The following is a 55,556-nucleotide window of genomic DNA, read 5'->3' as shown; positions in this document are numbered from 1 at the left end:
AACCGGCTGGCCTTCATCGATTTCGGCATGGTCGGCCGGCTCAGCGACACGCGGCGCGACCAGTTGCTCTCGCTGATGCTGGGCCTCGTGCAGCGCGACCCCGCCGCGGTCACCGATGTGCTGATGGCGTGGACGCAGGATTCCACCACCGGGACCGTGCCCGACATGGAGGCGCTGCAGCAGGACGTCGTCGCCTTCGTCGACCAGTACCGCGGCACGGCGCTGGCCAAGCTCAGCCTGGGCGGCATGTTGAACGACGTGACCACCATCCTGCGCGACTACCGGCTCGCGCTGCCGGCGGACCTGGCGCTGCTGATCAAGACCTTCATCACCCTCGAAGGCCTGGGCCGCACGCTCGCGCCCGAGTTCCACATGGCCACCGAGGCCGAGCCGCTGCTGGAGGCGGCGCTGCGCGCGCGTTACGCCCCGAAAGCGCTGGCGCAGCGCGGCTGGGCCTCGGCGCTGCACGCGGCGCAGCTGCTCACCGGCCTGCCGCGCGAGATCACGCGGCTGCTGCGGCTGACCAAGCGCACCGGGGTGCAGGTGCATGTCGAGGTGCGCCATCTGGAGCAGGTCGCCGACCAGCTCGACCGCGCCGCGAGCCGGCTGACGGTGGCGCTGGTGGTGGCGGCGCTGATCATCGGATCGTCGATCGTGATGACGGTGCAGGGCGGGCCGACCCTGTTCGGGCTGCCGGCCTTCGGGCTGCTGGGGTTTCTGGCGGCGGGCGGCGGGGCGCTCTGGCTGGCGTGGGCGGTGCTGCGCAGCGGGCGGGCCGCGCGCCACCTCGGCCGGGGCGACGCGGGCTAGCGCTGGGAGACCGGGTTCGCGCGCAACGCTGGCGCTGCCCTGGCCGCCACCCAGTTCTCCAGTGCGTCGGCGTCCATCGGCCGGGCGAACCGGTAGCCCTGCAGGTCGTTGCAGCCCAGCGATTTCAGGTAGGCCTGCTGCTGCGGGGTCTCGATGCCCTCGGCGATCGTGCGGTAGCCCAGGGCGTGGGCCATGCCGATGATGGCGCGGATGATGACCTCGCTCTTCTGGCTCTCGCCGATCGCCATGACCAGCGAGCGGTCGATCTTCAGATCGTCCATCGGCACCCGCGACAGCTGCGACAGGTTGGAGAAGCCGACGCCGAAGTCGTCGATGGCGATGCGGATGCCGGCGTCGCGCAGCGTGCTCAGGCGTTCCTCGACCTCGTCCGTGGCGGACATCGCGATCGACTCGGTGATCTCGACCGACAGCAGCGTGGCCGGAACCTGCGCCTGCTTGAGCGTGGCGAGCAACTGCGGCACGAACTCGGGACTGGCGAACTGCGAGGGCGAAACATTCACCGCGACCGGCCGCCGGATGCCCGCATCGAGCCAGACGCGGCACTGCGCCACCGCCAGCGCGATCACCTGCTGGCCGAGCGCGCCCATCAGGCCCGCCTGCTCCGCCACGTCGATGAAGGCGCCCGGCGCGAGCAGGCCGCGCTGCGGATGCTGCCAGCGCACCAGCGCCTCCACGCCGGTCAGCGCCAGGGTGCTGGCGTCGACCTTGGGCTGGTAGTGCAGCAGCAGCTCGCCGCGCTGCAGTGCCAGCCGCAGCGCCGACTCGGTGTCGGTGCGCTCGACGAGGGCATCGCGGATGCGCTGGTCGAAAAACACCAGCCGTTCGCGCAGATCACGCTTGGCGCAATGCATCGCCAGGTCAGCGAAGGTGAGCAGCTCGGCCGCGCTGCCCGTGTCCTCCGGTGTCAGCGCGATGCCGACACGCGGTTGGGCGATCACGTCCTGCGTCCCGATGCGGAACGGCTCCTGGAAGGTGCTGACCAGACGCTCGCCGAGCAGGCGCAGCGCAGCGCGGTCGGTCATGCCGGGCAGGATGGCGACGAACTCGTCCCCGGTGAAGCGGGCGAGCACCAGGTCTTCCGGCAAACGGTTGCAGGGACTGCCGAAGGCGTCGGTGCAGGTGTCCAGCGTCTCCAGCGTGCGGCCGAAGCCGCGTTCGAGGAGGCGCAGTGCCGCCAGCCGCAGCAGTTCATCGCCGCCCTGGTGGCCGAGACGGTCGTTGATGTGCTTGAAGCCGTCCAGGCCGATGAAGAGGATCGCGGCCTGGAAGTGGCCCTGGCGCTCCGGGGCCAGCGCGTGGCCGAGCAGATGGTCGATGGCGCTGCGGTTGGGCAGCCCGGTGACCGCGTCGGTGTAGGCCAGGGTGTTGATGCGCAGCAGGTTGGCGTTCATGCGCTGCGTCATCTTGCGGAAGCTGCTGGCCAGTCCGCCGACCTCACAGGCGCAGTCCACCGTCACCGGGCTGTCGAGCGTGCCGGCGGCGATGGCCTCGGTGCTGTGCCGCAGCGACTCGATCGAGCGGGTGAGCTTGCTGGCCATCAGGAAGGTGATCGCGGCGACGGCGCTGGTCAGCAGCAGCAGCGAGGACAGGCCGGTCCGCGTCAGGCTGTCCGCGTGGCCGATCAGGTGTTCGCGCAGCAGCACACCGACGATGGTCAGCACGGCGCTGGCCAGTGCGAAGCGCCAGCGGATGCTGTTGAGACCCTGCCCGTATCCCGTGCCCATGCGTCTTCTCGAACCCGATCGTGTGCTGCACCTGCCGCCTGCGGCGGCCGGCCTCGGGCCGGTCGCCATGTTTCAGGGGGAATATCGGTCCAGTTCCGGCGATCTTGAGTTCGGTGCCGGCACCTTCTGCATGTGGATCGCCCCGAAGGGACAGCGCACCGCGCACTTCGCGCAGCCGGTGCAGCCCCCGGCGTCGTCCAGCACCGAGCGCTTCTTCCAGTCCACTACCTGCAGCGACAGCACATGCGGCGGACAGACCGCGATGCACCAGCCGCAGCCGGTGCAGCGGGCCGGGTCGATCCGGGGCAGGGCGACGGGCACGGGGCGCGCGGAGGTGGGGGGCGCATCCATGGGCGCACTGTACGTGTACGGTGACGTGTCGACGGGCGGGTTGATCGGCGCGGCGTGGGGTGGGTCCGCGCTGTCGCGGGGATGACGGGGTGGGCGGCGGGGGCGGTGCTAGGCTGGTCCGCCATTTCGACAGGAGACCCCCCATGTTTTCGCACATCATGCTCGGCACCAACGACCTCGACCGGTCCAAGGCGTTCTACGACGCCGTGCTCGGCACGCTCGACGTGCCGCCCGGCGGTGTCGACCGCCACCGCATCTTCTGGCGCACCAAGACGGGCGTGTTCTCGGTGAGCCTGCCCATCGACGGCCAGCCCGCCACGGTGGCCAACGGCAGCACCACCGGCTTGGCCTGCCAGTCGCCCGAGCAGGTCGACGCCTGGCACGCGGCCGGTCTGGCCAACGGCGGCACCACCTGCGAAGACCCGCCCGGCCTGCGCGAAGGCCCGGCCGGCAAGCTCTATCTGGCCTACCTGCGCGATCCGGATGGGAACAAGCTCTGCGGGCTGTACCGCGTGCCGCGCGACTGAGCGTGGTGGAGGCCGCCGGGGAGCGGTGGCCGTCAGGGTGGGGCGTCTGGCGCGCAGAGGCCCGCCACGATCTCGGCCGCCCTGTCGATGATCTCTGCCGGATGGCCCTTCGCCACGAACTGCTTGCGGCGGTTGTTCGAGAGGACCCCTCCGTTCTGCAAGGTGCTTTGCACCAGCAGCAGCAGGTCGTCGTTGTTCATGTCCAGCGCATCGTTCACGGCCCGCCACGCCCGGTCAAAGCGTTGCAGATAGGCGCTTTCGTCCTGCAGGTCTTTCTCCAGCGCCTCTTGCGCCATGCGCAGCGAAAATTCGACGCAGGCCGTGGCGTCCCAGTACCGGTAGATCTCTGGCGCACCGCGGAAGTCCGCGAAGACCTGAGTGTCCACGGTGGTGGCGTCCCAGAACTGCCGAGCGGGTTTCGAGAACGACTCCAGCGCCGCCAGGTAGTCGCGTTCGTGGCGCTTCATCGCGATCGACACCGGCAGCACCAGTCCGTTGGACAGCCGCGGATCCTGGCACGCCACCTGGTGGAACAGGAAGCGCGACAGCCTGCCGTTGCCGTCCATGAAGGGGTGGACAAAGACAAAGGCGAAGCTGACCAGCGCGGCCCGCACGAGCGGGGGCACCGCGGGGTCGGGCGTGTTGGCCCACCGCATGATCTCCTGCATCAGCTCTGCGCCGAGCGCTGGCGGGGGCGGCAGGTAGGTGATGCGCCGGTTGTTGCGCAACCAGTTCTGGCTGGTCCGGAAGCCGGTGGCACGGTCGAAGGGATTGGTGACGGCCAGGTTCTGGAGCGCCGTCAGGGCGTCCTCGGTCAATGGCTCCTGCTCGCGTGCACGGGCCAGCAGCCGGGCGAAGGCTTCGCGTTTGTCGAGCGTGGGGGTCTCGCGCTCGATGTCGTAGGAGCTTTCGGTCTCGCTCAGATAGGCCCAGCGCACCGCCCGGTCCAGGAGGTCCGGGTCCATTGACGCGACAAACGTCTGCACCTGCGCGAGGATGTCCCGCGCCAGCAGCGCCTCGATGCCGGCCGTTCGCCGCACGGTCAGGCAGAACCGGGGGCTGCCCAGGCCGTTGAAATCCACGCGCCAGCGGATGTTGCGCTGCGCGGTGCCGGTGAGGTAGTGCGCCGGGTCGAACACCGGCACATAGGGGCCGGCCGCCGCCACGGCGCTCGGGAGTTCAGCCTGGTTGGCCTGCTCCCATAGAAAAGCGGCCAGCCGGGTGTACTGCCCGGTCGGGCGGGCTTCGAATGCGGCCGTCAGTGTGCCGGACGGAATGCGCTGCAGCGTCAGCATCGCCGTCTGCAGGTTCATGGCCTCGTGCTTGAGCGCGAAGAGCAGGTGGTCGAGCGGATCGTCTCCGTCGGGCGCCACCCCGGCCGGGATCGCCAGGATGTCCTCCCGGAAGGGCGAGACCCGCGTCACCGAGCCGACACGCGCCAGGGGCGGCTGCTGGAAGGCCGTCAGACCGAGGGACTCGCGAAGGAATTCGTATCCGACGTAGCGCGCGGCCATGTTTTCTTTCGGTGGACGGTGGAAATCTTCTGAGTGGCTGGATTCTCGTGGATTTTCTTCCGGGAGGTCATGCCGATTGGGTGATGCTCAAAGCTCAACTTCCCGGACAGGCATCTCGATGCGGCTGGGTGGGATCGGTCATGCGCTGTGAAAAATATCTCACTTTGTTGTGCTCCTGTGGGGGCAGATTCCTCTCCCGTTCGGTTGGTATGGTCTGCTTCCAGCCTGAACAAGAAAAAGCGATTCACGCTTCGGGGGTGCAGACGTGGCCATTTTTCCGCAGGGATTCCAGAACATCGCGGCGCGTTGCCGCAACACGGAGGACGGGGGCGCCGAGCGGCGGGTGCTGCGGCAGCTCCAGCGCTGTCTGGAGGACGACTACCTCGTCTGGCACAACGTGCCCGTGGGCAACAAGGGCCGCTTGCCGGACTTCGTGGTGCTGCATCCGGGCCGCGGCCTGCTGGTGCTGGAGGTCAAGGGCTGGCGGGCCGGCGCGCTGCACCATGTCTCGCGCCACGATGTCGAGCTGAACCTGGCGAACGGGCAGGGGCGGGTGAGCAAGATCCACCCCGGCCTGCAGGCGCGCGGCTACGCGATCGAGCTGGTCAACCAGATGCAGCGCGACCCCGGCCTGTGCCAGACCGAAGGCCGCCACAAAGGCAGTCTGGTCGTGCCCTGGGGCTGCGGCGTGGTGTTCGCCAACATCGAGCGCCAGCGCATCACCGATCCGCACTGGGACGAGTTCTTCCCGCCGGCCAACACGCTGACCCGCGAGGATCTGGCCGAGGAACTGGACCCCGCCGCTTTCCAGGCGCGGCTGTGGGGCATGTTCACGGTGGAGTTCCGCCTGAAGACGGCGCTGACCCTGCCGCAGCGCGACCGCATCCGCTGGCACCTCTTCCCCGAGATCCGGCTGCAGACGCAGGCTTCGCTGCTGGACGAGGACGACGCGAGCGGGCCGGGAGCCACGGTGGCGCCGTCGCCGAGCGAGGCGCTGATGCTGGTGATGGACCTGCAGCAGGAGCAGCTCGCGCGCTCGATGGGCGAGGGGCACCGGTTCATCCACGGCGTGGCGGGGTCGGGCAAGACGATGATCCTCGTCTACCGCGCCCAGCAGCTGGCCGCCGCGGCGCGGCCGGACTGGCCGATCCTGGTGCTTTGCTACAACCGGCCGCTGGCGGCGCGCATCGACGCGCTGATGCGGCAGCGGGGGCTGGACGAGCGGGTGCAGGTGCGGACCTTCCACGGCTGGTGCTACGACATGGCCGACACCTACCAGCTCGGCATCCCGAAGAAGGGCTTCCGGCCGGACTACGACGCGCTGGCCGACCGGGTGGTCGAGGCGGTGGCGCATGGCCGCATCCCGCGGGCGCAGTACGCGGCGCTGATGATCGACGAGGCGCACGATTTCGAGGATGCGTGGCTGCGGCTGGCGCCCCAGTTGGTCGATCCGGCGACGAACTCGCTGCTGGTGCTCTACGACGACGCGCAGTCGATCTACCGCCAGCCGCGCCGCAAGTTCAGCTTCGCCAGCGTCGGCATCGAGGCGCGCGGGCGCACGAGCGTGCTGAAGGTGAACTACCGGAACACGGCCGAGGTGCTGAAGCTCGCCACCGCGACCGCTGGTCAGTTGCTGCGCGGCGGCGAGCCGGACGGGGTGGGCGAGGGCGACAGCGACATCGTGCAGCAGACGCCGCTCGGCGCCGGCCGCAGCGGCCCCGTGCCGGAACTGCTGCGCGGGCGCACGCCGCGCGAGGAGGCCGAACTGGTCGCCGACCGCCTCGTCGATGCGTTGGCCGATGGCGTGTCACCGGCCGACATCGGCATCCTGGCGCGCCGGCATGACCTGCTCGACCCGGTGGAAAAGGCGCTGCACCTGCGCGGCATCCGCACCCAGCGCCTGCAGCGCGCGGGGACGTGGGAGCCGGACAGCGTCAAGCTCACCACGCTGCACGCCTCCAAGGGGCTGGAGTTCCACACCGTCGCCATCGTCGGGCTGCAGGCGGTGCCGGACGCGCACCACAGCGAGGAGGAGGAATGGCGGTTGCTGTATGTGGCGATGACGCGGGCGACGTATCGGCTGGTGCTGGGGGCTTGTGGGGAGTCGGGGGCGGTGGAGAAGGTCGAGGCTGGGGTTGGCGTCAAGGCCGTGTATTCGCCAGCCGCTGCTGAAGCCAATCACTATCGTCAACTGAGCAGGCAGGCTACGCCTACCTGACTCAAAGCAACTGGCCTCCACAAAACCCGGGGCGGTTCAGTGTCGAGGGTGAGTGTCATGTAACAGCGATGGGTGTGAGGCTCAGGGCAAGAGACTGGTCAGGTGGCCCAGCAGGCGATGGCCGTCTTTGAGCAAAACGGGTTGCTGGCGGCGGGCGGCGTAGCGCAAGGCTTTGCGCAGGGCACGCAGATTGGGTATGGTGGCAAGGTCGACTTCTGCCGGCGGCAGAGCTAGGCGGTAGGCCTGCACGGCAGTCGGCTGCAGCAGGCTCAGGCAACGCAGGTGCAGCTCGCAGCGGGTGTGCTGATCCGCCAAGTCGGGAGATAGCCATGCCAGTAGTTCGATCACACGGTCGTACAGCAGGCGAAGCCGCGCGATGGCCTCGTCGGGGTTGGCGGGAGCTGGGGCAGCTACTGCCAGGGGCTTGCCTGGGCGAGGGCGACCTTCGGTCATCAGTTCGCCCAGCTTCCAGATGGGCTCGTGGTGCGCAATGCGATTGCGCAAACCGTTACACAAGTCCAGGCGGGCGAACAGACCGTCCTGGTGCTTCTGCTTGGCCCAGTGGGTGGCTTGGCGTTGCCGATGCCCAGGCAGTACGTCCAGCAGGATAGAGCCCCAGTCGATGTTTTGATGCAGCGCGTCCTTTTTCAGGTCAAGCAGGCGCGGCCAGAAGCCGAAGGTCAGGCCCGACACGACGTCGTCCGGTGACGGGGCGGGAATGCGCGGCAGTTGATGTGTACCGTGTTTGAAATGGGTGATGTCCTTGATCTTGTTCTTAGCGATGGGCGCCAGCGCGACATGTTCATACCAGTCTTTGGACCCATGTCCACCCACGACGCCGTAGTGCAGGCTGAAGGCCTTGTGGAACTGGTTGCGCAGCACCACCTCCACCAGGGAGATGGTGCGGAAGAGGCAGGCGCTGAGCTCGTCGTTCCACTGGTAGAGTGCAAGCGCTTGTACATCATCGGTCGCGCCGAAGAAGCTGCGGTAGTTGCTCAGACGGGCGTGGGAAAGCGCCTGAATGCGTGCCAGATTGCCCGCTGTATGGGTTTTGATCTGTTTAAGCATACGTGTTATGATTTCCCCGTAAGCGCTTGGACATGTGCGCTTGGCAGCTCCCTCTTCGGACGGACGTCAAGCTCCAAGACGCAAAAGAGGAGGCGGCCGCGTAAGCGGCCGTTTTCCTTTGTGTCACCCACGACTCACCTCCTGGATGAGGCTGTCAAACCGGCTCTCCAGACCTTCCAGCTCGGCTCGGAGCTGTGTGCGCTCCGCGCGAAGGGCCTCCAGGTCTACCTGACAGACCTGCTCTACGGCGCCCACATAGCGGACTACGTTGAGGTTGCAGTCGTTCTGAAGGATGTCTTCCAACGACACCAAGCGGGCGTAGCCCTCAACATCCGCCCTGGCTGCATAGGTCGTCTCGACCTGAGCGATGTCCTCATCGCGGAGCTGGTTCTGGGTTTTTCCGTGCTCGAACTGGCGGCTGGCGTCGATGAAGAGCACTTGCCCATCGCTCTTGTCCTTCCGCAACACCAACAGTGCAATCGGCAGGGACGTGTTTGGAAGCAGCTTGGCTGGCAGCGCGATCACTGCGTCCACGAGGTTTTCCTCCAGCAGTTCCCTGCGAATCTGTAGCTCCGTACCGCTTCGGAAGAGGACACCATGGGAGACCACCACAGCCATGCGGCCGTGACCAGACTTGAGCGTCTCCACCATGTGGCTGATGAAAGCGTAGTCAGCCGAAGCGCGCGGCGGAACTCCGCGTCGGTAGCGCCCGTAGGGATCGGTTGCGGCGGCTTCTTGTCCCCAATCCTTCACATTGAAGGGCGGGCTTGAAACCACCACGTCGAACGTCTGCAGTTGGCCTTCAGCCACCAGGCGCGGGTCTTTGAGGGTGTCTCCCCATGCCAACTGCGCGGCGAGCTCCCCATGCAAAAACATGTTGATTTTTGCGAGTGCCCAGGTGCTGCCGTTCTTCTCTTGGCCAAACAGCTGACAGCCCTCACCGCCAGAGTGAGCACGCGCGAAGGCGCTGCAGGTCAATAACAACGTGCCAGAACCGCAGCATGGATCGCCAACGCTTTCTCCAACTCCGGGCTGGAGGATTTCCGCGATCAGCCGGGAAACCTCGGGCGGGGTGAAGAACTCGGCACCACGCTTGCCAGCGACGGCTGCGGCCTCGCTGATGAGCGTTTCGCAGGCAAAGCCAGCCGCTTCGGCACTTGCGCCGCCTCGAAAGTCGAACTCTGGCAAACCGAAGCAGCTCAGCAGATCAGCGATGAGGTGTTGCCTTTGCTTGGGTTCGCCCAGCAAGGACGAGTCGAAACGGACGCTGTGAAAAGCGTCGTGCAACAGTGGGTGCTGCTTCTCCAAGTCAGCCAGTGCCCGGTCAATACGCTGCCCGATATCGGGCATGTGCTTGGCGTTGAGCAGCTGCTCAAACGACGGCACCGATCCGGCATCCGCGTCGAGCGCAACCGCATGGCTAGCTTCGTCGGCAGTACGGTCAGACGCGTACTTCAAAACCAGCAATGCCAGGAGGTGGTCACGGACCTCTCCAACATCGGCCACGCCACGAACTGAATCGAAGCAGCGCCAGAGTGCATGACAGATGATCCGCTTTGCTTCGGCATCAAGCATGGTCGCCTCCACGGTGCGAAAGGAGGCCGGCCATCTGAGTTACCTCAATGACGTCCAGTTCTGTCAACCGATGCCGGATTGCAGCGATCCGCCCCGCGATTTCAGCAATCTCGGCGATACGGCGTTGGCGTCCCATATCGGGGAGGTCCACCTCCAGCGTCTGAAGAGCCGTCTTGGTCAGCGCTTTGATGCTGGTGCCGGTCAGCATTTGCTTGAGCTTGGCGCCGGTGGTCGGCAGGTTGAGAAACCACACCAAGTAACCGGCATCCAATCCGGCAGCCGGTCGGATCACGTTCAACTGACCCACCGGCAGAACTGGCACGTCTGCCCCGGTAAAAAGCCATGCCCTGTAGTAGTCGCCCCGTGAAGGGATGACCACGTCACCGGCTTGCAGGCAGTTCGCACGGTACTTCTCGGCCACAACAACCCGCGGCAGTTCGCTCCAGCTCACTGGAGTCGAAGACACAACATCCCGGATGGCCAACGCACGGACGTTGCCTTCAGGATGTTCTTGCGGTGCTTGATCGCGAAAGACCACTGCTGTGTGGACTTCCGCCAAGTTGTTGAGGGAGTGAATGGACTTCATCGAATAACTCTACTGTTGATGCAGTGTAGCGCCGCTTGTGCCGTGGCGCAAGCAGTAGAGTTATTTGTTTTCTGGGCCGGCATTTCAGCAGCCGCGCGGTCCAGACTAGAGTCGTTTAGTGAACACCAATGAAAATCGATATTTCCATAGTTTTTACAGCTTATGAGGCCCAATTTCGCACCTTATGGGGCGCTCTACAACAATCACGCGTCGATATTCGCCGCCCTCAACGCATTCGTCTCAATGAACTCCCGCCGAGGCTCCACCTCATCCCCCATCAGCATCGTGAACACCTTGTCCGCCTCGATCGCATCCTCGATCTGCACGCGCAGCAGGCGGCGCACGGTCGGGTCCATCGTGGTTTCCCACAGCTGGCTGGGGTTCATCTCGCCCAGGCCCTTGTAGCGCTGGCGGCCGACGGCGTTTTCGGCCTGCGTCATCAGCCAGGCCATCGCGGCGCGGAAGTCCGCGACCTTGATCTGCTTCTGGCGCTCGCCTTCGCCGCGCTTGGCCACCGCGTCGTCGCTCAGCAGGCCCTTGAAGGTCACGCCGGCCACGCTCAGCGCCTCGTAATCGCCGCCGTGCACGAAGTCGGCGGTGATGACGCTGCTCTTGATGTTGCCGTGGTGGCGGCGGCTGATGCGCAGGAAGTGCTTGTCGGTGCGCGGGTCGATCTCGGCGCTGACCTCGGCGTCGTGCAGCGCAGCCTTCAGCGCGTCGGCGCTGGTGGCCGCAGCTTCCGGCGTGTCGAGGTCGAGCGTCAGGCCGTCGCTGATCGCGCGCAGGGCCTCCACGTCCATCCAGTTCGACAGCCGCGCGATCACGTTGGTGGCGAGCAGGTACTGGCGCGCCAGCTCCTCCAGCGCCGCGCCGCTGATCGGCTCGCGGCCCGCGCCCGGCTCGACGATCGCGCTGTCCAGCGCCACCTTCAGCAGGTAGACATCCAGCTCGCTGCCGTCCTTCAGGTACTGCTCGTGCTTGCCGTGCTTGACCTTGTAGAGCGGCGGCTGCGCGATGTAGATGTGGCCGCGCTCGACCAGATCGGGCATCTGCCGGTAGAAGAACGTCAGCAGCAGCGTGCGGATGTGCGCGCCGTCCACGTCCGCGTCGGTCATGATGATGATGCGGTGGTAGCGGAGCTTGTCGGGGTTGAAGTCGTCGCCGCCCATGCCCTGGCCGATGCCGGTGCCCAACGCCGTGATGAGCGTCAGGATCTCGTTGCTCGACAGCAGCTTCTCGTAGCGCGCACGTTCCACGTTCAGGATCTTGCCGCGCAGCGGGAGGATCGCCTGGAACTTCCGGTCGCGGCCCTGCTTGGCGGAACCACCGGCGGAGTCACCCTCCACGATGTAGATCTCGCACATGGCCGGGTCTTTTTCCTGGCAATCCGCCAGCTTGCCTGGCAGGCCCATGCCGTCCAGCACGCCCTTGCGGCGCGTCATCTCGCGCGCCTTGCGGGCGGCGTCGCGGGCACGGGCCGCGTCGACGATCTTGCCGCAGATGGTCTTGGCGTCGGTCGGGTTCTCCAGCAGCCAGTCGGTCAGCAGGCGGCTGACGATGTCCTCCACCGGGCCGCGCACTTCGCTGGACACCAGCTTGTCCTTGGTCTGGCTGGAGAACTTCGGCTCCGGCACCTTGACGCTGACCACGCAGGCCAGACCTTCGCGCATGTCCTCGCCGCTGATCTCGACCTTGGCCTTCTTGGCGATCTCGTGGTCGTCGATGTACTTGTTCATCACCCGCGTCATCGCCGCGCGCAGACCGGTCAGGTGCGTGCCGCCGTCGCGCTGGGGGATGTTGTTGGTGAAGCAGAGCACGTTCTCGTTGTAGCTCTCGTTCCACTGCATCGCGACTTCGACACCGACGTTGGTGTTGTTGTCGCTCATCTTGTCGCCGCGGGCGTGGAAGATGTTCGGGTGCAGGACTTTCTTGCCCTTGTTGACGAACTCGACGAAGCCCTTCACGCCGCCGGCATAGGCGAAGTTGTCTTCCTTGCCGTTGCGCTCGTCGACCAGGCGGATCTTCACGCCGTTGTTCAGGAACGAGAGTTCGCGCAGGCGCTTGCTCAGGATCTCGTAGTGGAAATCGATGTTCGAGAAGATTTCCAGGTCGGGCAGGAAGTGGACCTCGGTGCCGCGCTTGTCGGTCTCGCCGATGACCTTCATCGGGCTGATCTCGAAGCCGTCACGCCGCTCCAGCACGCGGTCCTGCGGCACCCCTTGGCGGAACTCCATGAAGTAGGCGTGGCCCTCGCGGCGCACCGTCAGGCGCAGCCACTTCGACAGGCCGTTGACGCAGCTCACGCCCACGCCGTGCAGACCGCCCGAGACCTTGTAGCTGTTCTGGTTGAACTTGCCGCCCGCGTGCAGCTCGGTCAGCGCGATCTCGGCCGCCGAACGCTTCGGCTCGTGCTTGTCGTCCATCTTGACGCCGGTCGGGATGCCGCGGCCGTTGTCGATGACGCTGATCGAGTTGTCCGAATGGATCGTCACCACGATGTCGTCGCAGTGACCGGCCAGCGCCTCGTCGATCGAGTTGTCCACGACCTCGAAGACGAGGTGGTGCAGGCCGGTGCCGTCGGAGGTGTCGCCGATGTACATGCCCGGCCGCTTGCGCACGGCTTCCAGGCCTTCGAGGATCTGGATGCTGCCTTCGCCGTAGGCGGCGGAGATTTCGGCGGCGGTCTGCGCCGGAGGCTCGGGGACGATCGGTTCCGAGGGGATGGGCTGCTGGGACTGCTGGTTTTGGTCGGTCATGTCACTCACTCACCGGGGTTGGCGGCTGTCGCCGTTGCCCTTGCAAAAATGCCGAAGCGGGCCGGGGCCCGCTTGCGTGTCGCGCGTGTGTCGGGGTGTCGGTCGGAGGTCGATTGTCGCCGACCCGGCGGACACACCGGGGATGGCATCAGATCCGCATCGGCATCACGACGTACTTGAAGCCGTCCTGCTCGGGCACCGTGAAGAGTGCCGAGCTGTTGGCGTCCTGCAGCGACAGCGTCACCAGCTCCTGGTCCATGTTCGAGAGCACGTCCATCAGGTAGGTCACGTTGAAGCCGATCTCGATCGACGGGCCGCTGTAGTCGATCTCCAGCTCTTCCTTGGCCTCTTCCTGCTCGGCGTTGTTCGAGGCGATGCGCAGCGCGCCCGGCTCGAAGTTCATCCGCACGCCCTTGAACTTCTCGCTGGTCAGGATGGCCGCGCGCTGCAGGCTGGTCAGCAGGGTGCCGCGGCCCAGCGTGATGTGCTGCTTGTGGTTCTTGGGGATGACGCGGTTGAAGTCCGGGAACTTGCCTTCGACCAGCTTGGTGACGAACTCCATGCCGCTGAAGGTGAAGCGCGCCTGGTTGGCGGCGAAGCACATCGCGATCGGCGCGGCCTCGGCTTCGCTGCCATCCTTGGCGGGCTTGGTGTCCTTGGCGCCGTCCTTGAGCAGGCGCTGCAGCTCCAGCACGGTCTTGCGCGGCAGGATCACTTCCTGCTTCGGCATCTCCACGTCCAGCGTGGCCTGCGCGAGCGCGAGGCGGTGGCCGTCGGTCGCGACCAGCGTCAGCGTGTGGCCTTCGGCGACAAAGAGGATGCCGTTCAGGTAGTAGCGGATGTCGTGCACCGCCATCGCGAAGTGCACCTGGTCGATCAGGCCCTTGAGCGTCTTCTGCGGCACGCTGAAGGTGGGGCCGAAGTCGGCGGCTTCCTGCACCAGCGGGAAGTCGTCGGCCGGCAGCGTCTGCAGCGTGAAGCGGCTCTTGCCCCCTTGCAGCGTCAGCTTGTTCTGCGCGGCGCTGAGCGAGACGGTCTGGTCCGGCGGCAGCGTGCGCAGGATGTCGATGAGCTTGCGCGCGCCGACCGTGGTGCTGAAGTCGCCCTTGTCGCCATCCATCGCCGCGCTGGTGCGGACCTGGATCTCGAGATCGCTGGTCGTGAACTCGCACTGCCCGGCGTGGCGGCGGATCATCACGTTCGCCAGGATGGGCAGGGTGTGTCGGCGCTCGACGATGCCCGAGACGGACTGCAAGGCGGCCAGGAGCTTGTCCTGCGGTGCTTTCAACACGATCATGATGGAGGGGTCTTTCAGCCTTTGAGGGTCTGTTCCAGGACGTGGAGCTGCTGGTTGAGTTCGGTGTTCTTCTGGCGCTCGGCGGCGATCTTGCGGACCGCGTAGAGCACCGTCGTGTGGTCGCGCCCGCCGAACAGGTCACCGATCTCGGGCAGGCTTTTCTGGGTCATTTCCTTGGCCAGGTACATGGCGATCTGGCGCGGCCGGGCGATGCTGGCGGGGCGCTTCTTGCTGTACATGTCGCCGATCTTGATCTTGTAGAAGTCTGCCACCGTCTTCTGGATATTCTCGACCGAAATCTGCCGGTTCTGGATCGACAGCAGGTCTTTCAGCGCCTCGCGGGCCAGCGCGATGTTGATGTCCTTGTGGCTGAAGCGCGAGTAGGCCAGCACCTTGCGCAGCGCGCCTTCCAGTTCGCGCACATTGGCGCGCACGTTCTTGGCGATGAAGAAGGCCACGTCCTCGGGCATCTGGCTGCCTTCGGCGACCGACTTCTTCATCAGGATCGCCACCCGCATCTCCAGCTCCGGCGGCTCGATCGCCACCGTCAGGCCGGCGTCGAAGCGGCTCGTCAGGCGCTCGTCGATGTCCACCAGCCCCTTGGGGTAGGTGTCGCTGGTCATGATGATGTGGGCGCGCTTGGTCAGCAGGGCTTCGAAAGCGTTGAAGAACTCCTCCTGCGTGCGGTCCTTGCCGGCGAAGAACTGCACATCGTCGATCAGCAGCAGGTCGAGCGAGTGGTACTTGGCCTTGAGTTCGTCGAAGGTCTTGCGCTGGTAGTTGCGCACCACGTCGGAGATGAACTGCTCGGCGTGCAGGTAGAGCACGCGGGCGTCCTTGTGCTCCTTGAGCAGCGCGTTGCCGACCGCGTGGATCAGGTGCGTCTTGCCCAGGCCGACGCCGCCGTAGAGGAACAGCGGGTTGTACATGCCGCCCGGCGAGCTGACGACGTGCATCGCGGCGGTGCGGGCCATCTGGTTGGCGCGACCGGGCACGAGCGTGTCGAAGGTGAGGGCGGGGTTGATGCGCCCGCGGGTGTTCGAGGGCGCCATCGGGGGCGGCACCGTCGGGATGATGATGGTCGGCGCGCCGCCCAGGAAGGCGCTGGAGCCGGCGGCGGCGCCCGCGCCCGGATAGGGGCTGCTGGGGGCGGGCGCCGGCGCGGCGGCCACGGGCGGTGGCGCGGCGGCCGCTTCTGCCGCCTTGGTGCCGGCGACGCGCTTGCGCCGCGAGGCCACGGCCGCCGAGGCCTTGGCCAGCGCGGACGCGGCGGAAATCGCGCTGCTCGACAGCGGCGCGGCCACGGGTGCGGCGGGCGGCTCGGGCGGGGGCTCGACGGGGGCGGCCGGCTCGGCGGCGGCTGCGCTGCGGCGGGACGGGGCCCGCGCAGCCGGCTTCGGGCTGGGCGCGGCCACGGGCGGTGTCGGGTTGCCCACGGGCAGGGTGAGCAGCTCGTGCAGCCCCGGCATGCTGGAGGGCGTGCGGCCGGCCCGCAGCGCGGGCGTCGCGTCCGGCACGGGGGCCAGCAGGCCGGCGGCGGCGCTGTTCGGTCCGCTCGCGCGGGAACGGGCGCGGGGTGCGGTCGCCCGGGCGGTGGCGGGTGCTGGCGGTGCGGTCTCGGTCGGCAGGGGCAGGGGCAGGAAGTCGATCATCGACATCTGCACCGGCGCAGCCGGCGGCGGGGGTGGCTCGGGGGCCAGCGGCGCGGGTGCGGGCGCCGGCTCGCCGCCCTGGCCCAGCGACAGCTCCAGCCGCACCGGCTTGCCGGCGATCTCGCTCAGCAGCCGCTCGATCCGCGCCGCGAACTGCGAGCGGATCCAGTCCATCTTGAACCGGTTGGGAACACGCAGACCCACGAGGTAGCCTTCGCCTGCCGCCGACACCTGGGCGGGCGGCAGCGGGCGAAACCACGTGTTGAACTGCTGTGCCGGCAGCTCGGCGGCGAGGCGCTCACAGCCTCGTTGCCACAGGTCCAAATGCATGTTCTAAAAATTGTGGACAACCTCAGGAGAAGGGGCGCGATTGTATCGACATCACGCCGCCCAGGGTTGCGGTTATCCACAGTTTTGAGCGAGGGGTCAATCCCCTCGCGCGGCCAGTGCGTGTGTAGCAAGTCGTTGACTTTCAAGGAGGTTTTTGCTGTAATCGTGGGTTTCCCGAATTGGGGTGCCAGAGGGGTGCCCAATCGGAACAGGCTCAAGACCGAGCCCAAGCCAAGGCTAGAGGATTCAAGATGAAACGCACCTACCAACCGTCGAAGGTTCGCCGCGCCCGTACCCATGGCTTCCTCGTGCGCATGAAGTCGCGCGGCGGCCGCGCTGTGCTGAATGCACGCCGCGCCAAGGGCCGCAAGCGCCTGGCTGTCTGAGTTCCCGGGCGTCCAGCGCCCGTTGCGACGCGGTGAGCGCAACCGGATCCATGGTCCTGACGCCGCTGACCGGGGCCGCCCGGTTCGAGTCGGCCATGGCGGTTCGCCCCATCGCGCGCAGTGCCCATTTCATGGTGCACCATCTCGCAACAACAAAGTTGTCAACAGGCCACAACCCGGGTACCTCGGGGGCTGTGGATGACTCTGTGGACAACTCTGTGGATGACCGTCCGGAAATGAAGCTGCTGCGACTGGGTCTGGTGGTGCCGAAGCGACACGCTCGGCGCTCGGTGACCCGCACGCAGGTCAAGGTTCAGATCCGCGCCGGCATCCGCCGTCACCTCGACCAGCTGGTCGCGGGTGACTGGGTGGTGCGCCTGCGTGCGCCCCTGGATCGCAAGCTGTTTCCGAGCGCCCGCTCGGAAGCGCTGGCGGCGCTGCTGCATGCAGAAATCGAAGCGCTGTTGAGCGATGCGGCTCGACGAGCGCGCCGCGCGTTGGTGCCGACGGTACCGGTCGCGGCGACCTGACGCGCCTGCCTCGGACCCCAGTCGGCCCACCTTCCGCCATGCCCCACCTCGACCCCCCGACGCTGCACCACCGTGTCCGGGCTTGGCCTCGACTGGGGCTGATCGGCGTGGTGCGGGCCTACCGCCTGGTGCTGAGTCCCTGGCTGGGCTCGTCCTGTCGTTTCGAGCCGACGTGTTCCGCCTACGCGCTGGTCGCGCTGGACCGGCACGGTGCCCTGCGTGGCGGCGCGCTGACGGTCGGCCGCATCGCGCGTTGCCATCCCTGGTGTGCGGGCGGGCATGATCCGGTCCCTGATCAGTCACACCGACTGTTTTCCTCCTTTCGAAAGACACCTGTATGACCGGTATGACCGATACGCGGCGCGCCGTGCTGTGGGGCGTTTTCTCCGTCTCGCTCGTGATGCTCTGGGATGGCTGGAGCAAGCACAACGGGCAGCCGTCGATGTTTTCCCCGCCGCCGCCGGCCGTGACCGCGCCGGCGCAGGCGGGTGCTGCGGGCGTGCCGGCCGTGGCGGGAGCCGCGTCGGCGGCCGTGGCAGGAGTGGCCGCGCTGCCTGCGGCCACGGCGGGCGTGCCGGTCTCGCAGAAGGTCGACATCACGACCGATCTGGTGCAGGCCACGTTCGACACCCGCGGCGGCTCCATCGTGCGCATGGCCCTGCCGCGCTACAAGGACGAGCATGACGCGAAGAAGCCCGTCATGCTGTTCGACCAGTCGGCCGAGCGGGTCTACCAGGCCGATTCGGGCCTGATCCCCCGCATGGCGGGCGAGGCCGCGCTGCCGAACCACCTCACGGTGATGAACCTGCTGCCCGGCCCGCACACGCTGGCCGATGGACAGAACACGCTGACGCTGACCTTCGAGTCGCCGGACCAGGGCGGCGTGAAGCTGCGCAAGTCCTACACCTTCACGCGCGGTGACTACGCGATCAAGGTGCGCCACGAGGTGGTCAACGGCACGGCCGCGCCGATCGCGCCGCAGCTCTACCTGCAACTCGCCCGCGACGGCACCGTGCCGTCGTCCTCGATGTTCATGGGCCCGACCGCGTTCACCGGCCCGGCCATCTACACCGAGGGCAGCAAGTTCCAGAAGATCGACTTCACCGACATCGAGAAGGGCAAGGCCGACCACGCCAAGTCCGCCGACAACGGCTGGATCGCGATGGTGCAGCACCACTTCGTCGGCGCCTGGCTGGTCGGCGACAAGCTGGAGCGCAGCTTCCAGACCAAGCGCGAAGGCACCAACCTCTATTCGACGTCGATGACGCTGCCGCTGGCACCCATCGCCGCCGGCGCGACGCAGGCCGTGGACTCCACGCTCTACGCCGGTCCGCAGGAAGAGAAGAAGCTCGAAGCGCTGGCCCCCGGGCTGGAACTGGTCAAGGACTATGGCTGGGTGACCATCCTCGCCAAGCCGCTGTTCTGGCTGCTCGACAAGCTGCACGGCATGATCGGCAACTGGGGCTGGTCGATCGTCGGTCTGGTGGTGCTGCTGAAGATCGCGTTCTACTGGCTCAACGCCAGCGCCTACCGCTCGATGGGCAAGATGAAGGCGGTCAACCCCAAGGTCCAGGAGATGCGCGAGCGTTTCAAGGATGACCCGCAGAAGATGCAGCAGGAAATGATGCGCATCTACCGCGAGGAGAAGGTCAACCCGCTGGGCGGCTGTCTGCCGATCTTCATCCAGATGCCGTTCTTCATCGCGCTGTACTCGGTGCTGCTGGCCTCGGTCGAGATGCGCGGTGCGCCGTGGATCGGCTGGATCACCGACCTGAGCGTGCAGGATCCCTACTACATCCTGCCGGCGCTGATGACGATTTCCACGCTGTTCCAGACCTGGCTGAACCCGACGCCGCCGGATCCGATGCAGGCCAAGATGATGTGGATCATGCCGCTGGTGTTCAGCGTGATGTTCCTGTTCTTCCCGGCGGGTCTGGTGCTGTACTGGTTCGTCAACAACCTGCTGGCGATCGCACAACAGTGGATCATCAACCGGCAGCTTGGTCTGAATCGCTGAGACAGTCGGGGTTTTCCCGGCCTGTTCGGTCGGGTTCCACGCACCGTGGAATCCGGCCGCGACATGCCCCACACCTCGAAACGGTTGATGCAAACGGGGCCTTGAGACTGTCACATTCCCCGTGCATCATTCGTTTTGCGGGGTTTGACCCGGGAGTGTTGCAGCAGGCTTTGAGAGCCGCATTCGGGGCCGGGAGGCTCGCTGCAACAGTCTTGGCTCTGGGGGTTGAATGCTTTTGTAGCTGGCTCCCCTCCGCGCGAATCTGCAACGCCCTGTCCGGCTGGCCCGACAGGGCGTTTTTTCTGGGTCCGGCTCGGCGAGAATGCGCGCCATGCTCGCTCGACACCAGGACCCCATCATCGCCATCGCCACCGCACCCGGACGGGGGGCGGTGGGCATCGTGCGGGTGTCCGGTCGCGCGCTGCAACCGCTGATCGAGGCGCTCACCGGGCGCACGCTGGCGCCGCGACACGCCACCTACGGCCCCTTCCTCGGTGCCGACGGTCTGCCCATCGACCAGGGGCTGGCGCTCTATTTTCCGGCGCCCTACAGCTACACCGGCGAGGACGTGCTGGAGCTGCAGGCCCACGGCGGCCCGGTGGTACTGCAGTTGCTGCTCGCCCGCTGCCTGCAGGCCGCGGCGGTGAACGGATCCTTGCCAGGTCTGCGTCTGGCCGAGCCGGGTGAGTTCACCGAGCGGGCCTTCCTGAACGACAAGCTCGATCTGGCGCAGGCGGAAGCCGTGGCCGACCTGATCGACGCCAGCACCGAGGCGGCAGCCCGTAGCGCGGCGCGTTCGCTCTCGGGCGTCTTCTCGGAGCGCATCACGGCCTTGCGCGACCGGCTGATCGAGCTGCGCATGCTGGTCGAGGCGACGCTGGATTTCCCCGAAGAGGAAATCGATTTCCTGGAAAAGGCCGACGCCCGCGGCCGGCTCGACCGTCTGGCCGGACAACTGGCGGCCGTGCTCGACACCGCGCAGCAGGGCGCGCTGCTGCGCGAAGGGCTGAAGGTGGTGATCGCCGGCCAGCCCAACGCGGGCAAGAGTTCGCTGCTGAACGCGCTGGCCGGGGCCGAGCTGGCCATCGTCACGCCGATTCCCGGCACCACGCGCGACAAGGTCAGCGAGACGCTGCAGATCGAGGGCGTGCCGGTCCACATCATCGACACCGCCGGCCTGCGCTCGGACGAGGAGGCCAGCGACGAGGTCGAACGCATCGGCATCGCGCGCAGCTGGGGCGCGATCGCCGAGGCGGATGCCGTGCTGCTGCTGCACGACCTGACCCGCTGCAACGACCCGGTCTACGCCGAGGCGGACCGCGCGATCGAGGCCCGCCTGCCGGACCGCCAGCGGCTGGTCCACGTCTACAACAAGGCCGACGCGGCGCCCACGGACCGGGCAGCATCGGCCTTGGCTGCGTTGCCAGCAGGCAGCAGGGCGCTCGCGCTGTCGGCCCGGACCCACGACGGCCTGCAGACCCTGCGCGAGACGCTGCTGGCGCTGGCCGGCTGGCATGCCTCGCCGGAAGGGGTGTTCATCGCCCGCACCCGCCACCTGAAGGCGCTGCGGCAGGCGCAGGACCACCTCGGACAGGCGCGTGGCTGGGCGGCGCAGGCCGATTCGGCGCTGGATCTGCTGGCCGAGGAGCTGCGTCTGGCCCACAATGCCCTGGGCGAGATCACGGGCGCCTATACGCCGGATGACCTGCTGGGTGACATATTCACGCGCTTTTGCATTGGCAAGTAGACGATGCCCTTCTGCCAGTGGACTTGTTACGATCTGAATCAGCGTCAATCCGGGCACTCTGGCATGTTCAGCGCTCGGATGGGAATGCCACCATCAGCAGGAGTGCGCCATGGGAATTGATGAACTGATCGAGGCTGTCCAGTCCTACCGGGCGGACGATGCCTTTCGCGCACGCCTGGACCTGGGACAGTGGCGTCAATTCGCGGCCTACCTGACGGCCTACCAGTTGCGCGCTGGCGACCTGCTCATCAAGCAGAACGACTGCGACCGGGCCGCCTACTTCGTCGGCCAGGGCACCCTGCAGGTCTACGTCAGCGGTGCCGCACCGGGCACCAGCCGCATCGCCCTGATGCGCCCCGGCGCGCTGGTCGGCGAAACAGGCCTCTTCAGCGACCAGCCGCACTCCGCCAATGTCGAGGCGATGACACCGTCCATCGTCTGGGCGCTGCACCTGCCGCGCTTCGAGGAACTCACCGCCCGTGCCCCGCTGATTGCCAACGAGGTGCTGCGGGCCGCGGGTGCGGTCATGGTGGCGCGGCTGCGTGCCAGTCTCGCTCTGCGGATCGCCGTGGCCTGAAGGCCGCGCTGCAGCGCATCAACGTATCAACGCTTGAGCAGCCGGCTTTCGGCGAGCGCCAGCGTTTCCGGCAGACCGCTGAGCACCAGCACATCCCCGCCGGCGAGCACCAGATCCTCGTCGCCCGTGGCCACGACCTGACCGGTCGCGCGCCGCACCGACACCACCGACACCCCCATCACGTGCAGCGTCAGGTCGCCCAGGCGCTGGCCGACGCTCGGTGCGCCCGGCGGCAGGCTCACCGACTGCAGCCGCGCCTGCTGCAGCTCGCTGACGGTGTCGTCGTCGGCGCCGTGGAAGTAGCCGCGCAGCAGGCCGTAGCGGGCGTCCCGCGCATCCTGCGTGATGCGGATCACCCGCCGCATCGGCACGCCCACCAGCGCCAGCGCGTGGCTGGCCAGCATCAGCGAGCCTTCGAGCGCTTCCGGCACCACCTCGGTGGCACCGGCCGCGCGCAGGCGCTCCAGATCGGTGTCGTCCGGCGTGCGCACGACCACCGGCACATGCGCGGCGTGTTCCCGCACGTGCTGCAGCACTTTCAGCGCCGAAGGGGTGTCGTGGTAGGTGATGACGACTGCCGTGGCGCGTGACAGGCCGGCGGCGATCAGGCTCGGCAGCTTGGCCGCGTCGCCGAAGACCACGCTCTGGCCGGCCGCCGCCGCCTGGCGCACACGGTCCGGGTCGAGGTCGAGCGCCATGTAGGGGATCCGCTCCTGGTCGAGCAGCCGCGCCAGGTTCTGGCCGCTGCGGCCGTAGCCGCAGATGATCAGGTGCGCCTCGGTGCGGATCGACTTCTTGGCGATCGACGTGAGCTGCACCGACTGCATGAGCCAGTCGGTCGCCGACAGCCGCATCACGATGCGGTTGCTGCCCATGATGATGAAGGGCGTGGCCAGCATCGACAGCACCATCGAGGCCAGCACCGGGCTCATCCACTGCGTGCCCAGCAGCTTCACCTCGGCGCCCAGCGTGAGCAGCACGAAGCCGAACTCGCCGGCCTGCGCGAGGTACAGGCCCGTGCGGATCGCCACCCCCGGCGCCGAGCCGAACAGCCGCGACAGCACCGCCACCAGCCCCGCCTTGGCCAACACCGGCACCACGCTCAGCGCGAGCACCAGCGGCCACTGGTCCAGCACCGGCCGCCAGTCGAGCTTCATGCCGATGGTGATGAAGAACAGGCCCAGCAGCACGTCGTGGAAGGGCCGGATGTCGGTTTCCACCTGGTGCTTGAACTCGGTCTCGGCGATCAGCATGCCCGCCACGAAGGCGCCCAGCGCCATCGACAGCCCGGCGTGTTCGGTCAGCCAGGACAGCCCGAGCGTGACGAGCAGGATGTTCAGGATGAACAGCTCCTCGCTCTTGCGCCGCACCACCAGCGTCAGCCACCAGCGCATCAGCCGCTGTCCGCCCCACAGCAGCAGCACCAGCAGCGCGGCGGCCTTGGTCAGCGCATTGCCCAGCGTGCTCCACAGGTCGTCGCCGCCCTCGGCCAGCGCCGGGATCAGCACCAGCAGCGGCACGACGGCCAGATCCTGGAACAGCAGCACGCCCATGACGTTGCGGCCGTGTTCGCTTTCCAGTTCGAGGCGCTCGGCCATCATCTTCACGACGATGGCCGTGCTCGACATGGCCAGCGCGGCGCCGAGGGCGACCGCCGCCTGCCAGCCCAGGTCCCAGTGCCGCCCTAGCAAGGTGAAGAGCAGGGCCATCAGCATGTTGCCCAGCGCCGCGCCCAGCACGGTCAGCACCACCTGTCCGGCGCCCAGCCCGAACACCAGCCGCTGCATGCTGCGCAGCTTGGGCAGGTTGAACTCCAGGCCGATCACGAACATCAGGAAGACGACACCGAACTCCGCCAGGTACCGGATGCCTGCCGAGTCCCGCGCCAGCGCCAGTGCGTTGGGGCCGATGAGCACGCCGACGATCAGGTAGCCCAGCATGGCGGGCAGTTTCAGCAGCCGGCAGCCAACGACGCCGATCACGGCAGCGAGCAGGTAGAGAAGCGCGAGATCGAGATTGCTGGCCATGCACCGTCCTAGAATCGCCCTATCCTAATTCAGCCCCGGCCCGAGATTCAGTGACTCCTTCCCCTGCTGCACCTCCCTTCGATGCCGAGCGGGCGATCCGCATGGCCTGTCAGACGCTGCGCATCGAGGCCGAGGCACTGCTGCAACTGCAGGACCAGCAGGGTGCCGGCTTCGCGGCGGTGGTCGAGACCATCCTGCGCAGCAGCGGTCGCGTGGTCGTGATGGGCATGGGCAAGAGCGGCCATGTCGGGCGCAAGATCGCCGCCACCCTGGCCTCCACCGGCACGCCGGCGCTGTTCGTCCACCCGGCCGAGGCCAGCCACGGCGACCTCGGCATGGTCACCCGCGGTGACGTGGTGCTGGCGATTTCCAACTCCGGCGAGAGCGACGAGCTGGCGGCGATCCTGCCGGCCTTGAAGCGGCTCGGCGTGACGCTGGTGGGCATGACCGGCCGGGCCGAGTCGACGCTGGCGGCGCACGCCGATCTGGTGCTGTCGAACCGCGTGACGCAGGAAGCCTGCCCGCTCAACCTCGCCCCCACGGCCAGCACCACGGCGCAGCTCGCGCTGGGCGACGCGCTGGCGGTGGCGTTGCTCGATGCCCGTGGCTTCCGCGCCGAGGACTTCGCGCGTTCGCACCCGGGTGGGGCGCTCGGCCGCAAGCTGCTCACCCATGTCCACGACATCATGCGCAAGGGCGACGCGGTGCCGCGGGTCACGCCCGAGGCGGGTTGCGTCGAGATGATGCGCGAGATGAGCGCCAAGGGCCTCGGTGCCACCGCCATCGTCGATGCCGACGGTCAGGCGGTCGGCGTCTTCACCGACGGCGACCTGCGCCGCGCGGTCGAGCAGGGCACCGACCTGCGCACGCTGACCGCCGCCGATCTGCTGCGTCCGAGCCGGCCGCGCAGCGTGCGCGCCGACGCGCTGGCGGTCGAGGCGGCCACGCTGATGGAGGAGGCCTGCATCACCACGCTGCTGGTCCACGACGCCGAGGGCCGCCTGATCGGTGCCCTCAACACCAACGACCTGATGCGCGCGAAGGTGATCTGACCATGCCGATCCCGACCCCTGCCTGGCCCCGTCCGGTCACGCCGACGCTGCAGTTTCCGCCAGCCCTCCTGCTGCTCGCGCAGCCCGTGCGTGCCGCGGTCTTCGATGTCGACGGCTGCCTGACGGACGGCCGCATCTACATCGGCGAGTCCGGCGAGACGGTCAAGGCCTTCAGCACGCTGGACGGCCATGGCATCAAGCTGCTGGCGCGCGCCGGCATCACGCCAGTGGTGATCACGGGGCGCGACACGCCGGCGGTGCGGCGGCGCTGTGCCGATCTCGGCATCGTCCATGCGCTGTACGGCATCCACGACAAGCTGGCGGCGGCCGAGCAGGTGCTGCAGACGCTCGGGCTGGACTGGCACGCGCTGGCGGTCATCGGCGACGACTGGCCGGATTTGCCGCTGATGGTGCGCTGTGCGCTGGCCTGCGCGCCCGCCCAGGCGCACGCCGAGGTCAAGGCGGCGGCCCACCACGTCACGGCCATGCCCGGCGGGCAGGGCGCAGCCCGCGAGTTCTGCGATGTGCTGCTGATGGCCGCGGGGCGCTACGGCGAGTTGCTCGCCGGTCACCTGACCACGCTCGACGGCGCGGCACGCTGAGCCCGGGACCGTGGCGCCCCTCGACGACGACGACGTCACCCCGCTGCCGCTGCCGCCGCTGCTGAGCCGGCTGCCGGAGGCAGCGGGGCATCCCGTGCTGCCCCGCAGCGTGCGCCTGCGCCATGCGCTGCTGGGCAATCTGCCGCTGTTCCTGATGGCCCTGCTCGCCGCGGCCACCTGGTGGCTGGTCCAGAGCACGCCGTCTCCCGCCCAGGACCGCGCGCCGGCCGAGGTCCGCCACGAGCCGGACTACGAAATGCGCGGGTTCTCGGTGCAGCACTATGTGTCCGTCGGTCCGGCCCGGGGCGTGATCGAAGGCGATGTGGTGCGCCACTACCCCGACACGGACACGCTGGAGATCGACGGCGTTCGCCTGCGCTGGCGTGATGACCAGGGGCACGCGCTGCGCGCCGCGGCGACTTTGGCCACCGCGACCGGCGACGGGAACGAGGTGCGGCTCACCGGCGGCGCGACCGTGGTCCGCGATCTGCTGCCCGGAGAAACGGCGCCGATGACCTTCAGCAGCGAAGAGATGGTGTTCGACCGGCGTGCCGACCAGGTCCGCAGCACCCGCCCGGTGACCTTGCGGCAGGGCGACAGCGTCATCGAGGCCCGCACGCTGGTCTACGACCACGCCGATGGCCGGCTCGACCTGCAGGGGGCCGTGCGGGGGCATCTGCCCGCCCGGCGATGAACCAGGACCAGATCGCCCGCGAGCGCGCTCCGCTGGTCTTCATCACCGGCGCTTCCAGCGGCATCGGGCAGGCGCTGGCGGCCGCCTATGCGCAGGAGGGCTGGCGGCTGGCGCTGGTGGCGCGGCGGGCGGACGTGGTGCAGCAGTGGCTGGCCGGGCAGGGCCTGGGGCCGGAGCGGGCCGCCGTCTACCAGGCCGATGTGCGGGACACCGACGCCATCGTGGCGGCGGCGACGCGCTGTCTGGTCGAGCAGGGCCTGCCGCAGGTGGTGATCGCCAACGCAGGTCTCAGCGTCGGCATCGACACGGCGGAGCGGGCGGATCTGGACGTGCTGCGCGAGCTGTACGAGACCAACGTGATCGGCATGGCCGCCACCTTCCATGCGTTCATCCGCCCGATGCGGCTGGCGCGCAGGGGGACGCTGGTCGGTGTGGCGAGCGTGGCCGCCATCCGCGGGTTGCCGGGGCATGGGGGCTATTGCGGCAGCAAGGCCGCGGTGGTGGCCTATTGCGAGAGCCTGCGCGTGGAGTTGCGTGCCGATGGACTGCGGGTGGTCACGCTGGTGCCGGGGTTCGTGGACACGCCGCTCACCCAGGGCAACCGCTATCCCATGCCCTTTCTGATCGCACCGGACACCTTCGCGGAGAAAGCGTTGCCGCTGATCGCGCGCGGAACGCCGTTCGCGGTCGTGCCTTGGCCGATGGCGTGGGTGGTGGTGCTGCTCCGGCTGTTGCCGAGGGGCTTGTACGACCGCGTGATCGCGGGCCGCGGACGCAAGCAGCGCCGTGGCGAACCGCCGATCTAGCGACCTGGAGCCCCAATGCAACAAGGCGCCAGATCTTGCGATCTGGCGCCTTGTCTTGAATCAGGGCTGGTGTTCGGTCAGAGCATCAGCGAACCAATGCTCTGGCGAAATCAGTAGCCGCCGCCGCCGTAGCCGCCGCCGCCACCACCGTAGCCGCCGCCACCGCTGCGGCCGCCGCCACCACCGGTGCCGCCGCCGCCTTCACGACGGCCACCGCCGCCGTAGGGGCTGCGGAAACCGCCGCCACCACCGCCGCCAGGACCACCAGCGCCGCCGCCGCCGCCGCCACCACCGTAGCCGCCGCCACCGCCGCCACCGCTGCGGCCACCGCCGCCGCCAGCACCGCCGCCACCGTAGGGGCTGCGGAAGCCACCCGGACGCTCTTCACGCGGGCGGGCTTCATTGACGACGATGGCACGACCGCCGATCGCTTGGCCGTTCAGGCCATTGATTGCGGCTTGCGCTTCGGGATCTGAGCCCATTTCGACAAAACCGAAGCCCTTGGAGCGGCCGGTTTCGCGGTCCATCATGACCTTGGCGGAACTGACCGCACCGAACTGGGAGAACGCGTCGTTCAGATCTTCGTCGCGGACGCTGTAGGCGAGATTGCCCACATAGAGTTTGTTGCCCATGGAAGAGCGCCTTTCAAGAAACAGGGTACCTACGGTACCAGAGGACCATGTGGCGGAGCTACAGCCAGCACTCATTCCAGGGAACAGAGAAAAGGCGCCGCGTCCAATCACGAGGGATCATTATGTATGACGGTCAAGCAGTGTGAGCATCCCTACCGAAAGAAGTGTTGTAAGGCTGCGCAGATTTTTGATCCAGTTTGCTGCCGAAGCCGGTCGTTCAGGGGTAAACCCCAAAACCAAGTGCGCGCAGAATCAGCGAATGGACCTTTTCAAACCGCTGGTCGCGCTGCTCGCCATCGTCAATCCGATCGGCGTCGTGCCGTTCTTCATCCACTTCACCCAGCACCTGTCGCCTGAACAGCGCCGGCGCACGATCCGGGTGTCGAGTTTCTCGGCCTTTGTCGTCATCGCGGTCAGCGCGCTGGCCGGACTGAAGGTGATCGAGTTCTTCGGCATCTCGCTGGCTTCGTTCCAGGTCGGTGGTGGCACGCTGCTGCTGATCAGCGCGCTGCAGATGCTCAACGCCCAGCCCGCCGAGTCCCGCTCGGACGACGTCAGCGACGGCCAGCAGCGCGCCGACGCCGGCGACAGCATCGCCGTGGTGCCTCTGACCATTCCGCTGCTGACCGGTCCGGCCACCATTTCGACCATGGTGATCTACGCCGACCAGGCCCGCCACTGGTGGCACCTGGCGGCGCTGGTGGGGTATGGCGTGGTCGTGGGTGCGGCCACCTTCCTCGCCTTCTCCGCGTCCGGCGCGATTGCACGGCTGCTCGGCAAGACCGGCATCAACGTGATGACGCGGCTGATGGGCCTGATCCTCGCGGCGCTGGCGGTGGAGATCATGGCCGAGGGGCTGGTCAAGCTGTTCCCGATCCTGGCTTCGCATGTGAGCGGGTAGACGGCGGGCGGGCCTGCCCCACTGGCGTTTCGACCGAGTGCCGCCGACCGCGCTTGCGCTTAGAGTGCGGGCCACGGAGACACCAGAACATGCCCAGTTTCGACTACATCATCATCGGCGCCGGAACGGCTGGCAGCCTGATGGCCAACCGCCTCAGCGATGCCAAGGGCCTCAGCCGCGTCCTGCTGCTCGAAGCCGGTGGCCACGACGACTACCACTGGATCCACATTCCGGTGGGCTACCTCTACTGCATCGGCAACCCGCGCACCGACTGGCTCTACCAGACCCAGCCCGATCCGGGCCTCAACGGCCGCGCGCTGCGCTATCCGCGCGGCAAGGTGCTCGGCGGCTGCTCCAGCATCAACGGCATGATCTACATGCGCGGCCAGTCGCGCGACTACGACCAGTGGGCCACGCTGACCGGCGATGACACCTGGCGCTGGGACCAGTGCCTGCCGTACTTCCGCCAGCACGAAAACCACTGGCGCCTCGACCCCGACCAGGCGGCGCAGCCCCCCGAGGCCTTCAAGGCGCTGCACGGCCACGGCGGCGAATGGCGCGTCGAGAAGCAGCGCCTGCGCTGGGATGTGCTGGATGCCTTTGCCCAGGCGGCGCAGCAAGCCGGCATTCCCGCCACCGACGACTTCAACCGTGGCACCAACGAGGGCGTGGGCTACTTCGAGGTCAACCAGAAATCGGGCTTCCGCTGGAACACGGCCAAGGCCTTCCTGCGCCCGACCTGCTTCGGCCGGCCCAACTTCGAGATGTGGACCGGCGCCCACGTCCGCCGCCTGCTGACCGAGCGCGGCGCCGATGGCGTGCTGCGCTGCACCGGCGCCGAGGTGGTCACGCCGCATGGTGTCGAGACCGTCACCGCCAGCCGCGAGGTGATCCTGTGCGCCGGCAGCATCGGCAGCGCGCAGATCCTGCAGCTGTCGGGCATCGGCCCTGGCGCCTTGCTGCAGCAGCACGGCATCCCGGTGCAGCACGACCTGCCCGGCGTCGGCGAGAACCTGCAGGACCACCTGCAGATCCGCTCGGTCTACAAGGTGCAGGGGGTGAAGACGCTCAACACCCTGGCCGCCACGCCCTGGGGCAAGGCGAAGATCGGGCTGGAATACCTGCTGCGCCGCACCGGGCCGATGAGCATGGCGCCCTCGCAGCTGGGCGCCTTCACGCGGACCTCGGACGCCTTCGTGTGGCCCAACATCGAGTACCACGTCCAGCCACTCTCGCTCGACGCCTTCGGCCAGCCGCTGCACAGCTTCAACGCCTTCACGGCGAGCGTGTGCAACCTCAACCCGACCTCGCGCGGCCACGTGCGCATCACCTCGCCGCGCCACGAGGACGCGCCGGCCATCTTCGCCAACTACCTCTCCACGCCCGAGGACCGGCAGGTGGCGGCCGACTCGCTGCGTGTGACGCGGCGCATCGTGGCGCAACCTGCGATGCAGCCCTACCGGCCCGAGGAGTTCAAGCCCGGCGTGCAGTACCAGAGCGACGAGGACCTCGCTCGCCTGGCCGGGGACATCGCGACGACCATCTTCCACCCCGTGGGCACCTGCAAGATGGGGCGTGCGGACGACCCGACCGCGGTGGTCGACCCACGCCTGCGGGTGCGCGGCGTGGCCGGACTGCGGGTGGTGGACGCCAGCGTGATGCCCACGATCACCAGCGGCAACACCAACTCGCCGACGCTGATGCTGGCCGAGCGGGCTGCGCAATGGGTGCTGGCGGATCGTCTGGCTTGACCAATGCCCGTTTTTGGGCACTCCATTGGCGTTACATGGGGGCAACACGCCATGTTGGTGCGGGAAACCCCGGATATGTCGGCGGTTCGCCTGCCTCTACATTTCCGCCACTCGCAAACGCAGACCCTTCGTGGCTGCGTGCAGGAGCGAGGGACTGAGGAGACTGGTTCACCAAGCGCCAACAACAGGCGCCAACAACAACACCATCACCCTGCCACCAATAAAACATCCAGGCAGGTCTGACGCTCCAGGAATGCAGCGCAAGAGCGCAGTGAGAGACAATTCAAAGGCACCGGCAACCCCGGTGCCTTTTGTTTTTCAGGGGGCGGGCGAGATGGAACTGGTGTGGGTGACGCTGGCATCGGGGCTGGCGGGATTTGTCGATGCGATCGTGGGCGGCGGCGGGCTGGTCCTGGTGCCTGCGCTGTTTGCGGTCTACCCGGCCGCGGCGCCGGCCACGCTGTTCGGCACCAACAAGGGCGCCGCTGTCTGGGGCACCGCTTGGGCCACGGCGCAGTACGCCCGCCGCGTCACGATGAACTGGGCCACGCTCGTGCCGGCCGCTGCGGCGGCACTGTCCTGCAGCTTTGCCGGGGCATGGTTGGTGACCCAGGTGCCCGCCACGGGACTGCGGCGGGCCTTGCCGTTCATCCTGCTGGCGGTGCTGGTCTACACGCTGCTGCGCAAGGATCTGGGCCGCACCCACACCCCCGGTCCCTCCGCCCGCCGTGAGGCCGTGCAAGCCACTGTGATCGGCGCCCTGGTGGGCTTCTACGACGGCTTCTTCGGCCCCGGAACAGGCAGTTTCTTCGTCTTCCTGTTCGTGCGCGTGCTGGGCTACGACTTCCTGCATGCATCGGCCGCTGCCAAGCTGCTCAACACCGCCACCAATGTCGCGGCGCTGACGCTGTTTGCCGCGACCGGGCATGTCTGGTGGCCGGTGGCGGCCACGATGGCGGTGGCCAATGTGCTCGGCAGTCTGCTGGGCGCGCGGCTGGCATTGCGCCATGGCGCCGGCTTCGTGCGCGGCGTGTTCATCGCCGTGGTGGGCGCGCTGATCGTGCGCACCGGGTGGGACGCGCTGCGGCTCTGAGCGGCGTTCAGAACCGGTAGCGTTCGCCCCGGGTCAGCGCGAAGACCGGCAGCGGCAGGTCCAGCGCGGCGAGCTGCCCGGTGACCGCGGCCATCTCGCCGGGCTTGACGTGGGTGATGGCGATCGAGGTGTCGCTGTCCACGTCGAGGTGCAGCAGCTCCGCGGCCAGCATCGACGGCGAGAGGTGGCGGCTGATCTCGGCCAGCGCGCGTTCGTCGTCGTTGAACGCCGTCTCGATCACCAGTTGCGCGATCGGGCGTCCGCGCAGCCGTTCCCACAGTGCCGGATTCGGCCCCGTGTCGCCGGTGAAGACCCAGAGGCCTGATGGCGTGTCCACGGCGAAGCCGCAGGCCGGCACCGTGTGCCAGGCGGGCAGCACCTCGATCTGCAATCCGCTTAGCGACAGGCAGTCCCCGGTCTGGAAGGGCACCAGCTCCAGGATGGGGCGGTCCTTGCGCGGCAGGCGGGTGAAGTCGGGCCAGATCACGTTGTTGAAGACGTGCTGGCGCAGGGCGTCGAGCGTCTCGGCCAGCCCGTGCACCTGGATGGGGCGGAAGGGCGTCATCGCCAGACGGCGCTGCATGACGCTGTCGGCGATCAGCGGAATGCCCAGCACATGGTCCAGATGCGAATGGGTCAGCACGATGTGGTCGATCGCGGCCAGTTCGTCCAGGGTCAGGTCGCCCACACCGGTTCCCGCATCGACGAGCACATGCTCGTCCAGCAGGAAGGACGTGGTCCGGTTGTCGAGGGCGATCGAGCCCGAGCAGCCAAGGACACGCAGATTCATCAGGTTTCCAGGTGAGGACTTGCAACAAAGGCGGCCATGCTGCCCCCAGCCTCACCCCGGCGCAAGCGACCCCCTGCGAACTTCCGCACTGCTTGTGCTCTGCTGTGGCCGCAAGCGCCTGTCGACGTGAACAAGCACACGGGCCGGTCAGGGCTGCATGAACTGCATCTGCGTGCCGGCGAGTTCGATCACGTCGCCATCCTTCAGATGCACCGGGTCGGACTGCACCGCAGCGCCATTGACGGTCGGACGCGCATTGCCTTCCACGTGGGCAAAGACATAGCCGCCCGGACGCTTGGTGATCGAGGCCACCTGCACGCCCGGCTTGCCGACGGTGGTCACGACCTTGGTGAGCACCACCTCGCGCCCGGCAGCCGCACCCGACAGCACCCGGATGGAGGCCTGCGGCACGGTGCCGGTCGCCAGTCCGCCGAAGCCGGAGGGCGGGAAGGCGCTGGGCATCGTCGGCGCAGTCGGTCGACCGTGCAGTCCGGGCTGGTGCTGGCCCGGCTTGAGGATCATGGTCTTTTCGTAATCGGAGCTGTCCTCGACCAGGTACTTGATCTTGTACTTTCCGATTTCAATCGTGTCGTTGTGTTGCAGCAGCTGCTTCTTGATGGCCCGGCCGTTGATGTACGTGCCATTGGTGCTGTTCTGGTCTTCGATGTAGACATCCTGACCGACCATCTGCAGCACGGCGTGCTCCCCGCTCACGGCGAGGTTGTCGATCACGATGTCGTTGTAAGGACGCCGGCCCAAGGTGGTCTTGTCCTTGGTGAGCTGAACTTCCTTGATGACAACACCGTCCAGCGAAACAACAAGTTTGGGCATGAGCAACCTCTGAAGCTTGGCGTCTGGGACCTGGTCCCTTGATCTCAGCGCCGGAATGGCCACCACGCCTGGCCTGCACCGGGCAGGGCGTGAACGGCTACCAGTATCACAGCGATATTATCCCGCCCGCCCGCCTGATTGGCAGCATCGATCAGCGCCTGTGCAGCTTTGTCGATCTCGGCATGTTCCCGGAGGACGGCGGAGATCTGCGCATCGTCCAGCATGTCCGACAGGCCGTCCGAACACATCAGGAACCAGTCGTCGGGATGGACGGCGTGGACATGGGCTTCGAGCAGCACCACATCCTCCACGCCGACGGCCCGGGTCACCAGATTCTTCTGGTGGCTGTTGGCCGCCTGCTCGGGCGAGATCAGGCCGGCGTCGATCTGTTCCTGCAGCAGCGAGTGGTCGCGGGTGAGCTGCATCAGGCGGTCATCGCGCCAGCGGTAGGCCCGCGAGTCGCCGATGTGGCCCAGCAGCAGCCGGCCGCCCCGGAACACACCCACCACCAGCGTGGTGCCCATGCCGGCGTACTGCGCCTCGGCGTGGGCGGCGTTGAAGATGGCGCGGTTGGCGTTGTCCACGCAGACATCCATGGCCCGGCGCACCTCGCGGTCCGACGCTTCCGGCCCCGCTTCGGTGAGCCACTGGCCGAGTTCGCGCTGGATGAAGGCCGTGGCCATGCCGCTGGCGACTTCGCCAGCGTTGTAGCCGCCCATGCCGTCGGCCAGAACCATCAGGCCTGCCGACTCGTCCAGGGCGACCGAGTCTTCGTTGTTGTTGCGGACGCGACCTCGGTCGGTCGCGGAAAAGAACTCGAAAGTCATGGGGAAGACACGCGGGCGGTCCATGGATCAGCGGCGTGATTGTGACGCGGTGGCTCTAGGCACAGGCATCTGCGCCGTGTGCGGGAATGGTCCCGCCGCGTATTCCTCCACCGATCCGAGCACGGGGAAGTCCTGGCGCTGCGATCTGCTGCGTTGCAGCATGGATGAGATCAGGTGCAGATCGGTGGCCAGTTCGAGTCCGTCCGGATAGCGCAGCTCCGGCCGCTTGTCGAGCAGGATGCCCAGCACGTCCGCCAGCGCCTCGGGCACCGAGGGCCGCAGGCTGCGCACATCCGGCGCCGGCGTGTTGGCGATGGCCCCCATCAGTTCCGTCATCGTGTGGCCGGACAGCGGCAGATCGCCGGTGAGCATGTGGAACATCAGCACGCCCAGGGAGTACAGGTCGCTGCGGCCATCGGCCTGGCGTCCGGCGATCTGCTCGGGGGACATGTACGACGGCGAGCCGAGGATCAGACCGGTGCGGGTGCGGCTGGCGCCGGAGACCCGGGCGATGCCGAAGTCCGTGACCTTCACCTGTCCGCGGGCCAGGTCGATCATCACGTTGGCGGGCTTGATGTCGCGGTGGACGACCCCCAGTGCGTGGGCATGGGCCAGCGCGGTGGCGACCCGCGTGCCGATGGCCACGACGGTCGCCATCGGCAGCAGGCTGCCGGCGCGCAGGTGCTGGGTCAGGTCGTGCCCCGTCAGGCGCTCCATGGCGATGTAGGCGATGCCGTGCTCCTCGCCGGTCCTGAGCACCCGCACGATGTCGGGGTGCTGCAGGCGGCGCGCGGCCTCGGCCTCGCGGTGGAAGCGCTGGCGGGCTTCCTGCAGGGCATAGCCGTCGAATTCGCGGGCCAGCGCCAGCGTCTTGACCGCGACTTCCTGCCCCGTGTCCGTGTCGTGCGCCAGATAGACCCGGCCCATCGCACCACGGCCCAGTTCCCGGTCGAGCTGGTAGGGGCCGAGGCGAGGCAGTTCGCGGATGGCCTCGGTGGCGGTCAGCGCTGCGCTGACCAGCACCTCGTCGCGCGACAGCGGCTGCGTCTTCTCGAGGGCCCGCACCGCGGCTTCGTCCGCGAAGTCGTCCGGATCCCGCGGAATGGGGCGGGTCTTCTCGTACTCGGCCCCGGCGTCGTCGGGCAGTTCCGAGTCCGGTTCGTCGTCGATTTCGGGCAGCACCGGCGCCGGCGCGGCGGCCGGATGGGGCTGCGGTGCGGGGGACAGCGACTTCGGCACGGCGGGCGCCTTGTCGTGCACCGGTATCGGCATCACGTCGAAGGTGGTGATGATGGTGTCGGCCATCGGCGGCTCGATCAGCACGGGCGGCAGGGTGGTGTGCCGTGAAGCCAGGCGCTGCCAGTGCGCGTGCAGGCGCAGCCCGGCCCAGCCGGCTGCCAGACCGGACAGCGGCAGCGTCAGCGGCATCCAGATCCGCGCCTGCCCCAGCAGCAGATGGGGCACGAGCAGCAACGCGATCGCGGTCACTCCGGACAGCGCCAGCGCCGTGCCCCGTGTGGTCCGTGGCACGACCCGCAGCATGAAACCGGTCACCCCCAGGAGCAGCAGCCAGGGCACCCAGCGTGTCCAGCCCGGCTGCTGCACCCAGCGGCCATTGACCAGCGACGAGGTGATGCGCGCCAGGGCCTCGGCCGGGTGGATCGCGCGTCCGTCGGGCAGCCGCACGTGGCGGGCCGTCATGTCGGAGTCGTCGTGGCTGATGAGGACGATGCGTCCCTGCAGGTGGGCGACGGTGGCCGGGTTGTCGAGCACGTCCTGCGCGCTGACGATGAGCAGGCCTGCCTGCGCCGCCGAGCCCGCGGCCCACAGCGGTGCGAGCCAGCCCTGTGCATCCACGGACAGCGCACGTCCGCCCAGGCGCGGCGGATAGGCCTGCAGCGCGGTGTCGATCTGCGCTGGCGTGAGGCCACGGTGCATGCCGGCGGCCAGCACGGCCAGTGAGCTGACCCGCCAGGCGCCGACCTGCCGCTGCAGCTCATGCCGGCGCAGCACGTCGTCCGGATCGGTCTGGATCTCGGCGTGGCCGACGCCAGCGGCCGCGTCGCGCAGGATCGGCAGGGGCCAGGGCGCCGCCAGCGGAGCCCCTGCGGGGGTGCGGGCACCGGCCGGCTGGCCCTTGGAGAGGACAGGTGGCGAGGAGGGTGCGGAATCCGGCAGCGCGGCCAGACTCAGCAGCGTGCGCTGGTGGCGCTCCAGGCTGGCGGCGAGCCGGGCGTCTCCATCGAGGTTGAGTTCGCTGCGCTCGAGCATGGCGGGCAGCTCGGGGTACCGGGCCAGCACCGGATCGGCGGCGATGGTGGCGTGCAGGTGCTGCAGTTCGGCCAGCGCACGCTCGCTCTCGTGGCCAAGGAAGGGCTCGGTGTCGACGACGACGCTGGCCTGCACCAGCCGGTCGATCAGCCGCGCATGCAGGTCACGCGGCCAGGGGGCCCGGCCGTGGCGTGCCTGGCTGGCCTCGTCGATCATCACCAGGGCGACTTCCGAGGCCGGCACGGAGGCCACGGTGCTGGTGATGGCCCGGTCGTAGAGCCATTGCTGCGGCTGGCGGGCCAGGTCGGTGCTGGTGTGCAGCCAGCTGACCACGCCGATGGCGAGCACGGCCCAGGCCCAGTCCTGTTTCCAGAAGTACGGGCGTGGGCTGGTCATGGTGGGCAGTCTGAAATGTGCAATTGCGATCGCGCAGTATCGCAGCGCCGGCGGCGCGCGCGAAGATCTGCAGCCTCAGGCGGCGGGTGCCCGCTTCGCCATCAGCTTGCCGGCGACCAGCACCAGCAGGGCGCCGAGGACTCCGGCGCCATAGCGGATCGCGGCGCTGACCTGCGGCCCGGTACCCGCTGCGGTGTCACCGGCCGAACCGGCCAGCCACCCCGCGATTGCGGGATCGGTGACCGCCATCGTGCCGGCGATCCAGCCCAGCAGCATGGCGCCGATGGTGATGACCGCAGGGAAGCGGTCCATCAGCTTGATGACCATCTGGCTGCCCCAGACGATGATGGGGATGCTCACCAGCAGGCCGAAGATGACCAGCGGCATCTGGTGGCCGGACGCCGCGGTTTCTGCTGCACCTGCAATGGCGATCACGTTGTCCAGGCTCATCACGAAGTCGGCGACGATGACCGTCTTCACCGCCGCCCAGAGCTTGTCGCTGGCCTGGACCTCGTGGCCGCCGTCGTCCTCGGGCATCAGCAGCTTGATGCCGATCCACAGCAGCAGCAGTGCGCCGACGATCTTCAGGAAAGGCAGCTGCAGCAGCGTCAGCGCAAAGAAGATCAGCACGACACGCAGCAGGATCGCCCCGGCTGTTCCCCAGAGAATGCCGGCGCGGCGCTGTGCGGGTGGCAGCTTGCGGCAGGCCAGCGCGATGACGACCGCGTTGTCGCCGCCGAGCAGGATGTCGATCATGATGATCTGGCCGACGGCGAGCCAGAATTCGGGGGTCAGGAACTGTTCCATGGCGTTTTCTCGGACCTGATCGGTCCGGCATTGAAGAGAAGTTGTCCGACCCCGCCGCCACAAGGCTGTCACCGGGTCACGCGGGGCAGTGTAGATGCGCCGCGGCGCGGTTTTCATGCGTAGCTCCACGAACAACTGCGGAGATCGCCGGGGCTTTCCATCCGAACACGCCTTCCATGCCTTCTCAATGCCCGAGGCTCGCAGTACCATTGCCGCGCAGTGCCGGTCCCACGGGCACATCACCATCCAAGACGGAGAAATCACACATGGCAACTGCCAAGAAGGCCGCCGCGAAGAAGGCCCCCGCACAGGAAATCGCTGTTGCCGCACCCGTTGCCGCACCAGTGGTCGAAGCCGCTGTGGCCGAAGTCAAGAAGCCCAATGCGGCCTTCATGAAGCCGATGAACCCTTCGAAGCTGCTCGCTGCAGTGGTCGGCAAGAACCCGCTGCCCCGCACCGAAGTGACCAAGAAGGTCTGGGAATACATCAAGCAGCACGACCTGCAGGATCCCGCCAACAAGCGCATGATCAACGCCGACAAGAAGCTCAAGGCGATCTTCGGCAAGGACCAGGTCTCGATGTTCGAGATGACCAAGCTGATCAGCAACCAACTGTCCTGATTGTCCTGATCTGCACGCTTCTCGCACTGAAAAGCCCGGCATCGCCGGGCTTTTTTCATGGCGTGGTGCTTCAGAGCCCCAGGTTTTCCGCCATGCCCAGGTGCACGTTCATCGACTGCACCGCCGCCCCGCTGGCGCCCTTGCCGAGGTTGTCCAGGCGCGCCATCAGCAGCACCTGCTCGCCATTGGTGAACACGAACAGGTCGACCCGGTTGGTGTCGTTGCAGCCCTGCACGTCGAAGAAGCCGCCGTCCATCGTCGCCGGGTCGTTGAGCGGCATCACGCGCACGAAGGGCTCGCCCGCGTAGTGCTCGGCGAAGGCCGCGTGCAGCCGCTCGGCCGTGGCGCCGGGGGCCAGCTGCGCGCGGTGCAGCGGGATCGTGACCGACAGGCCCTTGTAGAAGTTGCCGACCACCGGCACGAAGATCGGCTTGGTCGTCAGTCCCGTGTGGGTCATCATTTCCGGGATGTGCTTGTGCGCCAAGCCCAGCGCGTAGGGGCGCGGCGACTCCAGCTTCACATCGCCACCCGCCTCGTACTGCTCGATCATCTTCTTGCCGCCGCCCGAGTAGCCGGTCAGCGAGGTGGCGCTCACCGGCAGCGCGGCCGGCACCAGCCCGGCGTCCACCAGCGGGCGCATCAGCAGGATGAAGGCGCTGGCGTGGCAACCCGGGTTGGCGATGCGCTTGGAGGCGCGCAGCTGCTCGCGCTGGCCCGGAGCGAGTTCCGGCAGACCGAAGGCCCAGCCCGGCACGGTGCGGTGCGCGGTGCTGGCGTCGATCAGGCAGGTGTTCGGGTTGGTGATCAGCGCGGCGGCTTCGACCGCGGCGGCATCCGGCAGGCACAGGAAGGCCACATCGGCCGCGTTGAGCAACCGCGCGCGCTCGGCGGCGTCCTTGCGCTTGTCGGGCGCGATGCGCAGTACCTCGATGTCGGCGCGGCTGGCCAGATACTCGTGGATGCGCAAGCCCGTCGTGCCTTCCTGGCCGTCGACAAACACTGCATGCTTCATGGGGGAACCTCGTGATCGGTGGAACGCGAAAGAATACGGCATGGACATGACGCTGAACACTTCGATCATCACCTCTGTGGCCTGGAAGGGTTGCCGCGTGCTGTTGCTGCCCGGCTGGCTCGGCTCTGGCGAAGGCCATTGGCAGACGCGCTGGGCGGCGCTGCACGGCTTCACGCTGGTCGAGCAGGACGACTGGACCTGGCCGCGCCGCGGCGACTGGATGGCGCGGCTCGACGACGTGCTGCTGTCCGGGCCGGACCAGCGCCCGGCCGTGCTCGTCGCACACAGCCTCGGGTGCCAGCTCGTCGCCGCGTGGGCCGAACACAGCCGCCACACCCGCCTCGTGCAGGGCGCGCTGCTGGTGGCGCCGCCCGACACCGAGCGCGCCGACATGCCGCCGCAGCTGCACAACTGGCGGCCGATCCGCCGCGGCCGCCTGCCGTTTGCGGCGACGGCGGTGGTGTCGTCGGACGATCCCTACTGCGCGCCGGACCGCGCCGCCGCCCTGTGCGCCGACTGGGGTGCAGGGACTGTGGACGCGGGTCCGCGCGGGCACCTCAATGCCGAGTCCGGTCTCGGTGACTGGCCGCAGGGGCTGGCGCTGGTGGCGGGATTGGCGGGGACCCTGGTGAATGCCCCCAGCGTTCAGCCCTGAAACCACGCCAATATCGCGGACAATCGCCGGATGGTCACCAAGAAGCCCAAAGGTCTCGGTCGCGGTCTGGAAGCCCTGCTCGGGCCGCAGGTCAGCGACGCCACGCCACAGCCCGGCGGCAAGGAGCGCCATCCCGGTGCCGTCCAGCTCGACCAGCTCCTGCCCGGCAAGTACCAGCCGCGCACCCGCATGGACGAGGGTTCGCTCTTCGAGCTGGCCGAGAGCATCAAGACCCAGGGCGTGATGCAGCCGGTGCTGGTGCGTCCGGTGGCCTCGCGCGACGGGCTGCCGATGTACGAGATCATCGCCGGCGAGCGCCGCACCCGGGCCGCGCGGCTGGCGGGTCTGAGCGAGGTGCCGGTGCTGGTGCGCGACGTGCCGGACCAGGCCGCCGCGGTGATGGCGCTGATCGAGAACATCCAGCGCGAAGACCTCAATCCGCTCGAAGAGGCGCACGGGGTGCAGCGCCTGATCCGCGACTTCGGGCTGACCCACGACAGCGCCGCGCAGGCCATCGGCCGCTCGCGCAGCGCCACGTCCAACCTGCTGCGCCTGCTCCATCTGGCCGAGCCGGTGCAGCAGATGCTCACCGCCGGCGACATCGACATGGGCCACGCCCGCTCGCTGCTCTCGCTCGACCGGGTGCACCAGATCACTTGCGCCAACGAGATCGTCGGCCGCAAGCTCTCGGTGCGCGAAGCCGAAAAACTCGTCAACCGCCAGCACGATCTGGCCCAGCCCGGTGCGGTCGACCGTGCCCGCCCGGCCAAGTCGCGCGACGTGCAGCGCCTTGAAGCGCTGCTGTCGGATCTGCTGACCGCCCAGGTCGAGATCCGCGTGAAAAAGCGCACCCGCCGCGGCGAGCAGGGCGAAGTCGCCATCGCCTTCGGTTCGCTCGACGAACTGAGCGGCCTGCTCGACCGCCTCGGCGCGACCGAGCGCTGAGCACGTCTGGCTGCGCTGCGCCACCCGCTTCCGGGTGGCTTTTGCCATGCTGAGCATCCGCGGTTGCGGTGTTGTCCCGCTTCGTCCCTTCCGTCACGATTGGGTCAGGTTTCGGGACATGATCGTCTCTGGCAGGCACATCCCTTGCTGGTGTCAACGCGGGGAGCCAACCCGACGTAGTGTTCTGGGGGAGGGCGGCTGGAGTGAAAGATGTCGCGCTGCCTTGCTGCAAATTGAAAAGGCCCACCGGACCGGGTTTCTTCACGGGACCGATGGGCTCAAGTTGAACGAAGCTGACATCGCCGAGTCACACAAACGCGGATCCACCGCGCTTGCAGACCAACGGAAAGTTCTGATGGCGCCTCGCACGCCACCTGCCCCGGCAGTACCGCGGCGGGACTCCATCAGATCTTCCCTGGTGGCGCGACACTGATCCTGTCGCCCATCGCCTGACTTCATACAGGAGGCCTGCAATGGACGTGATCAGCAATTTCGCCGCCCGCTACGAGCGCACCCGCGAGGAAGAAATCTCGCTGGAAGACTACCTCGCAGAGTGCAAGCGCAACCCCTTGGCGTATGCCTCGGCCGCCGAGCGGATGCTCAAGGCCATCGGCGAGCCCAAGTCGATCGACACCCGCAACGACACCCGCCTGTCGCGGCTGTTCGCCAACAAGATCATCAAGATCTACCCCGCCTTCGCCGAGTTCTACGGCATGGAGGACGCGATCGAGCAGGTCGTTTCCTACTTCCGCCACGCCGCGCAAGGGCTGGAAGAGAAGAAACAGATCCTCTACCTGCTGGGGCCCGTCGGCGGCGGCAAGAGTTCGATCGCCGAGCGTCTGAAGCAGCTCATGCAGGAGGTGCCCTTCTACGCGATCAAGGGCTCGCCGGTGAACGAGTCGCCGCTGGGCCTGTTCGACCCGGCCGAGGACGGCGCCGTGCTGGAAAAGGAATACGGCATCCCGGCGCGTTACCTGAACCGCGTGATGAGCCCGTGGGCGGTCAAGCGGCTCGAAGAGTTCGGTGGTGACATCCGCCGCTTCAAGGTGGTCAAGCGCTTCCCGTCCATCCTCAAGCAGGTTGGCATCGCCAAGACCGAGCCAGGCGACGAGAACAACCAGGACATCAGCGCTCTGGTCGGCAAGGTGGACATCCGCAAGCTGGAAACCTTCGCCCAGGACGATCCGGACGCCTACAGCTACTCGGGTGGCCTGTGCCTGGCCAACCAGGGGCTGCTGGAGTTCGTGGAAATGTTCAAGGCGCCGATCAAGGTGCTGCACCCGCTGCTGACCGCCACGCAGGAGGCCAACTTCAAGGGCACCGAGGGCTTCGGCGCCATCCCCTTCGACGGCATCGTGCTGGCGCACAGCAACGAGAGCGAGTGGAAGACCTTCCGCAACAACAAGAACAACGAGGCCTTCCTCGACCGGATCTACATCGTCAAGGTGCCGTACTGCCTGCGCGTGTCGGAAGAGGTGAAGATCTACGAGAAGCTGCTGCGCGGCTCCTCGCTGGCCGGGGCGACCTGCGCGCCGGGCACGCTGAAGATGATGAGCCAGTTCGCCATGCTCACCCGCCTGAAGGAGCCGGAGAACTCCAGCCTCTACAGCAAGATGATGATCTACGACGGCGAGAACCTGAAGGACACCGACCCGCGCGCCAAGAGCTACCAGGAGTACCGCGACTACGCCGGCGTGGACGAGGGCATGAGCGGCATCTCGACCCGCTTCGCCTACAAGATCCTGTCCAAGGTCTTCAACTTCGACAACACCGAGCTGGCGGCCAACCCGGTCCACCTGATGTACGTGCTGGAGAAGCAGATCGAGCGCGAGCAGTTCCCCGCCGAGACCGAATCGAAGTACATCGGCTTCATCAAGGAGCTGCTGGCGCCGCGCTACGCCGAGTTCATCGGCAAGGAGATCCAGACCGCCTACCTGGAGAGCTACTCCGAGTACGGCCAGAACATCTTCGACCGCTACGTGACGTATGCCGACTACTGGATCCAGGACCAGGAGTACCGCGACACGGACACCGGCGAGGTGTTCGACCGTGGCTCGCTGAACGGCGAGCTGGAGAAGATCGAGAAGCCGGCCGGCATCGCCAACCCGAAGGATTTCCGCAACGAGATCGTCAACTTCGTGCTGCGGGCCCGCGCCCACAACGGCGGCAAGAACCCGGTCTGGACCAGCTACGAGAAGCTGCGCGCGGTGATCGAGAAGAAGATGTTCTCGAACACCGAGGAGCTGCTGCCGGTCATCAGCTTCAACGCCAAGGCGAGCAACGACGAAGCCAAGAAGCACGAGGACTTCGTCAACCGCATGGTGCTCAAGGGCTACACGCCCAAGCAGGTCCGCCTGCTGTGCGAGTGGTACCTGCGCGTGCGCAAGTCGAGCTGAGGCCCCGGCCGCCCTGGCTCCGGGAGGCACCGGGGCAGCCAACCATTGCAAGGTGAACCATGTTCCAGCAGATCATCGACCGCAGGCTCTCCGGCAAGAACAAGTCGATCGGCAACCGCGAGCGCTTCCTGCGTCGTTACAAGGACCAGATCAAGGGCGCCGTGCGCCGCGCCATCGACGGGCGCGGCATCCGCGACCTGGAGCGTGGCGAGGACATCCACATCCCCAAGAAGGACATCAGCGAGCCGGTGTTCCACCACGGACAGGGCGGCCAGCGCGACATGGTCCACCCCGGCAACCAGGACTACGTGGCCGGCGACCGCATCAAGCGGCCCAAGGGCGGTGGTGCGGGTGGCGGGTCGGGCCAGGGTCAGGCGAGCGACTCCGGCGAAGGCGAGGACGATTTCGTCTTCTCGCTGAGCAAGGAGGAGTTCATGCAGGTCTTCTTCGAGGACCTCGCGCTGCCCCACCTGATCCGCACCCAGCTGGCCGAGACGCCCGAGTGGAAGAGCCACCGCGCCGGCTTCACCAACGACGGCACGCCCAGCAACCTGCACATCGTGCGCTCGATGCGCGGTGCGCTCGGTCGGCGCATCGCATTGGGCAATGACAGCCGGCGCGAACTGCGCCGCCTCGAAGAAGAACTGGCGGCGCTGCAGGCCCAGCCGGAGCCGCGTCCGACCGACCTGCTCGTCGAGCAGGCGCTGGTGAACCTGCAGACCCGCATCGCCGAGCTGCGTGCGCGCATCGGCCACATCCCCTTTCTCGACCCGATCGACCTGCGCTTTCGCAGCCGGGTCAAGACCCCGGTGCCGACGGCCAAGGCAGTGATGTTCTGCCTGATGGACGTGTCCGGCTCGATGGACGAGGGGCGCAAGGAGCTGTCCAAGCGCTTCTTCATCCTGCTCTACCTGTTCCTGACCCGGCACTACGAGAAGATCGACATCGTCTTCATCCGCCACCACACGCAGGCGCAGGAGGTGGACGAGCAGGGCTTCTTCCACTCGACCGAAACCGGCGGCACGGTGGTGTCGAGCGCGCTGGTGCTGATGGAGGAAATCATCCGCGCCCGCTATCCCAGCGACCAGTGGAACATCTACGGCGCGCAGGCCAGCGACGGCGACAACTGGCACCACGACTCGGGCCGCTGCCGCGAGATCCTGCAGAACAAGATCCTGCCGCTGTGCCGCTACTACGCCTATGTGCAGGTGGCAGAGCCGGAGCAGAACCTGTGGGACGAGTACACCCGCCTGGGTGAAGTGTCCGGACCGCATTTCGCGATGCGCAAGGTGACGAGCGCCGACCAGATCTACCCGGTGTTCCGCGACCTGTTCAAGAAGGAAGGAGCCACCGCATGAAACCCATGCCCGCTGTTGCCATGAAGGACCTGCACGGTGGCCCGCTGCCGGCGCCCGAACGGGCCGCCGAGCCGCTGCCCGGCCCGAGCGACTGGAGCTTCGAGCTGGTCGAGCAGTACCACGACGTGATCCGCGGCACCGCGGCCCGCTTCGGCCTCGACACCTACCCCAACCAGCTGGAGATCATCACCGCCGAGCAGATGATGGACGCGTATGCCTCCGTCGGCATGCCGGTGAACTACCGCCACTGGAGCTACGGCAAGGAGTTCATCTCGACCGAGAAGAACTACAAGCGCGGCCACATGGGCCTGGCCTACGAGATCGTCATCAACTCGAATCCCTGCATCAGCTACCTGATGGAGGAGAACTCGATGGCCATGCAGGCGCTGGTCATCGCCCACGCCGCCTACGGCCACAACAGCTTCTTCAAGGGCAACTACCTGTTCCGCATGTGGACGGATGCGGCGTCGATCATCGACTACCTCGTCTACGCGAAGAACTACATCGCCGACTGCGAGGAGCGCCATGGCATCGACACCGTGGAAGCCTTCCTCGACAGCTGCCACGCGCTGATGAACCACGGCGTCGACCGCTACCGCCGCCCGAGCAAGAAGACGCTCGCGCAGGAACTCAGCGAACGCAAGGACCGCGAGGCCTACGCGCAGCAGCAGGTCAACGACCTCTGGCGCACGCTGCCCCGCCGCGCCGAGAAGGCCGAGGAAGCGCAGAGCAACCGCCGCTTCCCCGAGGAACCGCAGGAAAACCTGCTGTACTTCGTCGAGAAGAACGCGCCGCTGCTGGAGCCCTGGCAGCGCGAGGTGGTGCGCATCGTGCGCAAGGTGGCGCAGTATTTCTACCCGCAGCGCCAGTCGCAGGTGATGAACGAGGGCTGGGCCACCTTCTGGCACCACAAGCTGCTCAACACCATGTACGACGACGGCCATCTGACCGACGGCGTGATGATCGAGTGGCTCAAGTCGCACACCAACGTGGTCTACCAGCCGCGCGTGGGCGACCGCGGCTACAGCGGCATCAACCCGTATGCGCTCGGCTTCGCGATGTACACCGACATCAAGCGCATCTGCGAGGAGCCGACCGAGGAGGACCGCCAGTGGTTCCCCGAGCTGGCCGGCACGCCGTGGCTGCCGGCGTTCGACCAGGCGATGCGCAACTTCAAGGACGAGAGCTTCATCGGCCAGTACCTCAGCCCCAAGCTGATGCGCGACCTGCGCCTGTTCGCGCTGCACGACGACGACAAGAAGCCCGAGATCGAGGTCAGCGCCATCCACGACGACAGCGGCTACCGGCGGGTGCGCGATGCGCTGTCGAGGCAATACGACCTCGGCTCGCGCGAACCGAACATCCAGGTCTGGAACGTCAACCTGCGCGGCGACCGCTCGCTGACGCTGCGCCACTTCCAGCACCAGGACCGCCCGCTGGCCGACAGCGCCATCGAGGTGCTCAAGCACGTCGCGCGGCTGTGGGGCTTCGCGGTCTTCCTGGAGAGCGTCAACGCCAAGGGCGACGTGACCAAGCGCTGGGGCGTGCCCGCGCCGGCATCGGCCAGCTGAAACCCATCCGCCAATGCAAGCGGCCGACCCGGTGACGGGTCGGCCGCTTGCGTTCGGGCGTTGCCGGTCAGAGGAAGCGTGTCACCGCCAGCATCAGCCCGATCAGCGCCAGCCCGGACACGCCCGCGATGCCCAGCGTGAGCTTCTTCAGCCGATCCTGCATCTGGGCCTGCTCGGCCGCGCGCTCCTGGGTCAGCGTGGTGACGCGGTTCTGCAGCGTGTCCTGGGCCATGCGGTGCTGGGAGAGCAGGTCGCTCAGGTCCTCGACCCGGTTGTGCTCCTGGTCGAGCTGGCGCTGCAGCAGGGCCAGGTCATCGGCCAGCAGCTTTTCGGAGTGGTCGCGGGCATCGGTGTCGGCGCGCACGGCATTGCGCAGCGTCTCCACCTTGACGTTCTGCGCGTCGGCGATGGTCTGCACCCACTCGCAGGCGGTGTCGACGCGGGCCGTGGCCTCCGTCAGCGCCTTCTTGATCTGGGCCTGCAGCTCTTCGCGGGTCTTGCGGCCGTCCTGGGTGGCTTCGGTCACGCGCTGGGTGGTGGCGACCAGGCCATTGCGCACCTCCAGCAGCTGGTTCATCACCTGCTGCATCTCGCCGCTGTGCACGCCCTGGGCCTGTTGGAATTCGGCGAGCGTGGTGTGCGCCTGCTTGACCTTCTGCTGCAGCGTGCGGGTAGCCGTCTGCTGCGAGGACAGGGCGTCCTGCTGGCGCTGGATCTGCTGCGACTGCACCACCGACAGCACGATCAGCTGTCCCAGCGTCTTCGACAGCGCCGACACCTCCAGATCCGAGGTGTCCGGCCGGTGGTCGCCCGCCGCGATGGCCTGCCACAGCGGCTGCAGCGAGTCGTGCATCCCGACCGGCCCGTGGATGCGCTGGAAATCGTCCAGACGCCTGAAGTGGCGCCGGAAGTCGTTGACGATGCCGTCGAAATCCGCGTTCTGCAGGACATCCTGCGGGACGTTGATTTGCGCGATCTGACTGATGATTTCGGACATGGTCGGATTCTAGGAAGACTACCCGCGGATCTTGGACCGATATCAAGGGCAGTTCCGACGCCATCTCCGCGCTTGCTCGGCTCAGATCACGAACCCGGACGCTGAACCACGGCGCACCTCAGCGGTTCACAGCCGTTTCGGCAGATCGCGCCAGGCGATGGCTTGCACGCCCTGTCGTTCGGCACTGTGCGCACCGCCGTAGACCAGCCAGGGCATCTCGGTCGGCGTGTCGGCCAGCGCCTGCCAGCGCCGCAGGGGCCCGAGCCAGTCGCTGGCGAAGGTCGCGCCCGACTTCAGCTCCATCGCTTGCAGGTGCCCATCCCGTTCCCGCAGCAGATCCACCTCCAGCCCGGCCCCATCGCGCCAGAAATACAGATCAGCGGCCTCGCCTCGATGGAAGGCGTGCTTGACGCATTCGGTGACGATCAGCGTCTCGAAGAGCGCGCCGCGCTGGGCATGGGTGCCAAGCGTCTCGGTGCTGCGAATCCCCAGCAGCCACGCCATCAGCCCGGGATCGAGCAGGTAGAGCTTGGGGGTCTTCACCAGTCGCTTGCCGAAGTTGCGGTGGTAGGGCCGCAGCAGCATGACCAGGTAGCTTGCTTCGAGCACTGTCAGCCATTCGCGCGCGGTGACGTGGGTGATGCCGCAGTCGCCGGCCAGCGCACTGAGGTTGAGCAACTGACCCGAGCGGGCTGCGCACAAGCGCAGGAACCGCTGGAACAGCGACAGGTCGCGCACCGCCAGCATCTGGCGCACATCGCGTTCGACATAGGTCGCCACGTAGTTCGCGAGCCAGTCGCCCGGGGTCAGGTCGCGGTGGTGCAGTGGCGGATACAGCCCGCGCCACAACACCTCGTCGAGCGAGCTGGGCAGCCGTCCTGCCGCCTCCAGCTCTCCCATCGAGAACGGCAGCAACTGCACCAGCCCGACCCGCCCGGCCAGCGACTGCGTCAGCCCGGACACCAGCCCCGGCTGCTGCGAGCCGGTCAGCACGAAGTCGCCCATGCGCTGGCGGGTGTCCACCAGCCCCTGCAGGTACGAGAACAGGGCTGGACAGCGCTGGATCTCGTCAAGCACGGCGCCATGGGCGTCGAATCGGGCCAGAAAGCGGCGCGGATCGGCGGTGGCGAACTCGCGCTCGTCCGGGTCTTCCAGCGAGACGTAAGGCTTGTCCGGAAACACCGCACGCGCCAGCGTGGTCTTGCCGGACTGGCGTGGGCCGGTGATCGCGACGATGGGGAAACCGCGGGCGAGGCGGGTGGCGGTGGCGGCTGCGGTGCGGGGGATCAGGGCGGCGGGCATGGTCGCCGGATTGTGGCAGGCAACCCGTGCAGATTGAAGATTGAAACTTCAATCTGCACAGTCCGAATCACAACGCGAAGATCTTCCCCGGATTCATGATGTCCTTCGGATCCAGCGCCCGCTTGATCTCCCGCATCAGCCCGACCGCCGCCGGCCCGGCCTCGTCGAGCAGGAAGCCCATCTTGTGCAGCCCGATGCCGTGCTCGCCGCTGCAGGTGCCTTCCATGCGCAGCGTGCGTTCCACCAGCCGGTGGTTGAGCGCCTCGGCGAGCACGCGTTCGGCGGGCTGTGCGGGGTCGATCAGGTAGCCGAAGTGGAAGTTGCCGTCGCCGACGTGGCCGACGAGGAAGTAGGGCAGGCCGGAGGCGTCCACATCCGCCACCGACTCGGCGATCAGCTCTGCCAGCCGCGAGATCGGCACGCACGCATCCGTGGACATCGCCCGGCAGCCCGGTCGGCTCTGGATCGCGGCGAAGTAGGCGTGGTGGCGGGCGGTCCACAGCCGGGTGCGCTCTTCCGGGGTCGAGGCCCATTCGAAGGACTCGCCGCCGTGGTCGGCCGCGAGTTCCTGCACCGTCTGCGCCTGCTCGGCCACGCTGGCGGGCGTGCCGTGGAACTCCATCAGCAGCATCGGCGCTTCCCGCAGCGTGAGCTTGCTGTGGCGGTTGACCATGCTGACCGTGTTGCCGTCGATCAGCTCGCAGCGCGCGATCGGCACGCCCATCTGGATGAGCGCGATCGTCGTCTGCACCGCCGCGTCGATGCTCGGGAAATGGCAGATCGCCGCCGACACCGCCTCGGGCAGCGGGTAGAGCTTGAGCGTGATCTCGGTCATCACGCCGAGCGTGCCCTCGCTGCCGACGAAGAGCCGCGTCAGGTCGTAGCCGGCGCTGGACTTGCGCGCCCGCGTGCCGGTGCGTACCCACTCGCCCTGCGCGTTGACCACTCCAAGACCGAGCACGTTCTCGCGCATGGTGCCGTAGCGCACAGCGTTGGTGCCCGATGCCCGCGTGGCCGCCATGCCGCCGATGGACGCATCCGCACCGGGGTCGATCGGGAAGAACAGGCCGGTGTGGCGGATCTCGTTGTTGAGCTGCATCCGAGTCACGCCGGCCTGCACGGTGACGGTCAGGTCTTCCGGGTTCAGCCTGAGGATGCGGTTCATGCGCGACAGGTCCAGGCTCAGCCCGCCCTGCACGGCCAGCAGGTGCCCCTCCAGCGAGGAGCCGACGCCGAAGGGGATCACCGGCACCGCATACTGGTCCGCCAGCTTCACCGCCGCCATCACGTCCTCGTTCGACTCGCAGTAGACGACCGCTTCCGGCGGCGGCACGTCGTAGGTGGACTCGTCGCGGCCGTGTTGTTCGCGCACCGCCTGCGCGGTCGAGCAGCGCGCGCCGAAGCGGGCCTGCAGCGCCTGCAGCATCTCGGCCGGCATCCGGCGGGGGGCGATCACGGGACGCCAGTCGGCGTGGAGCGGGGCGTTCATGCGGGGTGTCTCCGGGCTTGTCTGCAGTGAGGCGATGATGATGCCTGCACCCACGCTGGTTTCCCTCGTGTCCGGGCTCTATCCGGCGCTGGCCGACAGCCCGCCGCCCGGCTGGGAGCAGGATCTGGCCGCGCTGCTCGGCCGCGGCCCGGTGCTGCACATCACCCACCAGCAGCTCGCCGACGAACTCGGCACCGTGCGCGAGATGGTGACCCGGCTGCTCAAGCGCTTCGAGCAGGCGGGCTGGGTGGCGCTGGGGCGGGAGCGGGTGCAGTTGCTGGACGCCGTCGCCTTGCGGGCGGCGGCGTCGCAGGCGACCGAGGTTCAGCGCTTGAGCAGGTAGAACTCCAGGCCACTCGCGTCCGACTGGGCGTTGCCGGTCTGCACCAGCATCACCAGCTTGTCGTCGGCGGCATGGAAGATCTGCCGGCCGTAGGCGGTGACACCGTACACCGTGGGCAGCGGCGCGTCGGCTGCCGGGAACAGCAGCGAGCCGGTGTAGCGCTTGTAGACCGACGGGTAGGTGACGACCGTGCTCCAGGAAGGGCTGGTCGTTGCCAGCGCGACCGCTTCCTGTGCCGTGGCCGAGTGGCTCACCGAGACCACCGTGCTGCCCAGCGTGCCGGCGTAGGTCAGGTCGGCGGTGCGGAAGTAGCTGCCAGCCGCGGTGAAGAGCAGCGTCTGGTCGGCCGACAGCCAGAACGGCGCGCCCATCGCGTAGTCGCCCCAGTACGGCGAGCCCTGCGACGTGCCGAGCAGGCCGGTAGCTGGATCGACCGTGTAGCCGTAGATCTGCGACGGCGACAGCCCCAACGAGATCGTGAACACCTTGCCGGCGCCGCTGGCCAGGATGGCGCGGGTCGTGCCGTAGATCGAGGCGAAGCTGTTGAGCGTCTGCACGGTCGTGCCCGTGCGTCCGTCCAGCACGGTGAAGCCGGGCGTTACCCACTGCCCGCCGGTCTGGCCCGTCAGGTAGACGAGGCCCGCGTCGGACACCAGCGCCTCGGTCTGCGAGCCGCCGGTGCTGCTCGAATGCAGCAACGTGGCGGTCGGCAGGTCGATCAGGCTGACCGCGCCTTCGTGCAGCACGGCGGCGAGCCGTCCGTCCGGGCTCAGGTTCAGTCCCTTTACCGCGGTCGGCAATGCGATGGCGGTGTCGGTCGCCGCGGTCGGATCGACCAGGTGCAGCGTGTTCGGCGTGCTGCTGACGATGGCGGCCAGGCCCAGCGACTTGCTGTAGGCGGCCATCAGCGGGGTGTAGGCGAGCTGCACCGTGCCCGGCACCGGCACGATGGCCGTGACGGTCAGGCCCGCGATGCTGCTGACGGCGCCTTCGGTCACGGTGACGGTGAGGTAGTAGGTGCCGGCGACATCGGGCGTGAACGACAGGGCGGCGCTGGTCGGGCTGGCGGTGGTGGCGGTGGAGCCGCTCGGGCGTGCATCGATCGACCACTGGAAGCCCAGCGGCCGTCCGCTCTGGCTCACGCTGGCCGCGGCCGAGGCGGTGATGGGCTGGCCGGCGAGCACGCCGATCTGCGTGCGGTCCAGCGCGGCGACTGGCGGGTAGTTGCCCACGTAGACGGTCACCGACTGGGAGGAGATGCGGCCACCACTGTCGGTGACCAAGAGCTGGATCTGGTAGACCCCGTCCAGGTCCGGCGTGAAGGTGGTGTCGGCCTGCGCGGTCTGCGCGATCGACGCGGTGCTGCCGGCGGGCCGGGAGAGCATCCCCCAGCGGTAGTCCAGCGCACCGCCGTTCGGGTCGTAGCTGCCGCTGCCGCGCAGCGTGACCGGCATCCCGGCCGAGGAGGCCAGCGACGGCGCCGAGACCCGCGCAACGGGCAGGGCGTAGCCGGTGACGACAGCGGTCACGCCGGGCAGCACGTTGAGGGTCGTCGTGTACTGGCTGGAAACGCCGGTGGCGCTGTCGAGCAGCGTGGTGCGGATCAGGTAGGTGCCGGCCACATCGGGCACGAGGCTGACGAGCGTGCCGCTGGTGGCCGACAGCGCTGCGGTGCTGGTCCCCGGGCGGGACAGCAGCTGCCACGACGCCGTGGTGGTGGCGCTGTTCGGGATGCTGCTGCCGCTGGTGTCGAGCAGGACGAGGTTGCCGACGGCGGCACCGAGTGTGCTGCTGCCGCCCACCGGCGTCACGCTGGCGGCGACGGCCACCACGGGCGCCTGCGCCGTGGCGGTGTAGACGAAGACCACGTCGGAGAACTGGCCGGCGACGTTGGTCCCGCGCGCCCGCACCTGGTAGGTGCCGGCGACGTCGGCGGTGAAGTAGGTGAGGGTGCCGCTGGTGGTCAGCGCGGCCTTGCTGCCCGCGGGCTGCTGCAGCATCTGCCAGCCCACGGCGACCGCGCCGCCGCTCGGGTCGGTGGTGCCGGCGGTGTCGAGCGACACCATCGAGCCGACCGCCAGCGTCTGCGCCGGTCGGGTTTCCGAGATGCCCTTGAAGACGACGGTGCCGGTGATGGTGACGACGGGGGCGCCCTGGCTGGCCACGAGCGTGGCGGTCTGGCGCGTGGTGCGGCCCTGCGCATCGGTCACGTCGAGCGCGACGACATAGCTGCCGGGCACATCGGGGGTGAATGCGGTCCGGGCATCGGCCAGGCGGGCAGGATCGATGGCGGCCGCGCTGCCGGCGGGCCGGGAGGTCAGCGTCCAGGCGTAGGCGATCTGCGTGCCGGCGACGGTGCTGCCGCTGCCATCCAGCGTGACCTCGCTGCCCAGCGCGAGCTGCAGCGTGAGGGCATTGGCCGACAGAGTGCGCGCCGAGGTCTGGATCACGGTGGACGGCGGGCCGTCCGAGGTGCCACCCCCGCCGCCACAACCCGTCAGGACCAGGGTCAGGGCGAGCAGCCACCAGACCCAGCGTTGCATTGATTGACGCATGACCACTCCTTGTTGCCTGCCGGCATTCATTCCTGACACTGTCGTACCGCGCAGTGCGCCCGGTGCATTGGAAATGCGCGCGGCTTGAGCGCGCTCAAGCACCAGGATTTCGGTGTCTCTGTGTGATCTTGGTCACAGATTACGAGTGTCAGCAGGGACACACTGGCCTCAACCGGCGAAGGCGCCGGCGGTTTTGCTTCAGGAGACTCGCATGAAAGTCAATGTCGGCGGTTCGGACCGCATCCTGCGCATCGTGGTCGGGCTGATCCTGATCCTGCTGGCGCTGTCGGGCCAGATCGGGGCCTGGGGCTGGATTGGCGTGGTGCCGCTGGCCACGGGGCTGTTCCGGATGTGTCCGCTGTACTCGATGCTCGGCATGAATACGTGCCCGATGACGCAAAAATAGGGCGTCCGTTCCTGGCGCTTGTGGGCGCTGCAGGCAGAATCCGGCGCCGGCAGTGGGGGCGAATCCGGTACGGTACCGGGTGCTTTCCGCGGCCATGAACTGGTCGTCTGCCCATGCCTGCTTGTGCGTCTGCTTCCCTCCGCGTGCTGCGGCCGCTGAATCTGCTCCTGTCGGCGGCATGGCTGCTGGCCTCTGGCGCCGCATCGGCCCAGGCCGTGTGGCGCATCGACGGGGCGGCCGGGGTTCTGACGGACAGCGGCGCCGGCCGATCCACCGGCTGGCGGGTGTCCGCCGGGGTCGAGATGCCGCTGGGACGCAGTGGATGGGCGGCCGGGCCGGTGCTCGGGTTCGCCGACTTCGGGGACACCGCCGAAGGTCCGTTCGTGCAACGCAACCACCGCCACACCAGCGGCCCGTTTGTCGGGCTGCAGGTCGCGCTGCCGGTGCTGGAGGGCTGGCAGGCGCGGGCGCGTGTCGGCTTCGGTCAGTGGCAGACGACGCTGCGCACGACGGTCAACGGCGCCGAGGCCTACCAGGCGAGCGAGCGCCATGTCGGGCCGCTGCTCGGCGCCGGGCTGTCGTGGCAGTGGTCACCGGCTCTGGCGCTGACGGCGGCGGTCGATGTGGGCCAGCACCGCTTCGACGGACTGCCTACGGTGCGGCCGGCGCTGTGGTCGCTGGGGCTGTCGGCGACTTTCTGAGGGCGGCTCGTTTCTTGCGCAGGTCTGGGTTTGCGCACCAGCCCGCACGGCGACTATGCGCGCCCGCTGCCCAAGGTCTACGACGGCTGGGCGGCGCCGCTGGGCTGGTGAATGGCGCTGCGGGTGCGGGAGTCGCTCTTCAACCGCCCTGCACGTTCTGCTTGCGCCACGCCCGCTCGAAGGGCAGCCGCCAGGCGTGCGGCGCGATGAGCTGGTGCACCGGCTTCGGCCCCCACGAACCAGCCGCACCGGCGGCGGGGCTTCGAGCAGCGGCGTCGAGACTTCCCACAGCCGCTCGATGCCCTCGGCGGTGGTGAACAGCGTCCGGTCGCCGCGCATCGCGTCCAGGATCAGCCGCTCGTAGGCCTCCAGCACCTCGCCGGCCAGCCCCGTGTCGGTCATGGCGAACTGCAGGCTCGGCTTGTCCAGCCGCATTCCCGGCCCTGGTCGCTTGCCGTAGAAGGACAGCGACATCTTCGACGCGTCGGCCAGGTCGAAGGTCAGGTGGTCCGGTCCCTGTGACCCCACGCCCGAGCCCGGCGGGAACATGCTCTTCGGCGGCTCGCGGAAGGCGATCGAGATGATGCGCTGTCCCTCCGCCAGCCGCTTGCCAGTGCGCAGGTAGAAGGGCACGCCCGCCCAGCGCCAGTTGTCGATGTGGCACTTCAGCGCGATGAAGGTTTCGGTGTCCGAGTCCGGGTCGACGCCTTCCTCGCTGCGGTAGCCGCTGTACTGCCCGCGCACCACGTCGCCCGGCTGGGCCAGATCGGTGCCGCAGGGCTTCCCCATCACGATGCGCGAGCGCTCGACCAACCCGGCCGCGCCCAGCATGTGCACCGCTGGGAGCGCCGCGTTCGACGGGCGGTGCGGAAACCGTCGGTGTCGATGTCGTCCAGCGACACGCCGATGATCCGGCAGCCGGGGATGAAGCCGGCGCTGGAGAGGTGGAACAGGCCAGGCAGCAGCTTGCGCTTCGCCAGGTCACCGGTTGCGCCGAACAGGACGACGACCTGCGGAAACCGCGGACCGACGCCGGGAGGAATCTTGGCCACTGGGTACCTCGACTGGTGGAGTTGGAAAACAGGCAAGCGTCGCACGGATGCACGGAGACCGCAGACGCAATTGCCGGACCATGCCACTCCAGCGGGTGGGCCTGCGAGGTGGCCGCCTTCAGCAAAGGCTCATCATGTGAGCCACCACCCTGCCGCGCCAAGATTGTGAATTGCGCGTGCAAGTCCTTGATTCGAAAAGAATTTTTTCAGATGTCGTCAAGTTGAATTGCAGAGACTGCACTGGCTTCTGCCATTTGATCCCTGCCTAGGATGGCGGCTCGGACCGTGAAACGTCCTGACCGCCCCCATCCCGGAGCGGTCTCAACCGGAGTACGTCATGAAGAAGACCCTCATTGCCCTCGCCCTGACCCTCGGCAGCGCCACTGCGGCGCTGGCCGCCGACATCGTCGAGACCGCCGTGCAGGCGGGCAGCTTCAAGACCCTGGTGGCGGCCGTGCAGGCGGCCGGTCTGGTGGACACGCTCAAGGGCCCCGGACCCTTCACCGTGTTCGCGCCCACCGACGAAGCCTTCGCGAAGGTGCCCAAGGAGGCGCTGGACGCCCTGCTCAAGGACAAGGCCGCACTGACCAAGGTGCTGACCTACCACGTCGTGCCCGGCAAGGTGATGGCCGCGGATGTCAAGGCGGGCAAGGTCCGGACCGTGCAGGGCCAAGAGCTGACCCTGGCCACGACGGGTGGTGTGATGGTCGACAACGCCCGTGTCACCGCTGCCGATGTGGTGGCGAGCAATGGGGTGATCCACGTCATCGACACGGTCGTGATGCCGCGCTGAGCGGGCTGCGGCGGGGGGGCGCCGGTCGGTCGGTCAGTCGAAGACCGGCACCACCCCGTCCTTCAGCGTGCGCCGCCGGGCCTCGTAGTCGGGCATCACGGCCCGCACGATGGCCCAGAAGGCCGGGCTGTGGTTCATCTCGCGCAGGTGGGCGAGTTCGTGCACCACGACGTAGTCGAGCGTGGCGAGCGGAAA

Annotated in this window: 50 protein-coding genes (2 of these 50 cut by a window edge); 26 read left to right on the top strand and 24 right to left on the bottom strand. The window is 67.8% G+C overall.

Going from position 1 to position 55,556, the window contains the following annotated elements; all coding sequences use genetic code 11:
• Positions 1-810: the 3' end of an AarF/UbiB family protein gene (locus tag AABN02_RS10330; RefSeq protein ID WP_338414841.1), read on the top strand. Its footprint begins 912 nt before the window's first position; 810 of the gene's 1,722 nt are visible here — the last part of the coding sequence; the start codon falls outside the window, past its left edge; the stop codon is at positions 808-810.
• Here the strand turns inward: AABN02_RS10330 and AABN02_RS10325 are convergent.
• Both AABN02_RS10325 and AABN02_RS10320 read right to left on the bottom strand, forming a co-directional pair.
• Positions 807-2,555 carry an EAL domain-containing protein gene (locus AABN02_RS10325; protein ID WP_338414840.1) on the bottom strand — a complete coding sequence of 583 codons (1,749 nt, stop codon included), beginning with the start codon at positions 2,553-2,555 and terminating at the stop codon, positions 807-809. The genes AABN02_RS10330 and AABN02_RS10325 overlap by 4 nt on opposite strands.
• A 72-nt stretch (positions 2,556-2,627) precedes the next feature.
• Positions 2,628-2,906, bottom strand: a complete 279-nt coding sequence (locus AABN02_RS10320; protein ID WP_338414839.1) for a 4Fe-4S dicluster domain-containing protein — start codon at positions 2,904-2,906, stop codon at positions 2,628-2,630.
• A gap of 143 nt (positions 2,907-3,049) precedes the next feature.
• On the opposite strand from AABN02_RS10320, the gene AABN02_RS10315 reads away from it, so the two are divergent.
• On the top strand, positions 3,050-3,433 hold the full coding sequence (locus AABN02_RS10315) for a VOC family protein (protein ID WP_338414838.1): 384 nt from the start codon (positions 3,050-3,052) through the stop codon (positions 3,431-3,433).
• 32 nt (positions 3,434-3,465) lie between these two features.
• On the opposite strand, the gene AABN02_RS10310 is transcribed toward AABN02_RS10315, so the two are convergent.
• A complete protein-coding gene (locus AABN02_RS10310; protein ID WP_338414837.1) occupies positions 3,466-4,947 on the bottom strand; it encodes a Fic family protein in 1,482 nt (493 codons plus the stop codon).
• A 265-nt stretch (positions 4,948-5,212) separates the two neighbouring features.
• Between AABN02_RS10310 and AABN02_RS10305 the strand changes: the two genes are divergently transcribed.
• Positions 5,213-7,165, top strand: coding sequence for a 3'-5' exonuclease (locus AABN02_RS10305; protein WP_338414836.1), 1,953 nt, complete (start codon positions 5,213-5,215; stop codon positions 7,163-7,165).
• 81 nt (positions 7,166-7,246) lie between these two features.
• Here AABN02_RS10305 and AABN02_RS10300 read toward each other — a convergent pair whose 3' ends face one another.
• The 6 genes from AABN02_RS10300 to dnaA form a co-directional block, all read right to left on the bottom strand.
• Positions 7,247-8,233, bottom strand: a complete 987-nt coding sequence (locus tag AABN02_RS10300; protein ID WP_338414835.1) for an Abi family protein — start codon at positions 8,231-8,233, stop codon at positions 7,247-7,249.
• A gap of 123 nt (positions 8,234-8,356) precedes the next feature.
• Positions 8,357-9,808 (bottom strand): N-6 DNA methylase, encoded by a 1,452-nt coding sequence (locus AABN02_RS10295; RefSeq protein ID WP_338414834.1) that lies wholly within the window; start codon positions 9,806-9,808, stop codon positions 8,357-8,359.
• Positions 9,801-10,394 carry a restriction endonuclease subunit S gene (locus tag AABN02_RS10290; protein WP_338414833.1) on the bottom strand — a complete coding sequence of 198 codons (594 nt, stop codon included), beginning with the start codon at positions 10,392-10,394 and terminating at the stop codon, positions 9,801-9,803. The genes AABN02_RS10295 and AABN02_RS10290 overlap by 8 nt, the downstream gene beginning before the upstream one ends.
• Before the next feature lie 203 nt (positions 10,395-10,597).
• Complete coding sequence (gene gyrB, locus AABN02_RS10285; protein ID WP_338414856.1) at positions 10,598-13,102, bottom strand: DNA topoisomerase (ATP-hydrolyzing) subunit B; 2,505 nt, start codon at positions 13,100-13,102, stop codon at positions 10,598-10,600.
• A 196-nt stretch (positions 13,103-13,298) separates the two neighbouring features.
• Positions 13,299-14,447, bottom strand: coding sequence for a DNA polymerase III subunit beta (gene dnaN / locus AABN02_RS10280; protein ID WP_338414832.1), 1,149 nt, complete (start codon positions 14,445-14,447; stop codon positions 13,299-13,301).
• Between the two features lie 14 nt (positions 14,448-14,461).
• On the bottom strand, positions 14,462-16,429 hold the full coding sequence (dnaA, locus tag AABN02_RS10275) for a chromosomal replication initiator protein DnaA (RefSeq protein ID WP_338414831.1): 1,968 nt from the start codon (positions 16,427-16,429) through the stop codon (positions 14,462-14,464).
• Positions 16,430-16,680: 251 nt separating this feature from the next.
• Between dnaA and rpmH the strand changes: the two genes are divergently transcribed.
• The 6 genes from rpmH (at position 16,681) to AABN02_RS10245 (ending at position 21,686) form a co-directional block, all read left to right on the top strand.
• Positions 16,681-16,815, top strand: coding sequence for a 50S ribosomal protein L34 (gene rpmH / locus AABN02_RS10270; protein ID WP_179633078.1), 135 nt, complete (start codon positions 16,681-16,683; stop codon positions 16,813-16,815).
• 50 nt (positions 16,816-16,865) lie between these two features.
• Positions 16,866-17,345, top strand: a complete 480-nt coding sequence (locus AABN02_RS10265; RefSeq protein WP_338414830.1) for a ribonuclease P protein component — start codon at positions 16,866-16,868, stop codon at positions 17,343-17,345.
• A gap of 38 nt (positions 17,346-17,383) precedes the next feature.
• Entirely contained in the window at positions 17,384-17,686 is a 303-nt protein-coding gene (gene yidD, locus AABN02_RS10260) for a membrane protein insertion efficiency factor YidD (protein ID WP_338414829.1), read from the top strand.
• A 5-nt stretch (positions 17,687-17,691) separates the two neighbouring features.
• On the top strand, positions 17,692-19,362 hold the full coding sequence (yidC, locus tag AABN02_RS10255) for a membrane protein insertase YidC (RefSeq protein WP_338414855.1): 1,671 nt from the start codon (positions 17,692-17,694) through the stop codon (positions 19,360-19,362).
• Positions 19,363-19,693: 331 nt separating this feature from the next.
• Positions 19,694-21,109, top strand: a complete 1,416-nt coding sequence (gene mnmE / locus AABN02_RS10250) for a tRNA uridine-5-carboxymethylaminomethyl(34) synthesis GTPase MnmE (protein ID WP_338414828.1) — start codon at positions 19,694-19,696, stop codon at positions 21,107-21,109.
• Positions 21,110-21,218: 109 nt separating this feature from the next.
• Positions 21,219-21,686: a cyclic nucleotide-binding domain-containing protein gene (locus AABN02_RS10245; RefSeq protein ID WP_338414827.1), complete on the top strand. Its 468-nt coding sequence runs from the start codon at positions 21,219-21,221 to the stop codon at positions 21,684-21,686.
• A 26-nt stretch (positions 21,687-21,712) separates the two neighbouring features.
• Here AABN02_RS10245 and AABN02_RS10240 read toward each other — a convergent pair whose 3' ends face one another.
• Entirely contained in the window at positions 21,713-23,713 is a 2,001-nt protein-coding gene (locus AABN02_RS10240) for a cation:proton antiporter (RefSeq protein ID WP_338414826.1), read from the bottom strand.
• A gap of 101 nt (positions 23,714-23,814) precedes the next feature.
• On the opposite strand from AABN02_RS10240, the gene AABN02_RS10235 reads away from it, so the two are divergent.
• From AABN02_RS10235 to AABN02_RS10220, 4 genes are read left to right on the top strand one after another with little or no spacing between them, the layout of a single operon-like run.
• A complete protein-coding gene (locus AABN02_RS10235) occupies positions 23,815-24,765 on the top strand; it encodes a KpsF/GutQ family sugar-phosphate isomerase (RefSeq protein ID WP_338414854.1) in 951 nt (316 codons plus the stop codon).
• Between the two features lie 2 nt (positions 24,766-24,767).
• Positions 24,768-25,367, top strand: a complete 600-nt coding sequence (locus tag AABN02_RS10230) for an HAD hydrolase family protein (RefSeq protein WP_338414825.1) — start codon at positions 24,768-24,770, stop codon at positions 25,365-25,367.
• A 10-nt stretch (positions 25,368-25,377) separates the two neighbouring features.
• A complete protein-coding gene (lptC, locus tag AABN02_RS10225) occupies positions 25,378-26,061 on the top strand; it encodes an LPS export ABC transporter periplasmic protein LptC (RefSeq protein WP_338414824.1) in 684 nt (227 codons plus the stop codon).
• Positions 26,058-26,867, top strand: a complete 810-nt coding sequence (locus AABN02_RS10220; protein WP_338414823.1) for an SDR family oxidoreductase — start codon at positions 26,058-26,060, stop codon at positions 26,865-26,867. The genes lptC and AABN02_RS10220 overlap by 4 nt, the downstream gene beginning before the upstream one ends.
• A gap of 110 nt (positions 26,868-26,977) precedes the next feature.
• On the opposite strand, the gene AABN02_RS10215 is transcribed toward AABN02_RS10220, so the two are convergent.
• The gene (locus tag AABN02_RS10215; RefSeq protein WP_338414822.1) at positions 26,978-27,499 is read right to left on the bottom strand and encodes an RNA-binding protein; all 522 of its coding nucleotides are present in this window, start codon (positions 27,497-27,499) and stop codon (positions 26,978-26,980) included.
• A 259-nt stretch (positions 27,500-27,758) separates the two neighbouring features.
• Between AABN02_RS10215 and AABN02_RS10210 the strand changes: the two genes are divergently transcribed.
• From AABN02_RS10210 to AABN02_RS10200, 3 genes are all read left to right on the top strand, one after another.
• The gene (locus AABN02_RS10210) at positions 27,759-28,400 is read left to right on the top strand and encodes a MarC family protein (RefSeq protein ID WP_338414821.1); all 642 of its coding nucleotides are present in this window, start codon (positions 27,759-27,761) and stop codon (positions 28,398-28,400) included.
• Positions 28,401-28,489: 89 nt separating this feature from the next.
• On the top strand, positions 28,490-30,151 hold the full coding sequence (locus AABN02_RS10205; protein WP_338414820.1) for a GMC family oxidoreductase N-terminal domain-containing protein: 1,662 nt from the start codon (positions 28,490-28,492) through the stop codon (positions 30,149-30,151).
• 334 nt (positions 30,152-30,485) lie between these two features.
• Complete coding sequence (locus tag AABN02_RS10200) at positions 30,486-31,244, top strand: TSUP family transporter (RefSeq protein ID WP_338414819.1); 759 nt, start codon at positions 30,486-30,488, stop codon at positions 31,242-31,244.
• A 7-nt stretch (positions 31,245-31,251) separates the two neighbouring features.
• On the opposite strand, the gene AABN02_RS10195 is transcribed toward AABN02_RS10200, so the two are convergent.
• The 5 genes from AABN02_RS10195 to AABN02_RS10175 all read right to left on the bottom strand — a co-directional run bounded on the left by AABN02_RS10195 (position 31,252) and on the right by AABN02_RS10175 (position 37,166).
• Positions 31,252-32,034: a 3',5'-cyclic-nucleotide phosphodiesterase gene (locus AABN02_RS10195; RefSeq protein ID WP_338414818.1), complete on the bottom strand. Its 783-nt coding sequence runs from the start codon at positions 32,032-32,034 to the stop codon at positions 31,252-31,254.
• A 147-nt stretch (positions 32,035-32,181) separates the two neighbouring features.
• Positions 32,182-32,865, bottom strand: a complete 684-nt coding sequence (locus tag AABN02_RS10190; RefSeq protein WP_338414817.1) for an FHA domain-containing protein — start codon at positions 32,863-32,865, stop codon at positions 32,182-32,184.
• Positions 32,866-32,909: 44 nt separating this feature from the next.
• Positions 32,910-33,692: a Stp1/IreP family PP2C-type Ser/Thr phosphatase gene (locus tag AABN02_RS10185; protein WP_338414853.1), complete on the bottom strand. Its 783-nt coding sequence runs from the start codon at positions 33,690-33,692 to the stop codon at positions 32,910-32,912.
• Between the two features lie 27 nt (positions 33,693-33,719).
• Positions 33,720-36,359 carry a serine/threonine-protein kinase gene (locus AABN02_RS10180; protein WP_338414816.1) on the bottom strand — a complete coding sequence of 880 codons (2,640 nt, stop codon included), beginning with the start codon at positions 36,357-36,359 and terminating at the stop codon, positions 33,720-33,722.
• A 75-nt stretch (positions 36,360-36,434) separates the two neighbouring features.
• Positions 36,435-37,166, bottom strand: a complete 732-nt coding sequence (locus tag AABN02_RS10175; protein WP_338414815.1) for a TerC family protein — start codon at positions 37,164-37,166, stop codon at positions 36,435-36,437.
• 266 nt (positions 37,167-37,432) lie between these two features.
• On the opposite strand from AABN02_RS10175, the gene AABN02_RS10170 reads away from it, so the two are divergent.
• Positions 37,433-37,786 carry an SWIB/MDM2 domain-containing protein gene (locus AABN02_RS10170; protein ID WP_338414814.1) on the top strand — a complete coding sequence of 118 codons (354 nt, stop codon included), beginning with the start codon at positions 37,433-37,435 and terminating at the stop codon, positions 37,784-37,786.
• A gap of 70 nt (positions 37,787-37,856) precedes the next feature.
• Here AABN02_RS10170 and argC read toward each other — a convergent pair whose 3' ends face one another.
• Positions 37,857-38,798 carry an N-acetyl-gamma-glutamyl-phosphate reductase gene (argC, locus tag AABN02_RS10165; RefSeq protein WP_338414813.1) on the bottom strand — a complete coding sequence of 314 codons (942 nt, stop codon included), beginning with the start codon at positions 38,796-38,798 and terminating at the stop codon, positions 37,857-37,859.
• Positions 38,799-38,844: 46 nt separating this feature from the next.
• Here argC and AABN02_RS10160 point away from each other — a divergent pair, with 46 nt between their 5' ends.
• The 5 genes from AABN02_RS10160 to AABN02_RS10140 all read left to right on the top strand — a co-directional run bounded on the left by AABN02_RS10160 (position 38,845) and on the right by AABN02_RS10140 (position 45,723).
• On the top strand, positions 38,845-39,453 hold the full coding sequence (locus AABN02_RS10160; RefSeq protein ID WP_338414812.1) for an alpha/beta hydrolase: 609 nt from the start codon (positions 38,845-38,847) through the stop codon (positions 39,451-39,453).
• A 30-nt stretch (positions 39,454-39,483) separates the two neighbouring features.
• A complete protein-coding gene (locus AABN02_RS10155) occupies positions 39,484-40,398 on the top strand; it encodes a ParB/RepB/Spo0J family partition protein (RefSeq protein ID WP_338414811.1) in 915 nt (304 codons plus the stop codon).
• Between the two features lie 473 nt (positions 40,399-40,871).
• Entirely contained in the window at positions 40,872-42,794 is a 1,923-nt protein-coding gene (locus tag AABN02_RS10150; protein ID WP_338414810.1) for a PrkA family serine protein kinase, read from the top strand.
• Between the two features lie 59 nt (positions 42,795-42,853).
• Positions 42,854-44,152 (top strand): YeaH/YhbH family protein, encoded by a 1,299-nt coding sequence (locus AABN02_RS10145; RefSeq protein ID WP_338414809.1) that lies wholly within the window; start codon positions 42,854-42,856, stop codon positions 44,150-44,152.
• Between the two features lie 5 nt (positions 44,153-44,157).
• On the top strand, positions 44,158-45,723 hold the full coding sequence (locus AABN02_RS10140; protein ID WP_338414852.1) for a SpoVR family protein: 1,566 nt from the start codon (positions 44,158-44,160) through the stop codon (positions 45,721-45,723).
• Positions 45,724-45,790: 67 nt separating this feature from the next.
• On the opposite strand, the gene AABN02_RS10135 is transcribed toward AABN02_RS10140, so the two are convergent.
• From AABN02_RS10135 to AABN02_RS10125, 3 genes are all read right to left on the bottom strand, one after another.
• Positions 45,791-46,720, bottom strand: a complete 930-nt coding sequence (locus AABN02_RS10135) for a hypothetical protein (RefSeq protein ID WP_338414808.1) — start codon at positions 46,718-46,720, stop codon at positions 45,791-45,793.
• Between the two features lie 126 nt (positions 46,721-46,846).
• A complete protein-coding gene (locus AABN02_RS10130; protein WP_338414807.1) occupies positions 46,847-48,022 on the bottom strand; it encodes an ATP-binding protein in 1,176 nt (391 codons plus the stop codon).
• Between the two features lie 67 nt (positions 48,023-48,089).
• Positions 48,090-49,511 carry an FAD-linked oxidase C-terminal domain-containing protein gene (locus AABN02_RS10125; protein ID WP_338414806.1) on the bottom strand — a complete coding sequence of 474 codons (1,422 nt, stop codon included), beginning with the start codon at positions 49,509-49,511 and terminating at the stop codon, positions 48,090-48,092.
• Between the two features lie 40 nt (positions 49,512-49,551).
• On the opposite strand from AABN02_RS10125, the gene AABN02_RS10120 reads away from it, so the two are divergent.
• Positions 49,552-49,854, top strand: coding sequence for a helix-turn-helix domain-containing protein (locus AABN02_RS10120; protein WP_338414805.1), 303 nt, complete (start codon positions 49,552-49,554; stop codon positions 49,852-49,854).
• On the opposite strand, the gene AABN02_RS10115 is transcribed toward AABN02_RS10120, so the two are convergent.
• The gene (locus AABN02_RS10115) at positions 49,836-52,409 is read right to left on the bottom strand and encodes a hypothetical protein (RefSeq protein WP_338414804.1); all 2,574 of its coding nucleotides are present in this window, start codon (positions 52,407-52,409) and stop codon (positions 49,836-49,838) included. The two genes, AABN02_RS10120 and AABN02_RS10115, sit on opposite strands and share 19 nt — an antisense overlap.
• 211 nt (positions 52,410-52,620) lie before the next feature.
• Here AABN02_RS10115 and AABN02_RS10110 point away from each other — a divergent pair, with 211 nt between their 5' ends.
• Together AABN02_RS10110 and AABN02_RS10105 are read left to right on the top strand one after the other, a co-directional pair.
• On the top strand, positions 52,621-52,815 hold the full coding sequence (locus AABN02_RS10110; protein ID WP_338414803.1) for a DUF2892 domain-containing protein: 195 nt from the start codon (positions 52,621-52,623) through the stop codon (positions 52,813-52,815).
• A 143-nt stretch (positions 52,816-52,958) separates the two neighbouring features.
• Entirely contained in the window at positions 52,959-53,516 is a 558-nt protein-coding gene (locus AABN02_RS10105; RefSeq protein WP_338414802.1) for a hypothetical protein, read from the top strand.
• Here the strand turns inward: AABN02_RS10105 and AABN02_RS10100 are convergent.
• Together AABN02_RS10100 and AABN02_RS10095 are read right to left on the bottom strand one after the other, a co-directional pair.
• The gene (locus AABN02_RS10100; RefSeq protein ID WP_338414801.1) at positions 53,406-54,347 is read right to left on the bottom strand and encodes a hypothetical protein; all 942 of its coding nucleotides are present in this window, start codon (positions 54,345-54,347) and stop codon (positions 53,406-53,408) included. The two genes, AABN02_RS10105 and AABN02_RS10100, sit on opposite strands and share 111 nt — an antisense overlap.
• On the bottom strand, positions 54,305-54,568 hold the full coding sequence (locus AABN02_RS10095; protein WP_338414800.1) for a hypothetical protein: 264 nt from the start codon (positions 54,566-54,568) through the stop codon (positions 54,305-54,307). The genes AABN02_RS10100 and AABN02_RS10095 overlap by 43 nt, the downstream gene beginning before the upstream one ends.
• 337 nt (positions 54,569-54,905) lie before the next feature.
• On the opposite strand from AABN02_RS10095, the gene AABN02_RS10090 reads away from it, so the two are divergent.
• Positions 54,906-55,361, top strand: coding sequence for a fasciclin domain-containing protein (locus tag AABN02_RS10090; RefSeq protein WP_338414799.1), 456 nt, complete (start codon positions 54,906-54,908; stop codon positions 55,359-55,361).
• A 33-nt stretch (positions 55,362-55,394) separates the two neighbouring features.
• Here the strand turns inward: AABN02_RS10090 and AABN02_RS10085 are convergent, their stop codons facing one another.
• Positions 55,395-55,556: the final stretch of a SprT family zinc-dependent metalloprotease gene (locus AABN02_RS10085; RefSeq protein WP_338414798.1), read on the bottom strand. Its footprint extends 636 nt past the window's final position; the window shows 162 of its 798 coding nt (coding positions 637-798); its start codon lies beyond the right edge, outside the window; it ends in the stop codon at positions 55,395-55,397.

The organism is uncultured Sphaerotilus sp., from assembly GCF_963924895.1.
Classification (GTDB): domain Bacteria; phylum Pseudomonadota; class Gammaproteobacteria; order Burkholderiales; family Burkholderiaceae_C; genus Sphaerotilus.
The sequence above is the reverse complement of the archived record's forward strand: the minus strand, read 5'-3'. Positions and strand labels throughout refer to the sequence as shown.

What these genes read in the sequence shown, in the direction of transcription:
- AABN02_RS10140 (WP_338414852.1), top strand. Translation starts at nt 44,158, where the DNA reads ATGCCCGCTGTTGCCATGAAGGACCTGCACGGTGGCCCGCTGCCGGCG.
- AABN02_RS10125 (WP_338414806.1), bottom strand. Translation starts at nt 49,511, where the DNA reads ATGAACGCCCCGCTCCACGCCGACTGGCGTCCCGTGATCGCCCCCCGC.
- AABN02_RS10150 (WP_338414810.1), top strand. Translation starts at nt 40,872, where the DNA reads ATGGACGTGATCAGCAATTTCGCCGCCCGCTACGAGCGCACCCGCGAG.
- AABN02_RS10195 (WP_338414818.1), bottom strand. Translation starts at nt 32,034, where the DNA reads ATGAATCTGCGTGTCCTTGGCTGCTCGGGCTCGATCGCCCTCGACAAC.
- AABN02_RS10130 (WP_338414807.1), bottom strand. Translation starts at nt 48,022, where the DNA reads ATGCCCGCCGCCCTGATCCCCCGCACCGCAGCCGCCACCGCCACCCGC.
- AABN02_RS10235 (WP_338414854.1), top strand. Translation starts at nt 23,815, where the DNA reads ATGGCCTGTCAGACGCTGCGCATCGAGGCCGAGGCACTGCTGCAACTG.
- dnaN (WP_338414832.1), bottom strand. Translation starts at nt 14,447, where the DNA reads ATGATCGTGTTGAAAGCACCGCAGGACAAGCTCCTGGCCGCCTTGCAG.
- rpmH (WP_179633078.1), top strand. Translation starts at nt 16,681, where the DNA reads ATGAAACGCACCTACCAACCGTCGAAGGTTCGCCGCGCCCGTACCCAT.
- AABN02_RS10100 (WP_338414801.1), bottom strand. Translation starts at nt 54,347, where the DNA reads ATGCTGGGCGCGGCCGGGTTGGTCGAGCGCTCGCGCATCGTGATGGGG.
- argC (WP_338414813.1), bottom strand. Translation starts at nt 38,798, where the DNA reads ATGAAGCATGCAGTGTTTGTCGACGGCCAGGAAGGCACGACGGGCTTG.
- AABN02_RS10170 (WP_338414814.1), top strand. Translation starts at nt 37,433, where the DNA reads ATGGCAACTGCCAAGAAGGCCGCCGCGAAGAAGGCCCCCGCACAGGAA.
- AABN02_RS10320 (WP_338414839.1), bottom strand. Translation starts at nt 2,906, where the DNA reads ATGGATGCGCCCCCCACCTCCGCGCGCCCCGTGCCCGTCGCCCTGCCC.
- yidC (WP_338414855.1), top strand. Translation starts at nt 17,692, where the DNA reads ATGACCGATACGCGGCGCGCCGTGCTGTGGGGCGTTTTCTCCGTCTCG.
- AABN02_RS10215 (WP_338414822.1), bottom strand. Translation starts at nt 27,499, where the DNA reads ATGGGCAACAAACTCTATGTGGGCAATCTCGCCTACAGCGTCCGCGAC.
- AABN02_RS10300 (WP_338414835.1), bottom strand. Translation starts at nt 8,233, where the DNA reads ATGCTTAAACAGATCAAAACCCATACAGCGGGCAATCTGGCACGCATT.
- AABN02_RS10145 (WP_338414809.1), top strand. Translation starts at nt 42,854, where the DNA reads ATGTTCCAGCAGATCATCGACCGCAGGCTCTCCGGCAAGAACAAGTCG.
- AABN02_RS10190 (WP_338414817.1), bottom strand. Translation starts at nt 32,865, where the DNA reads ATGCCCAAACTTGTTGTTTCGCTGGACGGTGTTGTCATCAAGGAAGTT.
- AABN02_RS10120 (WP_338414805.1), top strand. Translation starts at nt 49,552, where the DNA reads ATGCCTGCACCCACGCTGGTTTCCCTCGTGTCCGGGCTCTATCCGGCG.
- dnaA (WP_338414831.1), bottom strand. Translation starts at nt 16,429, where the DNA reads ATGCATTTGGACCTGTGGCAACGAGGCTGTGAGCGCCTCGCCGCCGAG.
- AABN02_RS10310 (WP_338414837.1), bottom strand. Translation starts at nt 4,947, where the DNA reads ATGGCCGCGCGCTACGTCGGATACGAATTCCTTCGCGAGTCCCTCGGT.
- AABN02_RS10175 (WP_338414815.1), bottom strand. Translation starts at nt 37,166, where the DNA reads ATGGAACAGTTCCTGACCCCCGAATTCTGGCTCGCCGTCGGCCAGATC.
- AABN02_RS10200 (WP_338414819.1), top strand. Translation starts at nt 30,486, where the DNA reads ATGGAACTGGTGTGGGTGACGCTGGCATCGGGGCTGGCGGGATTTGTC.
- AABN02_RS10185 (WP_338414853.1), bottom strand. Translation starts at nt 33,692, where the DNA reads ATGACTTTCGAGTTCTTTTCCGCGACCGACCGAGGTCGCGTCCGCAAC.
- AABN02_RS10160 (WP_338414812.1), top strand. Translation starts at nt 38,845, where the DNA reads ATGACGCTGAACACTTCGATCATCACCTCTGTGGCCTGGAAGGGTTGC.
- AABN02_RS10205 (WP_338414820.1), top strand. Translation starts at nt 28,490, where the DNA reads ATGCCCAGTTTCGACTACATCATCATCGGCGCCGGAACGGCTGGCAGC.
- AABN02_RS10295 (WP_338414834.1), bottom strand. Translation starts at nt 9,808, where the DNA reads ATGCTTGATGCCGAAGCAAAGCGGATCATCTGTCATGCACTCTGGCGC.
- AABN02_RS10155 (WP_338414811.1), top strand. Translation starts at nt 39,484, where the DNA reads ATGGTCACCAAGAAGCCCAAAGGTCTCGGTCGCGGTCTGGAAGCCCTG.
- AABN02_RS10210 (WP_338414821.1), top strand. Translation starts at nt 27,759, where the DNA reads ATGGACCTTTTCAAACCGCTGGTCGCGCTGCTCGCCATCGTCAATCCG.
- AABN02_RS10090 (WP_338414799.1), top strand. Translation starts at nt 54,906, where the DNA reads ATGAAGAAGACCCTCATTGCCCTCGCCCTGACCCTCGGCAGCGCCACT.
- AABN02_RS10115 (WP_338414804.1), bottom strand. Translation starts at nt 52,409, where the DNA reads ATGCGTCAATCAATGCAACGCTGGGTCTGGTGGCTGCTCGCCCTGACC.
- AABN02_RS10315 (WP_338414838.1), top strand. Translation starts at nt 3,050, where the DNA reads ATGTTTTCGCACATCATGCTCGGCACCAACGACCTCGACCGGTCCAAG.
- AABN02_RS10245 (WP_338414827.1), top strand. Translation starts at nt 21,219, where the DNA reads ATGGGAATTGATGAACTGATCGAGGCTGTCCAGTCCTACCGGGCGGAC.
- AABN02_RS10220 (WP_338414823.1), top strand. Translation starts at nt 26,058, where the DNA reads ATGAACCAGGACCAGATCGCCCGCGAGCGCGCTCCGCTGGTCTTCATC.
- AABN02_RS10325 (WP_338414840.1), bottom strand. Translation starts at nt 2,555, where the DNA reads ATGGGCACGGGATACGGGCAGGGTCTCAACAGCATCCGCTGGCGCTTC.
- mnmE (WP_338414828.1), top strand. Translation starts at nt 19,694, where the DNA reads ATGCTCGCTCGACACCAGGACCCCATCATCGCCATCGCCACCGCACCC.
- AABN02_RS10265 (WP_338414830.1), top strand. Translation starts at nt 16,866, where the DNA reads ATGGTCCTGACGCCGCTGACCGGGGCCGCCCGGTTCGAGTCGGCCATG.
- yidD (WP_338414829.1), top strand. Translation starts at nt 17,384, where the DNA reads ATGCCCCACCTCGACCCCCCGACGCTGCACCACCGTGTCCGGGCTTGG.
- AABN02_RS10135 (WP_338414808.1), bottom strand. Translation starts at nt 46,720, where the DNA reads ATGTCCGAAATCATCAGTCAGATCGCGCAAATCAACGTCCCGCAGGAT.
- AABN02_RS10180 (WP_338414816.1), bottom strand. Translation starts at nt 36,359, where the DNA reads ATGACCAGCCCACGCCCGTACTTCTGGAAACAGGACTGGGCCTGGGCC.
- AABN02_RS10230 (WP_338414825.1), top strand. Translation starts at nt 24,768, where the DNA reads ATGCCGATCCCGACCCCTGCCTGGCCCCGTCCGGTCACGCCGACGCTG.
- AABN02_RS10240 (WP_338414826.1), bottom strand. Translation starts at nt 23,713, where the DNA reads ATGGCCAGCAATCTCGATCTCGCGCTTCTCTACCTGCTCGCTGCCGTG.
- AABN02_RS10110 (WP_338414803.1), top strand. Translation starts at nt 52,621, where the DNA reads ATGAAAGTCAATGTCGGCGGTTCGGACCGCATCCTGCGCATCGTGGTC.
- AABN02_RS10290 (WP_338414833.1), bottom strand. Translation starts at nt 10,394, where the DNA reads ATGAAGTCCATTCACTCCCTCAACAACTTGGCGGAAGTCCACACAGCA.